Annotated in this window: 55 protein-coding genes, 1 riboswitch and 1 other annotated feature (2 of these 57 cut by a window edge); of the genes, 54 read left to right on the top strand and 1 reads right to left on the bottom strand. The window is 42.2% G+C overall.

All coding sequences use genetic code 11. The features are described 5' to 3' along the window. The 53 genes from MHH40_RS03170 to MHH40_RS02910 form a co-directional block, all read left to right on the top strand. On the top strand, positions 1 to 583 hold the end of the coding sequence (locus MHH40_RS03170) for a stage V sporulation protein D (protein WP_012009866.1). Its footprint begins 1,337 nt before the window's first position; the window shows 583 of its 1,920 coding nt (coding positions 1,338–1,920); its start codon lies off the left edge, out of view; the stop codon is at positions 581 to 583. 212 nt (positions 584 to 795) lie between these two features. Then, positions 796 to 2,271, top strand: a complete 1,476-nt coding sequence (locus tag MHH40_RS03165; protein WP_212045889.1) for a UDP-N-acetylmuramoyl-L-alanyl-D-glutamate--2,6-diaminopimelate ligase — start codon at positions 796 to 798, stop codon at positions 2,269 to 2,271. Positions 2,272 to 2,406: 135 nt separating this feature from the next. Further along, positions 2,407 to 3,381 (top strand): phospho-N-acetylmuramoyl-pentapeptide-transferase, encoded by a 975-nt coding sequence (gene mraY / locus MHH40_RS03160; protein ID WP_003211854.1) that lies wholly within the window; start codon positions 2,407 to 2,409, stop codon positions 3,379 to 3,381. A gap of 9 nt (positions 3,382 to 3,390) precedes the next feature. Further along, a complete protein-coding gene (gene murD, locus MHH40_RS03155) occupies positions 3,391 to 4,737 on the top strand; it encodes a UDP-N-acetylmuramoyl-L-alanine--D-glutamate ligase (protein WP_428839758.1) in 1,347 nt (448 codons plus the stop codon). A 59-nt stretch (positions 4,738 to 4,796) separates the two neighbouring features. After that, positions 4,797 to 5,897, top strand: coding sequence for a stage V sporulation protein E (spoVE, locus tag MHH40_RS03150; RefSeq protein ID WP_003212197.1), 1,101 nt, complete (start codon positions 4,797 to 4,799; stop codon positions 5,895 to 5,897). Between the two features lie 197 nt (positions 5,898 to 6,094). After that, positions 6,095 to 7,189, top strand: coding sequence for an undecaprenyldiphospho-muramoylpentapeptide beta-N-acetylglucosaminyltransferase (gene murG / locus MHH40_RS03145; protein ID WP_003212323.1), 1,095 nt, complete (start codon positions 6,095 to 6,097; stop codon positions 7,187 to 7,189). A gap of 31 nt (positions 7,190 to 7,220) precedes the next feature. Next, the gene (gene murB / locus MHH40_RS03140) at positions 7,221 to 8,132 is read left to right on the top strand and encodes a UDP-N-acetylmuramate dehydrogenase (RefSeq protein ID WP_003212095.1); all 912 of its coding nucleotides are present in this window, start codon (positions 7,221 to 7,223) and stop codon (positions 8,130 to 8,132) included. A 127-nt stretch (positions 8,133 to 8,259) separates the two neighbouring features. After that, complete coding sequence (locus MHH40_RS03135; RefSeq protein ID WP_050945098.1) at positions 8,260 to 9,039, top strand: cell division protein FtsQ/DivIB; 780 nt, start codon at positions 8,260 to 8,262, stop codon at positions 9,037 to 9,039. Further along, positions 9,036 to 9,725, top strand: a complete 690-nt coding sequence (locus tag MHH40_RS03130) for a DUF881 domain-containing protein (protein WP_003211621.1) — start codon at positions 9,036 to 9,038, stop codon at positions 9,723 to 9,725. Before MHH40_RS03135 ends, MHH40_RS03130 begins: the two co-directional genes overlap by 4 nt. A gap of 20 nt (positions 9,726 to 9,745) precedes the next feature. Further along, positions 9,746 to 10,471 (top strand): DUF881 domain-containing protein, encoded by a 726-nt coding sequence (locus MHH40_RS03125; RefSeq protein ID WP_106029729.1) that lies wholly within the window; start codon positions 9,746 to 9,748, stop codon positions 10,469 to 10,471. Continuing rightward, entirely contained in the window at positions 10,471 to 10,839 is a 369-nt protein-coding gene (locus MHH40_RS03120) for a small basic family protein (RefSeq protein WP_137054665.1), read from the top strand. Before MHH40_RS03125 ends, MHH40_RS03120 begins: the two co-directional genes overlap by 1 nt. A 159-nt stretch (positions 10,840 to 10,998) precedes the next feature. Then, a complete protein-coding gene (ftsA, locus tag MHH40_RS03115) occupies positions 10,999 to 12,321 on the top strand; it encodes a cell division protein FtsA (protein WP_050945096.1) in 1,323 nt (440 codons plus the stop codon). A 33-nt stretch (positions 12,322 to 12,354) separates the two neighbouring features. Continuing rightward, positions 12,355 to 13,500 (top strand): cell division protein FtsZ, encoded by a 1,146-nt coding sequence (gene ftsZ / locus MHH40_RS03110; RefSeq protein WP_003211613.1) that lies wholly within the window; start codon positions 12,355 to 12,357, stop codon positions 13,498 to 13,500. Positions 13,501 to 13,791: 291 nt separating this feature from the next. Then, a complete protein-coding gene (locus MHH40_RS03105; protein ID WP_340900631.1) occupies positions 13,792 to 17,295 on the top strand; it encodes a S8 family serine peptidase in 3,504 nt (1,167 codons plus the stop codon). Between the two features lie 237 nt (positions 17,296 to 17,532). Then, on the top strand, positions 17,533 to 18,462 hold the full coding sequence (gene spoIIGA, locus MHH40_RS03100) for a sigma-E processing peptidase SpoIIGA (RefSeq protein ID WP_050945094.1): 930 nt from the start codon (positions 17,533 to 17,535) through the stop codon (positions 18,460 to 18,462). Positions 18,463 to 18,520: 58 nt separating this feature from the next. Then, positions 18,521 to 19,240, top strand: coding sequence for an RNA polymerase sporulation sigma factor SigE (gene sigE / locus MHH40_RS03095; protein ID WP_003211142.1), 720 nt, complete (start codon positions 18,521 to 18,523; stop codon positions 19,238 to 19,240). Positions 19,241 to 19,383: 143 nt separating this feature from the next. Next, positions 19,384 to 20,163, top strand: coding sequence for an RNA polymerase sporulation sigma factor SigG (gene sigG / locus MHH40_RS03090; RefSeq protein WP_003211879.1), 780 nt, complete (start codon positions 19,384 to 19,386; stop codon positions 20,161 to 20,163). Positions 20,164 to 20,314: 151 nt separating this feature from the next. After that, positions 20,315 to 21,253: a sugar-binding transcriptional regulator gene (locus MHH40_RS03085; RefSeq protein ID WP_050945093.1), complete on the top strand. Its 939-nt coding sequence runs from the start codon at positions 20,315 to 20,317 to the stop codon at positions 21,251 to 21,253. 245 nt (positions 21,254 to 21,498) lie between these two features. Further along, positions 21,499 to 22,743, top strand: a complete 1,245-nt coding sequence (locus MHH40_RS03080; RefSeq protein ID WP_003212501.1) for an NAD(P)H-dependent oxidoreductase — start codon at positions 21,499 to 21,501, stop codon at positions 22,741 to 22,743. A 12-nt stretch (positions 22,744 to 22,755) separates the two neighbouring features. Then, entirely contained in the window at positions 22,756 to 23,187 is a 432-nt protein-coding gene (locus MHH40_RS03075; protein ID WP_003212289.1) for a transcriptional regulator GutM, read from the top strand. An 18-nt stretch (positions 23,188 to 23,205) separates the two neighbouring features. Continuing rightward, positions 23,206 to 23,736: a PTS glucitol/sorbitol transporter subunit IIC gene (srlA, locus tag MHH40_RS03070; protein WP_003210918.1), complete on the top strand. Its 531-nt coding sequence runs from the start codon at positions 23,206 to 23,208 to the stop codon at positions 23,734 to 23,736. A 13-nt stretch (positions 23,737 to 23,749) separates the two neighbouring features. Then, on the top strand, positions 23,750 to 24,760 hold the full coding sequence (gene srlE, locus MHH40_RS03065; RefSeq protein WP_340900630.1) for a PTS glucitol/sorbitol transporter subunit IIB: 1,011 nt from the start codon (positions 23,750 to 23,752) through the stop codon (positions 24,758 to 24,760). Positions 24,761 to 24,786: 26 nt separating this feature from the next. Continuing rightward, positions 24,787 to 25,143: a PTS glucitol/sorbitol transporter subunit IIA gene (locus MHH40_RS03060; RefSeq protein ID WP_007499733.1), complete on the top strand. Its 357-nt coding sequence runs from the start codon at positions 24,787 to 24,789 to the stop codon at positions 25,141 to 25,143. Between the two features lie 130 nt (positions 25,144 to 25,273). After that, positions 25,274 to 26,050, top strand: a complete 777-nt coding sequence (locus MHH40_RS03055) for an ABC transporter ATP-binding protein (RefSeq protein ID WP_050945464.1) — start codon at positions 25,274 to 25,276, stop codon at positions 26,048 to 26,050. Between the two features lie 79 nt (positions 26,051 to 26,129). After that, positions 26,130 to 26,366 carry a YlmC/YmxH family sporulation protein gene (locus MHH40_RS03050; protein WP_008344958.1) on the top strand — a complete coding sequence of 79 codons (237 nt, stop codon included), beginning with the start codon at positions 26,130 to 26,132 and terminating at the stop codon, positions 26,364 to 26,366. A gap of 212 nt (positions 26,367 to 26,578) precedes the next feature. Beyond that, positions 26,579 to 27,442, top strand: coding sequence for a peptidoglycan editing factor PgeF (gene pgeF / locus MHH40_RS03045; protein ID WP_050945091.1), 864 nt, complete (start codon positions 26,579 to 26,581; stop codon positions 27,440 to 27,442). 6 nt (positions 27,443 to 27,448) lie between these two features. Beyond that, a complete protein-coding gene (locus MHH40_RS03040) occupies positions 27,449 to 28,138 on the top strand; it encodes a YggS family pyridoxal phosphate-dependent enzyme (RefSeq protein ID WP_137054661.1) in 690 nt (229 codons plus the stop codon). Between the two features lies 1 nt (position 28,139). Next, positions 28,140 to 28,598 (top strand): cell division protein SepF, encoded by a 459-nt coding sequence (sepF, locus tag MHH40_RS03035; protein ID WP_003212271.1) that lies wholly within the window; start codon positions 28,140 to 28,142, stop codon positions 28,596 to 28,598. Between the two features lie 6 nt (positions 28,599 to 28,604). Then, entirely contained in the window at positions 28,605 to 28,886 is a 282-nt protein-coding gene (locus MHH40_RS03030) for a YggT family protein (RefSeq protein WP_050945089.1), read from the top strand. Positions 28,887 to 28,939: 53 nt separating this feature from the next. Further along, on the top strand, positions 28,940 to 29,716 hold the full coding sequence (locus MHH40_RS03025; RefSeq protein ID WP_050945088.1) for a YlmH family RNA-binding protein: 777 nt from the start codon (positions 28,940 to 28,942) through the stop codon (positions 29,714 to 29,716). Between the two features lie 26 nt (positions 29,717 to 29,742). Continuing rightward, positions 29,743 to 30,237, top strand: coding sequence for a DivIVA domain-containing protein (locus MHH40_RS03020; RefSeq protein ID WP_003211323.1), 495 nt, complete (start codon positions 29,743 to 29,745; stop codon positions 30,235 to 30,237). A 59-nt stretch (positions 30,238 to 30,296) separates the two neighbouring features. Beyond that, positions 30,297 to 30,534, top strand: a binding site (T-box leader). Between the two features lie 59 nt (positions 30,535 to 30,593). Next, a complete protein-coding gene (gene ileS, locus MHH40_RS03015; RefSeq protein WP_284906424.1) occupies positions 30,594 to 33,359 on the top strand; it encodes an isoleucine--tRNA ligase in 2,766 nt (921 codons plus the stop codon). 160 nt (positions 33,360 to 33,519) lie between these two features. After that, the gene (locus MHH40_RS03010; RefSeq protein ID WP_050945086.1) at positions 33,520 to 33,894 is read left to right on the top strand and encodes a TraR/DksA family transcriptional regulator; all 375 of its coding nucleotides are present in this window, start codon (positions 33,520 to 33,522) and stop codon (positions 33,892 to 33,894) included. A 94-nt stretch (positions 33,895 to 33,988) separates the two neighbouring features. After that, positions 33,989 to 34,456 carry a signal peptidase II gene (gene lspA, locus MHH40_RS03005; RefSeq protein WP_340900629.1) on the top strand — a complete coding sequence of 156 codons (468 nt, stop codon included), beginning with the start codon at positions 33,989 to 33,991 and terminating at the stop codon, positions 34,454 to 34,456. Then, the gene (locus tag MHH40_RS03000) at positions 34,453 to 35,367 is read left to right on the top strand and encodes an RluA family pseudouridine synthase (RefSeq protein WP_253622633.1); all 915 of its coding nucleotides are present in this window, start codon (positions 34,453 to 34,455) and stop codon (positions 35,365 to 35,367) included. The genes lspA and MHH40_RS03000 overlap by 4 nt, the downstream gene beginning before the upstream one ends. A gap of 170 nt (positions 35,368 to 35,537) precedes the next feature. After that, positions 35,538 to 36,080 carry a bifunctional pyr operon transcriptional regulator/uracil phosphoribosyltransferase PyrR gene (gene pyrR / locus MHH40_RS02995; RefSeq protein ID WP_003211705.1) on the top strand — a complete coding sequence of 181 codons (543 nt, stop codon included), beginning with the start codon at positions 35,538 to 35,540 and terminating at the stop codon, positions 36,078 to 36,080. Between the two features lie 153 nt (positions 36,081 to 36,233). Then, positions 36,234 to 37,562 carry a solute carrier family 23 protein gene (locus tag MHH40_RS02990; RefSeq protein WP_050945084.1) on the top strand — a complete coding sequence of 443 codons (1,329 nt, stop codon included), beginning with the start codon at positions 36,234 to 36,236 and terminating at the stop codon, positions 37,560 to 37,562. 130 nt (positions 37,563 to 37,692) lie between these two features. Continuing rightward, on the top strand, positions 37,693 to 38,616 hold the full coding sequence (locus MHH40_RS02985) for an aspartate carbamoyltransferase catalytic subunit (protein ID WP_340900628.1): 924 nt from the start codon (positions 37,693 to 37,695) through the stop codon (positions 38,614 to 38,616). Beyond that, on the top strand, positions 38,600 to 39,886 hold the full coding sequence (locus MHH40_RS02980; RefSeq protein WP_106033181.1) for a dihydroorotase: 1,287 nt from the start codon (positions 38,600 to 38,602) through the stop codon (positions 39,884 to 39,886). Before MHH40_RS02985 ends, MHH40_RS02980 begins: the two co-directional genes overlap by 17 nt. After that, complete coding sequence (locus MHH40_RS02975; RefSeq protein ID WP_340900627.1) at positions 39,883 to 40,977, top strand: carbamoyl phosphate synthase small subunit; 1,095 nt, start codon at positions 39,883 to 39,885, stop codon at positions 40,975 to 40,977. Before MHH40_RS02980 ends, MHH40_RS02975 begins: the two co-directional genes overlap by 4 nt. Continuing rightward, positions 40,962 to 44,177: a carbamoyl-phosphate synthase (glutamine-hydrolyzing) large subunit gene (gene carB / locus MHH40_RS02970; RefSeq protein WP_050945080.1), complete on the top strand. Its 3,216-nt coding sequence runs from the start codon at positions 40,962 to 40,964 to the stop codon at positions 44,175 to 44,177. Before MHH40_RS02975 ends, carB begins: the two co-directional genes overlap by 16 nt. Continuing rightward, positions 44,174 to 44,950: a dihydroorotate dehydrogenase electron transfer subunit gene (locus tag MHH40_RS02965; protein ID WP_003211895.1), complete on the top strand. Its 777-nt coding sequence runs from the start codon at positions 44,174 to 44,176 to the stop codon at positions 44,948 to 44,950. The genes carB and MHH40_RS02965 overlap by 4 nt, the downstream gene beginning before the upstream one ends. After that, positions 44,944 to 45,876 (top strand): dihydroorotate dehydrogenase, encoded by a 933-nt coding sequence (locus tag MHH40_RS02960; RefSeq protein ID WP_340900626.1) that lies wholly within the window; start codon positions 44,944 to 44,946, stop codon positions 45,874 to 45,876. Before MHH40_RS02965 ends, MHH40_RS02960 begins: the two co-directional genes overlap by 7 nt. Next, positions 45,848 to 46,552 (top strand): orotidine-5'-phosphate decarboxylase, encoded by a 705-nt coding sequence (pyrF, locus tag MHH40_RS02955; RefSeq protein ID WP_253622631.1) that lies wholly within the window; start codon positions 45,848 to 45,850, stop codon positions 46,550 to 46,552. Before MHH40_RS02960 ends, pyrF begins: the two co-directional genes overlap by 29 nt. A gap of 7 nt (positions 46,553 to 46,559) precedes the next feature. Beyond that, a complete protein-coding gene (pyrE, locus tag MHH40_RS02950; protein ID WP_044141967.1) occupies positions 46,560 to 47,198 on the top strand; it encodes an orotate phosphoribosyltransferase in 639 nt (212 codons plus the stop codon). 213 nt (positions 47,199 to 47,411) lie between these two features. Further along, positions 47,412 to 47,514: riboswitch (SAM riboswitch) on the top strand. 68 nt (positions 47,515 to 47,582) lie between these two features. After that, positions 47,583 to 47,774, top strand: coding sequence for a DUF2292 domain-containing protein (locus tag MHH40_RS02945; protein WP_003211143.1), 192 nt, complete (start codon positions 47,583 to 47,585; stop codon positions 47,772 to 47,774). Continuing rightward, positions 47,761 to 48,462, top strand: coding sequence for a phosphoadenylyl-sulfate reductase (locus MHH40_RS02940; RefSeq protein WP_003211029.1), 702 nt, complete (start codon positions 47,761 to 47,763; stop codon positions 48,460 to 48,462). The genes MHH40_RS02945 and MHH40_RS02940 overlap by 14 nt, the downstream gene beginning before the upstream one ends. A gap of 13 nt (positions 48,463 to 48,475) precedes the next feature. Continuing rightward, positions 48,476 to 49,540 carry an inorganic phosphate transporter gene (locus MHH40_RS02935; protein WP_253622630.1) on the top strand — a complete coding sequence of 355 codons (1,065 nt, stop codon included), beginning with the start codon at positions 48,476 to 48,478 and terminating at the stop codon, positions 49,538 to 49,540. A gap of 57 nt (positions 49,541 to 49,597) precedes the next feature. Next, the gene (sat, locus tag MHH40_RS02930; RefSeq protein WP_050945075.1) at positions 49,598 to 50,734 is read left to right on the top strand and encodes a sulfate adenylyltransferase; all 1,137 of its coding nucleotides are present in this window, start codon (positions 49,598 to 49,600) and stop codon (positions 50,732 to 50,734) included. Positions 50,735 to 50,748: 14 nt separating this feature from the next. Then, on the top strand, positions 50,749 to 51,342 hold the full coding sequence (cysC, locus tag MHH40_RS02925) for an adenylyl-sulfate kinase (protein ID WP_003212173.1): 594 nt from the start codon (positions 50,749 to 50,751) through the stop codon (positions 51,340 to 51,342). Positions 51,343 to 51,371: 29 nt separating this feature from the next. Continuing rightward, positions 51,372 to 52,127: a uroporphyrinogen-III C-methyltransferase gene (gene cobA / locus MHH40_RS02920; protein ID WP_340900625.1), complete on the top strand. Its 756-nt coding sequence runs from the start codon at positions 51,372 to 51,374 to the stop codon at positions 52,125 to 52,127. A gap of 74 nt (positions 52,128 to 52,201) precedes the next feature. Further along, entirely contained in the window at positions 52,202 to 52,987 is a 786-nt protein-coding gene (locus MHH40_RS02915; RefSeq protein ID WP_326849212.1) for a sirohydrochlorin chelatase, read from the top strand. Continuing rightward, positions 52,968 to 53,471: a precorrin-2 dehydrogenase/sirohydrochlorin ferrochelatase family protein gene (locus tag MHH40_RS02910; protein WP_268458681.1), complete on the top strand. Its 504-nt coding sequence runs from the start codon at positions 52,968 to 52,970 to the stop codon at positions 53,469 to 53,471. Before MHH40_RS02915 ends, MHH40_RS02910 begins: the two co-directional genes overlap by 20 nt. A gap of 30 nt (positions 53,472 to 53,501) precedes the next feature. Here MHH40_RS02910 and MHH40_RS02905 read toward each other — a convergent pair whose 3' ends face one another. Then, positions 53,502 to 55,211 (bottom strand): Rqc2 family fibronectin-binding protein, encoded by a 1,710-nt coding sequence (locus tag MHH40_RS02905; RefSeq protein ID WP_310023684.1) that lies wholly within the window; start codon positions 55,209 to 55,211, stop codon positions 53,502 to 53,504. A gap of 164 nt (positions 55,212 to 55,375) precedes the next feature. Here MHH40_RS02905 and MHH40_RS02900 point away from each other — a divergent pair, with 164 nt between their 5' ends. Next, positions 55,376 to 57,671: the 5' portion of a calcium-translocating P-type ATPase, SERCA-type gene (locus MHH40_RS02900; RefSeq protein WP_137054646.1), read on the top strand. It continues 380 nt past the right edge of the window; 2,296 of the gene's 2,676 nt are visible here — the first part of the coding sequence; its start codon is at positions 55,376 to 55,378; its stop codon lies beyond the right edge, outside the window.

The following is a 57,671-nucleotide window of genomic DNA, read 5'->3' as shown; positions in this document are numbered from 1 at the left end:
AAAAGAGGTTGTGAAAAAGCAATCACCGATTGCCAAAAAGAAAGTGATTTCAGCAGAGACATCTAAAGAAATCAGGTATGCACTTGAAAGTGTAGTCGCTCAAGGAACTGGCCGAAATGCATTTGTTGAAGGGTATCGGGTTGGCGGAAAAACAGGAACAGCACAGAAGGTAAAGGACGGAAAGTATATGGAGAATAACCATATTGTGTCGTTTATCGGATTTGCGCCTGCAGATGACCCAAGTATCGTAGTCTATGTAGCTGTGGATAATCCAAAAGGCACCATTCAATTTGGTGGTACCGTTGCCGCACCAATTGTTGGTCATATTATGCGGGATAGCCTGCCTGAGATGGGTGTGAAAAAAAGAAAAGGCCAAATTGAAAAGAAGTATCAGTGGCTGGACACAAAAACCATTGAAGTACCGAATCTTGTAGGAGGATCTGTTTCAGATCTTGAATCCCTCTTGATCAACCTAAAGATCGATGCCTCAGGAACTGGCAGTAAAGTAGTGAAGCAATCACCTGCTGCTGGGACAAAGGTCAAAGAAGGCTCCACGATCAGATTATACTTAAACGATGAATAATAAAGAATGAACAGAGGGTAGCCGCACTCATTTGGCTGCCTCTTTTTGTTGAAAGAGAAGGTCAGTTTGAAAAAAAGAGTCCAAAGTGTGTTTTTTCCAACAGAAACTTAAGGAATACGCTGGATGTATCCTTTTTTTTACGATAAAATATAGACTGTGTGTTTTTTTCACAAGACATGCACGTGAACGAATTTGAGAGGTTTGATATGAAAATGAAATTACAAGAACTGCTTACATACTTTAAAAGTGAAAACAACGAATTGATAAACGAAAATCCTGATATCACTTCCATTGAAATGGATTCAAGAGAGGTGAAAAAGGGAAGCCTTTTTGTCTGTATAAAAGGCTATACAGTAGATGGACACGATTATGCTGAAAAAGCGGTGAAAAGCGGGGCTGCTGCCATTGTAGCAGAACACCCTCTTAACATAACAGAGGTACCAGTCATTATTGTGAAACACTCTCAAAGAGCACTTGCAAGAATAGCTGATGCGTTTTATGAACAGCCCACTCATAAGCTGAATCTCATCGGGATCACAGGCACAAACGGAAAAACCTCAACAACACATATGATCGAACAAATGATGAGAAAAGCCGAGAAGAAAACAGGCTTAATCGGTACGATGTATATGAAGGTGAATGATGACATTCTCGACGTGAAAAACACCACACCTGAAAGTGTCACACTTCAAAAAACGTTTAAACAGATGCTTGATCAAGATGTAGACACAGCCATCATGGAAGTATCATCACATGCCCTCCATCTTGGCAGGGTGCATGGATGTGATTATGATATTGCTGTTTTCACAAATCTTACGCAGGACCATCTTGACTACCACAACACAATGGAAGAATATAAACATGCGAAAAGCTTGCTGTTTTCTCAGCTCGGAAGTGCCTTTCATCACAATAAACCGAAGCATGCGATTTTAAATGCAGATGATGAGGCTTCGAGTTATTTTGAAAAAGTCACAGCTGCTGAAGTCATGACGTATGCCCTAGAGCGAAAAGCAGATGTCATGGCAAAAAATATTCAAATCATGCCGAAGGGAACTCAATTTGATTTGGTCACTCCAATCGGCACCAAGAAAGTGACGGTTGCCCTCGTCGGAAAGTTCAATGTGTATAATATCCTCGCAGCTGTATCAGTTGGGATCGTATCTGGCTTAACATTTGAGACGATCGTGAGTGCGATTGAAGAGCTGGAAGGAGTCAAGGGCAGATTTGAACTTGTAAACTGCGATCAAGACTTCCCTGTCATCGTCGATTACGCACATACACCTGATAGTTTAGAAAATGTCCTCACAACATGTAAAGAATTAACAGAGGGCAAAATTTTCTGCGTGATTGGCTGCGGCGGCGACCGTGATAAAACAAAGCGTCCTCAAATGGCTCAAATCGCTGTGAAATATGCAGATGAACCTATATTTACATCAGACAACCCAAGAAGCGAAGATCCTTCAGCCATTTTAAAAGATATGGAAAACGGGGTACCAGACGCATATTATCATAGCTTTGTGAATCGGAAACAAGCGATCTTCTTTGCCATTGCCAATGCGAAAAAAGGCGATACAGTCTTAATAGCCGGTAAAGGCCATGAGACCTATCAAATTATTGACGATCAAGTCTATGACTTTGATGATGCAAAGGTTGCTATTGACGCTATTTTAGATCTAAACAAATCTTAAAATGATGAAAAGAGTGTAATGAAATGAAGCATTTTGTACAAAAACAACATACGAAGAACGCGAATGAATACCATAATAATGAATGCAATTTTCTGATGGAAAACGGCTTTGGAAATTCGGAAGGAGTAAAGAACGATGCTTGAACAGGTGATATTGTTTACAATCATAATGGGATTTTTAATCAGTGTTCTTTTATCCCCGATTTTTATACCGTTTTTAAGAAGACTAAAATTTGGTCAAAGTATTAGAGAAGAGGGCCCGCAGTCCCATCAAAAGAAATCTGGGACGCCGACAATGGGCGGCATCATGATTATCTTTTCTATCACTATTACAACAATTGTGATGATCAACAAATTTTCTGAGATTAGTCCAGAAATGTTTTTACTGTTATTTGTCACACTTGGTTACGGCCTATTAGGATTTTTAGATGATTATATTAAAGTAGCGATGAAACGAAATCTTGGATTAACATCGAAACAGAAATTAATCGGTCAAATTGTGATCGCTGTGATCTTTTATGCAGTTTTCCATTATTATCAGTTTGCAACGACGATTCGCATTCCAGGAACAGACGTCAGCTTTGATTTAGGATGGGCTTACTTTATCCTTGTTGTTTTCATGCTTGTCGGAGGTTCTAATGCCGTAAACTTAACAGATGGACTGGATGGCCTCTTATCTGGAACCGCTGCTATTGCTTTCGGAGCATTTGCTATACTGGCTTGGAATCAATCCCAGTATGATGTAGCGATCTTTTCAGTAGCTGTTGCAGGAGCCGTTCTTGGCTTCCTTGTGTTTAACGCACATCCTGCAAAAGTATTTATGGGTGATACAGGTTCTCTAGCATTAGGCGGAGCCATTGTAGCAATTGCGATTTTAACGAAGCTTGAAATTTTACTTGTCATTATTGGTGGAGTATTTGTTGTTGAGACGTTATCTGTTATTCTTCAAGTCATCTCCTTTAAAACAACCGGCAAAAGAATCTTTAAGATGAGTCCGCTTCACCACCACTATGAGTTAGTTGGTTGGTCAGAGTGGAGAGTAGTTGTCACCTTCTGGACAGCTGGTTTATTACTTGCTGTTTTAGGAATTTACATCGAGGTGTGGTTATAATTGAATAAGATGCAAATGTTAAAAAACGAACATGTACTAGTATTAGGTCTTGCTAAAAGCGGATATGCGGCAGCTTCAATTCTTCATGAACATGGAGTAAATGTGACGGTAAATGATCAAAAACCGTTTGAAGAAAATAAACCTGCTCAGCTACTTTCTGAAAAGGGGATTGATGTCGTTTGTGGCAGTCATCCTCTTCGTATATTCGAAGATAAAGACATTACAATTTTAATTAAAAATCCAGGAATTCCATATGAAAATGTGATGGTTCAAGAAGCACTTCGCCGCCAAATTCCAGTTTGGACGGAAATAGAATTAGCATATCATTTAACCCCATCTCCTTTTATTGGGATTACTGGATCGAATGGAAAAACCACTACCACGACATTGATTTATGAAATGCTGAAAAAAGACAGCCAAAAAACATTAGTGGCAGGTAATATTGGAACAGTTGCCAGTGAAGTCGCTGCAAATGCAGCTGGCGATGAGTGGATCGTAACGGAACTGTCTTCTTTTCAGTTAATGGGAACAGTTGAATTTAGACCTAAAATCAGCTTAATATTAAATATTTTTGATGCACATTTAGACTATCACCACACTCGTGAAGAATATGAAAAAGCAAAGCAGAAAGTATTCGCACATCAACAAGAAGATGACATCGCTGTAATTAACCTAGATGATCCTTCGGTTGTAAAACTGGCAGAAGGTTCAAAAGCAAAAAAAGTGTTTTTCTCAGTGAAAGAGCCAGTAGATCATGGTGCGTTTATTCAACATGGTGCAATTTACTACATGAATGAACATATCATTGATGTAAAGGATGTTGTTCTTCCTGGTGAGCATAATCAAGAAAACATTCTGGCAGCTATTTGTGTTGTGAAAAATGCAGGTTGCTCAAATGAAGCGATCACACGCGTACTCACAACATTTGGTGGAGTGAAGCATCGTCTGCAATTTGTAGATACAATTCAGAGTCGGAAATTTTATAACGATAGCAAGGCGACCAATATACTGGCAACAACTAAAGCATTGTCAGCCTTCGAACAACCGACTATTTTATTAGCAGGTGGACTTGATCGAGGCAATGAATTTGATGAGTTGATACCTTTTATGAAACATGTCAAAGGAATTATCACATTTGGTGAGACTGCACCTAAGTTTGTGAAGCTTGGTGAAGAGCTTGGAATACATCACGTAAAACATGTCGATAATGTTGAACAAGCAGTACCTGCGGCGTTTAACATATCTGAAGAAGAAGACGTGATTTTATTATCTCCGGCTTGTGCAAGCTGGGATCAACATAAAACATTTGAAGAACGTGGAGACATGTTTGTAAACGCCGTGCATATGCTTAAATAAGGGCTTGTCTCTCATATGACTGACAGCCCAAATGAAATTATGCTTGGGGTGTCGGTCTCTTGACGAATAAGAAAACTTCTCCGGATTTTTTGCTTGTTGTCATTACGTTACTTTTATTGACGATTGGTTTAATTATGGTGTACAGCGCTAGTGCTGTGTGGGCATCGTATAAATTTGATGATTCGTTTTATTTTGCAAAAAGACAGCTGTTGTTTGCCGGAATCGGAGTTATCGCAATGTTTTTCATTATGCGAGTCGATTATTGGACGTGGCGGACTTGGTCAAAGATATTGATTGCTGTTTGTTTTCTCCTTTTGCTACTTGTACTTATTCCTGGTATCGGTATGGAGAGAAATGGATCAAGAAGCTGGATCGGTGTCGGAGCGTTTAGTATTCAGCCCTCTGAATTCATGAAGCTTGCGATGATTGCGTTTCTTGCAAAATTCTTATCTGAAAAGCAAAAAAATATCACATCCTTTCGAAAAGGTTTTGCCCCAGCTTTAGGCATTGTATTTTCTGCATTTGCCATCATCATGCTTCAACCGGATCTGGGAACAGGAACGGTGATGGTTGGAACCTGTATTATTATGATATTTGTTTCAGGTGCGAGAATTGCTCACTTTATATTTCTCGGTCTTATAGGGCTCAGCGGATTTGCTGCACTTGTCTTATCAGCACCCTACCGAATAAAACGAATTACATCTTATTTAAATCCTTGGGAAGATCCACTAGGCAGTGGGTTTCAAATTATTCAGTCCTTATACGCTGTTGGTCCAGGTGGTCTGTTCGGAATGGGACTTGGTCAAAGTAGACAAAAATTCTTCTATTTACCTGAGCCCCAAACGGACTTCATCTTTGCGATATTGTCTGAAGAGCTTGGCTTTATAGGGGGATCACTCATTTTACTCCTCTTTAGTGTTCTATTATGGAGAGGCATACGAATAGCACTTGGAGCCCCGGACTTATATGGGAGTTTCCTAGCAGTTGGTATTATTTCAATGGTTGCCATTCAAGTAATGATTAACATCGCAGTTGTCACTGGACTTATTCCTGTGACAGGTATCACGCTCCCATTCCTTAGTTATGGCGGCTCATCATTGACATTAATGCTGATGGCGATTGGTGTACTTCTTAATGTCAGCAGGTACGCAAGATATTAGCGTGCTGAAGCTAATGAAACCATGTTGACGTTTATTTTGCAAAAGTATAAAAAAATGATTTGAAGAGTGAAAATGACAGTTTTTGTTTCGAAAACGTTTATTTTGACTCTTCTTTACAGGTTTTAATGGAGCCCTGTTGTTTAAAACAGGGTTTATACTTTGTTCAGAGCAGAAAAAAATTGAGGGGAAATGGTATAATGCGTATAGTAATCAGTGGAGGCGGAACAGGCGGACATATTTATCCGGCCTTAGCCTTTATTAAAGAAGTGAAAAGACTGCATCCTGATGTGGAATTTTTATATATCGGTACTGAAAATGGACTTGAAAAGAAAATTGTAGAAAGAGAAAATATCCCTTTCAAGGCAATAGAAATTTCAGGTTTTAAACGAAAGCTTTCCTTTGATAACGTCAAAACGGTGATGAGATTTTTAAAAGGCGTTCAAAAAAGCAAATCTTACTTAAAAGAATTCAAGCCTGATGCGGTTATTGGAACAGGCGGTTATGTGTGTGGGCCTGTTGTTTATGCGGCTTCTAAGCTGAAGATCCCGACCATTATACACGAACAAAACAGCCTGCCTGGTATTACAAATAAGTTCCTAGCGAGATATGTTAATAGGGTAGCCATATGCTTTGATGAGGCAAAGGCACATTTTCCTTCTGAAAAGGTTGTATTTACGGGAAACCCTAGAGCCTCTGAAGTCGTCTCTATAAAAGAGGGGAAATCTCTTAAAGAATTCGGGCTCGATGAAAAGAAAAAAACGGTTCTTATTTTCGGCGGGAGTCGAGGTGCTGCTCCTATCAATAGAGCAGTGATCGAAATGCAAGATGATTTAAAGGCTAAAAACTACCAGCTTTTATATATCACAGGTGAGGTTCATTATGAAAAAGTGTTGAATGAACTAAAGGAAAAAGGTGCAGCACCTAATATGATCACCAAACCTTTCTTGCATCAAATGCCAGAGTACCTGAAATCGATCGATGTGATTGTTGCAAGAGCAGGAGCTACAACAATTGCTGAAGTAACGGCTCTTGGAATCCCAACCATTTTTATTCCGAGCCCATACGTGACGGCAAATCATCAGGAAATCAATGCAAGATCACTTGAAAAACATGATGCTGCGATTGTTTTAAGAGAATCAGAGCTTTCAGGGGATCGTTTGCTGCATGCCATTGATGAAATTGCTGGTAATGAAGAAAAACTCAACCAAATGAGCCGTTTAACGAAAGAACTCGGAGTACCAGATGCGGCTACACGTTTATATAATGTGTTAAAAGAAATTACGACTACATGATGGAATGATATTAGGTAAGGCGGAGGGTAATATGGAGAACTTGAAGAATGAATTATTAGAAGCGCAAGTTGGTAAAGTACTTGAAAATGAGCCGCTTGCAAATCATACAACAATGAAAATAGGCGGACCAGCAGATCTTTTGATCATCCCAAAAGATATCGATGCAGTGAAAACGATCATGGATCATGTGAAAAAACACCATACGAATTGGACGGTCATTGGAAGAGGATCTAATTTACTTGTCCTTGATAAGGGAATTCGAGGAGTTGTCCTAAAGCTAGGTGCTGGACTGGATCACCTAACTGTAAATGATGAAGAAATTACAGTAGGCGGCGGCTACTCTGTCGTAAGGCTCGCGACATCACTTAGTAAACAGGGTCTTTCAGGACTGGAATTCGCAGCTGGTATTCCGGGATCTATTGGAGGCGCTGTTTATATGAACGCAGGTGCACATGGATCTGATATCAGTAAGATTCTTGTGAAAGCCAGAATCTTATTTGAAGATGGAAGCATCGAGTGGCTCACAAATGAACAAATGAATTTTAGCTATCGAACGTCAGTCCTACAAAAGGAACGACCTGGCATTGTTCTAGAAGCTGTGTTTAAGCTCAAGCAGGATGACCGCGAAAAAATCACAAAGAAGATGCAGCAAAATAAAGATTATCGTAAAGAAACTCAGCCTTATAACCGGCCATGTGCTGGCAGTATTTTTCGAAATCCGCTGCCTGAATATGCAGGACAGCTTGTAGAAAAAGCGAATTTAAAAGGATACCAAATCGGCGGAGCTAGAATTTCTGATATGCACGGCAACTTTATTGTCAACGCTGGTGGAGCAACTGCTCAAGACGTGCTGGACTTAATTCAGTTCATCCAAAAGAAAATTAAAGAAGACTACAACGTAGAGATGCATACAGAAGTAGAAATTATCGGTGAAGAAAATTAACAGCTAGTTTTTATGAATGATGGCATCTGAGGAAAACAAACGGCATGAAAGAATGCCGTTTGTTTTCTCATCAAAATGATGACCCAAAGGTGTGGACAAGCAGCTTTGAATGAGGTGAAGAGTATATATGCGGCCTGATCATGAAAATGAAAAGATCGTCAATATAGAAGAGCGAATTCCTAAAATTAAAGAACAAAGGAAGCAAAAAGCGAATCGGAGACTGATCTCTTTTATACTACTGTTTTTTATCATGGTTTTAATTATTATTTATTTGCAGACACCTATCAGCAAAATTTCTTCTTTAACCATCACAGGTAACGAGCATGTCTCAACAAAACAGCTTGTTAAACTTTCACAAATTAAAGAAGGCGAAACAGAGTTTTGGAATTTAAATAAAGATTTAACAGCAGATCATTTGAAACAAAATAAATTGATTAAAAGTGTCAGTATCAAAAAGCATTTCCCAAATAAAGTGAGTATTGCTGTCAAAGAATATGCAAATATTGCGTATCTTCAAAAGGGAAATCTATATTATGAGCTTCTTGAAAATGGGACCGCTTTACCAGAAGAAGTGACACCGAGTCATGCAGGACCTATTTTTGTCGATTGGGACAATAAGGAGAAGCTGAAGCAAACTGTTAAATCTTTAAATCAACTGCCAGCCTCTATTCAGGAACTCATCTCAGAAATATATTATGTGCCGACCAATTCAAACAAGTGGCTAGTTAAATTTTATATGAATGACGGAAACACTGTGATTGCATCAATTAAAACATTCGGTGATAAAATGAAAACCTATCCAGCCATTGTAAAAGAACTTTCATCATCTGAAAAAGGCACAATCCATATGGAAGTCGCTACGTATTTCGAAGCGTTTAAATCTAAGAAAAAGGAAGATGAGCGTTGAGAGGCAAAACAGTTATATTCTCGATTGTCATGCTTGTTCTTGGTTTTCTGATTTCTTTTTCATACCAATATACAAAGCAGCATCAGGCAGATGTCATTCGAACAGAGCAATGGAAAAAAGAATACTCTCTGAAAAGTCAGCTCACAACGCAAGAAAAGGCGAATCAGAAACTCGAAAAAGAATTATATAGTCTTCAATCAAAGGTACAAGCAACGGAGTCCAATTTGAAAAATGAAAAAGAGCAATATTTTAATGTGCTGGAAGATGTTGAGAAATATAGAATGTTTACAGGAGAGATCGGTGTAAAAGGAAAAGGGGTAAAAGTGTCTCTTGAAGATGCATCTTATATCCCGAGTGGACAAAATGTTAATAATTACATTGTGCATGAGAGCCACATTTTTCATGTGATAAACGAACTATTTATATCAGGGGCTTCTGCTGTATCTATTAATGGGCAAAGAATCACACACCAATCATACATACATTGTAACGGTCCAGTTGTCACAGTAGATGGTGTTCAGCATCCAGCACCATTTGTCATATCTGCTATTGGTGATCCAGCTGTGTTAATACCTGCTTTAAATATTGCAGGGGGAGTGGTCGATCAGCTGACAAGTGATCACATTTCAATGACGATCGAGAAAACGGATATTCGTATGAACCCTCTTTTAAGAAACAAAGATTAAAAGTGAAAAGGTGAGTGGTGTTGAGGAAAAAGAAGCCTTTACTTAGTTTAACAGCTTTAATGATCATATTTGGCATCATGGTCTCCATCCAATTTAATTCCTTACAAAAGCCCAAAGTTCGTGATACTCGTGATGTGTGGGAACTGAGAGAGGATTTATCTGCATCTAAAAGTAAGGAATTGGATTTGCTCAAAGAAATTGATAAATACGACGAGATGCTAAAAAAATATGGTCTTCAAGGAGACCGATCAAAAGAAGCACAATTAACAAAAACATTAAAGGATTTAAAAGAAAAGGCTGGTTTTACAGAAGTGGAAGGGGAGGGGATTGAAATTGAAATATCTCAGCTTTTTTCCAAGGACCTTACCGGAGAAGAAGTGAAAAATATCCCACCTGATCTTCTGAAAAAGTTAATGAATGAAGCCAATATGTTTGGGGCAAAACATATTTCCATCAATGATCGCCGTGTCATTAATACAAGTGTGATTCGAGATATTAATGGCACGACAAAAATGGATGGCTACAGCTTAGATAGTGATGAAGTCACCATTAAAATGATTAGTGAGCAGGCCGACAAATTATACAGCCGTTTAAATGTATCAGATATTGGTGATTTGTTTGCTCAGGAAAACTTCAGCTTGAGTATGAGCCAGCCGAAGAAAAAAATCCACTTAAAAGCATATGACGGTGCAATTCAAGTAAACGAATTGAAGCCTCTTGACGATGTAAAGGAGGGAAAATCTTAATGTGGCTTCCTGTACTTGGCTTAATCATAGGAGTTGCGATCGGTTTCTTAACTAATTTTACGATACCGAATGAGTATTCTAATTATCTTTCCCTCGCTGTACTTGCTGCGCTTGATACATTGATTGGTGGAATCCGGGCACATCTGCAAGGGGCATACGATGAACTAGTGTTTGTATCAGGCTTCTTCTTTAATATTATACTGGCAATAAGTTTAGCTTTTCTGGGCGTCCATCTTGGTGTAGACTTATACTTAGTCGGAATGTTTGCATTCGGCGTTAGATTGTTTCAAAATATAGCAGTTATTAGAAGAATTCTCCTAACAAAATGGACAATTTCTAGAGAAAAAAAGAAAAAAAGTCAGTCATAAAAAAGGATATACATATGATGTAACGAATATTTTCAGTAATCCTAATAAAAAATGTTGATTTTTTAAGTTTTGTTACACACTTGTAAAAACACATTCATTGTATTGTTGTTCAGCAAATAATAGAATAGAAAGTATTGATATGTGAGGAGGTGCCATAGAATGAACAACAATGAAATTTACGTCAGCCTTGACATCGGTACATCCAATATAAAAGTCATCGTCGGAGAAATGGCGGATGATTCGCTTAACATTATAGGTGTTGGAAATGTCCCTTCAGAGGGGTTAAAAAAAGGATCGATTGTTGATATAGATGAGACAGTTCATTCTATTAGACAAGCATTTGAACAGGCTGAGAGAATGGTAGGTTTTCCTTTACAAAAGGCGATTGTCGGAATTAACGGAAACCACATTCATATTCAGAATACGAGCGGCGTAGTCGCAGTATCTAGTGAAAACAAAGAAATACATGCTGAAGATGTGAGACGTGTCTTAGATGCTGCACAAGTAGTATCTATTCCTCAAGAACATCTCGTCGTAGACGTGATTCCGAGACAATTTATCGTCGACGGAAGAGATGAGATCACAGATCCGAAAAAAATGCTTGGTGTTCGGCTAGAGGTGGAAGGATCGTTAATTACAGGTTCTAAAACGATTCTACATAACTGGCTCCGATGTGTAGAAAGAGCTGGAATTGAAATACTGGATATATGCTTGCAGCCACTCGCATCGGGCTCGGCAGCATTATCGAAAGATGAAAAAAATCTTGGGGTAGCTCTTGTCGATATTGGCGGCGGATCTACAACGATTTCCGTATTTGAAAACGGGCATCTCTATTCTACTCACAGTATCCCTTTGGGCGGAGAGAACATAACAAAAGATTTGTCTATAGGACTTAGAACTTCCACTGAAGAAGCTGAACGAATCAAAAAACAATTTGGGCATGCGTTTTATGATGAGGCATCGACTGAGGAGACATTTGAAGTTTCTGTGATCGGTACTGATCAAAAACAAACGTATACACAAATTGATGCGGCTAACATTATTGAAGCGCGGCTGGAAGAAATCCTGCTCTTTGTGGCAGAGGAATTAAGAAATATGGGTGTCCATGATTTGCCTGGTGGATTCGTTCTAACAGGTGGACAGGCAGCCATTCCAGGTATCCTTTCTCTTGCACAAACAGTCTTGCAAAACAATGTCAGGATTGCAAGTCCGAATTATATCGGGGTGAGAGAGCCTCAATATATGACAGGAGTGGGTCTGATCCACTTTGCTTATCGCAATGCAAAGATTCAGGGCAGACAAGTTGGATTCCAAATGCCAGATGAGGCGTTTCATGAAGTAGGCGCATCCATGGAGCCGGTTTCTTCTGCACCACAAGTGAAAGAAGCGCAGCCAAGACCGAAAGTAAAACAACAAGCACAACAAGAGACAAATAAAAAACCGGGCAAAATGAAAAAACTATTTAATATGTTCTGGGAATAGAATTAGATTTTCGACGGATTAGGAGGATTCAGCATGTTGGAGTTTGAAACAAATATAGACGGCCTAGCATCAATTAAAGTAATCGGAGTAGGTGGCGGCGGGAATAACGCTGTTAACCGAATGATTGAAAATGACGTACAAGGTGTCGATTTTATTGCAGTCAATACTGATGCACAGGCGTTAAATCTATCAAAAGCAGAAACTAAAATGCAAATCGGTGCTAAGCTGACAAGAGGGCTTGGAGCAGGTGCGAATCCTGAAGTCGGTAAAAAAGCTGCTGAGGAAAGCAAAGAGCAGATTGAAGAAGTATTAAAAGGCGCAGACATGGTCTTCGTTACAGCTGGTATGGGCGGTGGAACTGGTACGGGTGCTGCACCTGTCATTGCAAAAATCGCAAAAGATTCTGGTGCATTGACAGTTGGAGTTGTGACTCGTCCTTTCACATTTGAAGGAAGAAAGCGTCAGCTTCAAGCAGTTGAAGGAATTGCTTCTATGAAAGAAGCCGTTGACACATTAATCGTGATTCCAAACGATCGCTTGCTTGAAATTGTTGATAAAAACACGCCAATGCTGGAAGCATTCCGCGCGGCAGATAACGTGCTTAGACAAGGTGTTCAAGGGATTTCAGATTTAATTGCAACACCAGGTCTGATTAACCTTGACTTTGCTGACGTGAAAACCATCATGTCCAATAAAGGTTCAGCTCTTATGGGTATTGGTGTCGCAACAGGTGAAAACCGTGCTGCGGAAGCCGCGAAGAAAGCCATTTCCTCACCACTTCTAGAAACAGCAATCGATGGTGCTCAAGGTGTCATCATGAACATTACGGGTGGAACGAACCTAAGTCTTTATGAAGTGCAAGAAGCGGCGGATATTGTGGCTTCTGCATCTGACGAAGATGTAAACATGATTTTCGGGTCTGTCATCAATGATAACTTGAAGGATGAAATTGTGGTTACTGTGATCGCTACTGGATTTATTGAGCAAGAACCAGAAGTGACAAAATCACAAAGAAACCCATTAGGACAAGGATTAAAGCAAAATCAATCCATTCCTCAAAAACGTGAAGTAAAACGTGAAGAACATCAACAGCCATCATCTCAGCCAAGACAAAATACACAATCAAGTGATGATACGCTAGACATTCCAACGTTCTTACGCAACCGCAATAAACGCTAATCGAGTATAGCTTAACCCCTTCCATTGGAAGGGGTTTTTTTATGTCTCAACTTATAAGGGTTTCTAATCAAAAAGTCATAAATACGTGAAAGCTACTTCAATTTCCATATGTAATTTGACTTATGGTGTTTAAGAAAAAAGAATCATTTTTACTCCCTCTTACAAAAAACGACAAAATGATGAACTTTATTTGACTACATTAAATAGAACACCATGAATCTTGTCATGAACAACAGAAGGAAAGGAGTGGGACCTATACTCTGTTTGGACATTTGAGGAGGAGGGATTTGATTGAAATTGAAGTTTCGCAAGACCGCCGGCTATCGTTTGATGAGTCTTTTGGTGATTGGTACTTTAACGATGACAAGCTTTGGGACGGTTCAAGCAACATCGACTTCTACCTCATATCAGGAGGAAGCTGTCTCCTCTAAGACTACAAAAGCAAAGATCTCATCTAGATTAATGAAGCAGTTTCAGCAGGATGATCAGGTGACTTTTTTAATCAAAATGAAAGAGCAAACAAATACGCAAAATGTGGCGAAGGAAGCGGTGATCAAAGCCAAAAAACAGAAATTAACAGCGGCTAAAACGCAATACACAAAAAGATCAGCTGTCGTATCCGAATTAAGAGCAACGTCTGAAAAGACGCAGGAAGCGCTCGTTACGTATTTACAAAAGGAACAAAAGAAAAAGCAAGTGAAGGAGATTCATTCGTACTATATTGTGAATGGTTTAGCGGTGACGGGAACGAAAGAAGTCATGGAAAAGGTGGCTGCCTTCCCAGAAGTAGATCAAGTGTTGCCAAATGAAACCCGTCAAATTCACCGGCCGGTTGATTTGAAGACGAAGCAGAAAAAACAAATGAAAGCAGTAGGTGGAGTCGAGTGGAACATTTCTCAAGTTCATGCTCCAGAAGCGTGGGCTTTAGGTTATGACGGTACTGGTACAGTTGTGGCAAGTATTGATACAGGAGTGGAATGGGATCATCCTGCTTTAAAGGAAAAATACCGCGGATTTGATCCAGCAAATCCGAATGAACCAAATCATGAATTCAATTGGTACGATGCTACGACAGGATCTGAAGCGCCATATGATGATTTAGAGCATGGTACACATGTAACGGGAACGATGGTTGGCTCTGAGCCAGATGGAAAGAATCAGATCGGAGGCGCACCGGGCGCAAAATGGATTGCGGTGAAAGCTTTCTCAGAAGATGGTGGGACAGATGCTGATCTGCTTGATGCAGGTGAGTGGATTTTAGCACCAAAAGATGAGGCCGGCAACCCGCATCCAGAAAAGGCACCAGATGTTGTCAATAATTCTTGGGGAGGTGGACCTGGCCTAGATGATTGGTATAAAGATGTCGTCAATGCTTGGAGAGCGGCGGACATCTTCCCAGAGTTTTCAGCTGGCAATACCGATTTATTCAACCCTGGTGGTGAAGGATCCATTGCGAATCCTGCGAACTATCAAGAGGTCTTTGCAACGGGTGCTACGGATCAAGATAACAAATTGGGGTCTTTCTCGCTGCAAGGTCCGTCTCCATATGGTGTCATGAAACCAGACATTGCCGCCCCAGGGGTAAACATTCGTTCATCCATTCCTGGGAAAGGGTATGAGGATGGCTGGAATGGGACGTCGATGGCTGGTCCGCATGTTTCAGCTGTTGTGGCTCTTCTTCGCCAAGCACAGTCAGATCTTTCTGTTGAAGAGATTGAACAAATTCTGATTGATACAGCGAAGCCATTAACTGATCAGCAATTCACGGAATCCCCAAACAATGGCTATGGGGCAGGTTTAGTTGATGCAAGAGAGGCGATTACGGCATTAACAGATGGAATTGGCATGATCGAAGGACAGGTGACAAACGAAGATGTTCATTTAGATGATATGAAAATAACAGATCAAGCCTTGACTCAAAAAGATAAGGCGGTACACCCACATAAGAAGCCTGCGAACATAAAAGAATTGAAAAAGGAAAAAAATCTAGCTGGTCCGTCCATCAAAGCTCTTCCAATGAAAGCGGAAATTAGTGTTCTTGAAAGCGGCAAGTCAACGTACACAGATGAAGCGACAGGGAGATATCAGCTTTCTCACAGTGCAGGAAAATTCACAGTGAAAGCGGAAGCTTACGGATTTGAATCACGCACACAAACCGTCCATATTTCTTCAAATAAAACGGCAGAGGCGAATTTCGCCTTACAGCCACTAAAGAAACGAACGATATCTGGCACAATTGCCAACGAAACAACGGGTGAAAAGATAAAGGATGCCACGGTTTATCTTGTAGAGGATGCGAAAATTAAGCCGGTGAAAACAAATGAATCTGGCGAATTTTCTCTAGAGGCATTGAGCGGTGTCTATACCGTCAAAGTATTTGCCAAAGGATTTAAAGGATATTCTTTTACAGCAGATGTGACAGAAAAGCCAGTTGGAAAAAACATTCAGCTAGAGCCATTCATCGGCTTTGCTGGGGAAATTGGCTACGATGATGGAACAGCTGAAAATGCGAGAGCCTTCTATGATCCTGGCAATGGCTGGGCTGTGAAGTTTTCATTAGAAAAGGGGAAGAAACAAGCGCAACTCACAGGAGGGCTTTTCCGTTTCTGGTCATCAGAGTGGCCAGCTCCTGGAGGGAATGAATTTGCAGTTGAAGTGTATGACGCTTCTGGGAAGAACGGAGCTCCAGGGGAAAAAATGGCAGGACCTCTAAAAGCAAAAGCGCTGCGTAATGGGGAATGGACAAAAGTAGATTTAGAAGATCAAGCCATTACGGTGGATGGAGATTTCTATCTTGTCTATATTCAAACGAAAAAGAATACGGAATCTCCAGGGCTTGCAACTGATGAAGATGGACCAAATGCTGAAAGAAGCTGGCAGCTGACAAGCGGTGCATTTTCTCCTTCTCCAAAAGAAGAGGGAAATTATATGATTCGTGCGCTTGTTGACTATGAAGCAGATGTGCCAGAGATTACATCTCCAAAGGCAGGCGTCATTACGAACAAAGATGAACTGGAGATTGAAGGCAAAGCCTCTCCTGGGCTTGATGTAGCGATCTATCAAAACGACGAAGAGATTGCCAAAGTGAAAGCAGATCAGTCAGGCGCCTTCAAAGAAAAGGTCACAGTTTCAAGTGGAGAGCATGTATTCACGGCTGCAACTGTTACGGATAAAGGTGCAACAAAACGATCTACACCAGTAAAGGTAATCATTGATCAAACAGCGCCAGCGCTCACTATCGATACACCGAAAAAAGGGGAAAAGACGAATAAAGAATCGCTCACTGTAGAAGGAAAGGTGACAGATGATCATCTTGATCAAGTCACCGTAAATGGAAAAAAGGCAACCATAAAAGAAGGGAAGTATTCCGTAAGAATACTGCTTGAGAACGGGAAAAATATGATCAAAGTCACAGCGAAAGATGCAGCAGGAAACAAAACAACTAAAAAAATCAAGATCGATGTCCAATACGAGGCACCTGAGATTTCTAAGCTGACTCCAGCAGAGAATGTCCATCTGGCATCAGGGGAGTCTGTTAAAATTTCATTTCACAGCAGAGAAAAGCTAGACGCAACGTTTGTCATTCACATGCCGCTGACAAACGCGAGATCAAAGCTTCAAAATACCACAGAGCTGCCGCTTCGCGAAGTATCGAGCGGAACGTATGAAGGCTACTGGACTGCTACTTCTACCGCCAAAGCAAAAGGTGCGGTCATTGAAGTAATTGTGCGAGATGATTATGGAAATGTCACAAGACAAAAAGCTTCAGGTACATTAAACATCAATGAAAAGTAACTTAAACAAAAGACACGACTTCTTGGAGCGTGTCTTTTTTCTTTCAACAATTGTTTGAAGGCTTGTCCAGAAGAATACTCTCTCTCATTCCTCGACAAAAACAATAACAATCCACCAAAAGTTCTCTATCATCCCCAACAAGAATTGACAGACTTCCATCTCATGACTGTTTTATACTGGTACAAACAAGTGCAAGTACTGCTTTTGATTCTTTGTTTCAGATGAAAGGAGCAGAAGGTGGTCATTTATTTAGATGTGATTTGGCTGTTAAACTTTTGTTTTGATCTATTGCTTCTCTTACTCACTGCATTTATTCTCAAACGACAAGTAAAAAAAAGGCGATATATGTTAGGAGCTCTCATTGGATCGAGCATTGTTCTCTTGCTCTTTACACCATTTGCAATGGTTGTGTCACACCCTTTAGGCAAACTACTTTTTTCTGTCTTCATTGTTCTTGCAACCTTTGGTTTTCAAAGATTTCGTTCCTTTTTTCAAAATCTGTTTGCTTTTTACTTTGTAACATTTTTGATGGGAGGAGGCATGATCGGGGTTCATTCATTTTTGCAAACCAATACAGTGATTCAAGATGGCCTGCTGATTTCTCAAAATGATGGCTTTGGTGATCCGATTAGCTGGCTTTTTGTTTTAACTGGGTTTCCTGCGATTTGGCTGTTTTCAAAGAAAAGATTAGGCGAGGTGGGTACGAAAAAAAGACAGGTTGATGAACAAGTGCTTGTGGAAATACACATTCATGGAGAGACCATCCGTTTAAAGGGACTCGTCGATTCTGGCAACCAGCTGTATGATCCTATGACAAAAACACCTGTCATGATCGTCCAGGCCGACCAGCTAACGGCCATTTGCGGAGAGTCATTTATAGAGCTCATGAAACAGTCTCATCCTGTTGAAGTCATGCAAAAGATCGATGATCAATTTCCTCTTCTTGATCGATTAAGACTTGTTCCATATCGAGCGGTCGGTCATGATCACGGCTTTCTACTATGCCTAAAACCAGATACAGTCTTCATTTATTCAAAGACGCATATGATTCAGCCTGCTAAGTGTTTTGTTGGGTTGAGTCTCAGCGGTTTATCGGCAGATCAGGAATTTCAATCCATCATTCATCCAGATATGTTAGACGGGAAAATCATCCAGGGGGTGTCGTAGTTTTTGGTGATGTCTTTTATCTTACGAGGTCAACTTGACATTTAGAAGGGAGAAGAAGATGAAAAAATTAAAATTTAAACTCACTTACTACTGGTATAAACTCCTCATGAAGCTAGGTCTAAAGAGTGATGAAATTTATTATATTGGTGGAAGTGAAGCGCTCCCGCCTCCATTATCAAAGGATGAAGAGCAGGAGCTGCTTGTCAAATTACCAAAGGGAGATCAAACCGCAAGAGCGATTCTGATTGAAAGAAATTTGCGTTTAGTCGTTTACATCGCAAGAAAATTTGAAAACACAGGTATTAATATTGAGGATTTAATCAGTATCGGAACCATTGGTCTGATCAAAGCAGTCAATACATTTAACCCAGAAAAAAAGATCAAGCTTGCAACATATGCTTCGAGATGTATTGAAAATGAGATTTTGATGTACTTACGTCGAAATAATAAAATCCGGTCAGAAGTTTCGTTTGATGAGCCGCTCAACATTGATTGGGACGGAAATGAACTGCTTTTATCAGACGTACTTGGAACAGATGATGATATTATCACACGCGATATTGAAGCAAATGTAGATAAAAAATTGCTGAAAAAAGCGCTCGAACAATTAAATGACCGCGAAAAGCAGATCATGGAACTAAGATTTGGCTTAATTGGTGGTGAGGAAAAAACCCAAAAAGATGTCGCTGACATGCTTGGGATTTCACAGTCTTATATTTCGAGGCTTGAAAAAAGAATTATTAAACGATTACAAAAAGAATTTAATAAAATGGTCTAAAAATTTTTTTAAAAAAGCTCTGTCCCTGCACTGTCAAAGGAAACAACCTTTTTTTTCATGATTCTCGTCATCGCTCGTGCATATTTTTCCATCCCAAGGAGATACTGAACTTTGTACAACAGCTCCTGTAGGGAGGGAAAAAAGTGTCCAGAAATAAAGTGGAAATCTGCGGAGTCGACACCTCCAAGTTGCCTGTTCTGAAAAACGACGAGATGAGAAAATTGTTCAGACAGCTGCAAGATGAGGGTGACGATACAGCAAGAGAAAAGCTAGTCAATGGCAATTTACGGTTGGTTTTAAGTGTGATTCAGCGTTTTAACAACAGAGGCGAATATGTCGACGATCTCTTCCAAGTAGGCTGTATCGGATTAATGAAATCAATTGATAATTTTGATTTAAGCCACAATGTCAGATTTTCAACTTATGCGGTTCCTATGATCATAGGAGAAATCCGTCGATACTTGCGTGATAACAACCCGATTCGGGTGTCTCGCTCGCTAAGAGATATTGCCTATAAGGCACTTCAGGTCCGTGAGAGGCTGATTAGTGAGACAAGCAAGGAGCCAACAGCAGAAGACATTGCCAAAGTGCTGGAAGTGCCTCATGAGGAAATTGTCTTTGCCCTAGATGCAATTCAAGATCCTGTATCTTTGTTTGAACCGATCTATAATGACGGAGGAGATCCGATTTATGTGATGGATCAAATTAGTGATGAACGGAACAAAGACACACAATGGGTGGAAGAATTGGCCTTAAAAGAGGGCATGCGTAGGTTGAACGACAGGGAAAAAATGATTCTTCGCAAACGCTTCTTCCAGGGAAAAACGCAAATGGAAGTTGCCGAAGAGATCGGGATTTCTCAAGCACAAGTCTCTAGGCTTGAAAAAGCAGCCATCAAACAAATGAATAAAAACATCTTTTAAAGCCGCCGCTTCATGGGCGGCTTTTTTCATTCTTATGAGAGAACACTCCTCTAGTATTGACTCTGTTATTTTTTTCATTTAATCTGTTTTTAACAAATGTTATTTTAGATAGCATTTGTTAGGGAACACTTAAGCGGAAAGAAGGGTTATTATGACATTCCATGATGAAAGAAGGCTGCTCATTAAGGTTGCGCATATGTATTATGAAGAAGGCGCCACTCAATCTAACATTGCAGAAGCGGTTGGGGTTAGCCGTTCGCTCATATCGAAATATTTGGCAAAAGCACGTGAAGCAGGAATCGTGGAAATCATTATTCATGATGAAGTCAACCAACAGTATGGATCGTTAGAAAGAAAAATAGAACGTAAATATGGGCTCCGAGAAGTCGTCTGTGTGGAAACACTCAGCAAAGACACAACCAAAAGCCGAATCGGTGCCGCGGCGGCAAGCTTTTTATTAAAAGTGATGAAGGATGGACAAGTTATTGGGTTTTCCTCTGGGACAACGCTGCATGAGATGGCGAAAGCGGTTACGTCTGTTCAGCACTATCCATCCGTGACATTTGTTCCGCTTGTCGGAGGTGTGGGAAATGAAGATGTCGATATCCACGCCAACTATATTATTGCGAGATGCACAGAGGCGCTCAAATCTAAATGTGAGTTTTTACATGTACCTGTCATGCTTGATACGAAAGAAGCGAAAGATGTACTGATCCGACAGCCGTCAATCAAAAAAGTGATTGAACTAGGAGAATCATCAAATATCGCGGTTGTCGGAATTGGTGGTGTTCCGCAGCATTCAACGATGGTGAAATCTTATATGACAAGCGGTGAAGAGGACATCCTTCAAGCAAAGGATGTAGCAGGTGACATTTGCTATAACTTTATTGATCATCAAGGGGAAGTATATCCCCACCCATGGAACGACCGGGTGATGGGCATAAGCCCCCAAAAGCTAAAAGAAATTCCACTTGTCATAGGTGTCGCTGGTGGCGAAGAGAAAATTGAAGCAATTCGGGCGGCATTAGCAGGTGGATTAATTCATGTATTAATTACCGATGAACGAACTGGAGATGCCTTATTAAAGTAACTACCTAATATCATTAGGTAGTTTTTTTTTGAGTCTTTAGACTCAAAAAGATTGAAAATTTTATCGATTTTATCTTGACACAAAGTTGACACATCATATAAACTAAGTTCATAACAAATGATAAACAAAATAACAAATGTTACAAGAAACAGATTTTTGTTAATTTTTATAACATTTGTTAAAAGTTTCAGATTATATTTCTAGCAATCTATTGAGAAGCAAGAAAACCTGAAAGGATGATTTAGATGTCAATCTATCAACAATTGTTAGCTCGAGAACGCAGTGGAGATCCAATCAAAGTAGGGATTATTGGAGCAGGCCAAATGGGCTTTGGACTCATTTCACAAATTTCTAAAATTCCAGGCATGATTGTTGCTGGTGTTTGTGATATTCACCTTAGTGCAGCAGAGAAGGCAGCGAATTTTTACAAGCAGCATGCAAAGCCGCATCAAATGGTTGTCACAAATGATTACAGAGAAGTGATTCAATCAGATTCCGTAGAAGTTGTCGTAGATGCAACAGGTGTCCCAGAGGTCGGAGCAAACATTTCTTTGGAAGCGCTTAATTCAAAAAAACATCTCGTTCTTTTAAATGTAGAAGTTGATATTACCATCGGGTTGGTCATGCATAAGTTATTCACAAATGCAGGACTTGTTTACTCAGGATCAGCTGGAGACGAACCAGCAGCAACACTAGAATTATATGAATTTGCGAAAACAATGGGTCTTGAGGTACTCGTTGCTGGGAAAGGAAAGAACAACCCATTCTTCCCAGAAGCAAATCCAGATACGTGTCAAGCAGAAGCAGATAGTAAACATATGAGTTCACATATGCTGGCTGCATTCCAGGACGGAACAAAAACAATGGCGGAAATGAACTTATTAAGTAACGCGACAGGGCTTCTGCCAGATAAAGTCGGTATGCACGGAGTCGAAGCGAATTTAGAAAATGTAGCAGATAAATTGAATCAAAAACAGCAAGGCGGCGTGCTTGATAACTTCGGAGTCGTTGAATATGTAAATGGACTTGCACCAGGTGTATTTGTCATCGTGAAGAGTGACCTTGAGCCTGTAGATGAAGAGCTGCGCTACTTAAAAGTTGGAAAAGGCCCACACTACACACTTTACCGTCCTTTCCACTTAGCGAGTCTTGAAACACCTGTTACCATCGCAAAAGCGGTCTTACAGCATGATTCATCCATTCACCCAATTGGTGTACCAGTATCAGAAACAGTCGCTGTGGCAAAAAGAGATATTAAAGCTGGAGAATCACTTGACGGGATTGGCGGATACTCTGTAAGAGGGGTTCTTGAAACACATCAAGACATGAAAACGAACGGCCACATTCCAATTGGTTTAATTAGCGGAAAAGTCGTAGCGAAAAAAGACATCAAATTAGGACAATTCCTGACTCATGATGATGTAGAGCTTGATTCAAACACAACGGTCTGGAAGCTGCGATCATTACAAGATCATTTATTTCAATCATAAGGACGTGAAGCTGTGGAAAAATTAGCGATCGTACTTTGTATCATTCTCATTGTGCAGTACGGGTTATCTTTTATTCAAATCAAGTACTACCGCAAGAGCATGGATTCACTTATTGATGATTACAGAGGGAAGCAGGGCTATCACTTATTTTCAGGAATGGAGCGGCGCAAAGTTGGCCCTGGAGCCATTGCGCTCATCATTGTAGATGAATCGTATATCATTCAAAAATGCCATGTGCTTGGCGGTGTGTCGATCTTATCTAAGTTTAAAGAAGTCCCTTCATATGAAGGAAAGCATGTAGGGGCTGTGTTAGACGAGCACCATATGATGAAGCAGACGTTGAAAAAACGCAAAAAGGGGCCAGCTGTCATGCACGCACTTTCCATGGCGGCTGAACAGGCACTTGTCTCGATTTCGAAAAAAAATATAACAAATGTGAACTAAAGAAAGGGGAGATGAAACATGGAATGGATTCAATGGTTTGGAGAGCACTTTATCGGAATGTTTGAAGCCGGCGGAAAGCAATTCATGGGTCTTGTTACAGGTATCGTTCCAACGCTTGTTGTGTTACTTACTTTCACTTATGCTGTCATGAAGTTTATTGGAGAAGAGCGAGTGAATAGAGCGATTCAGTTTGCTGCGAAATATACCATTTTGCGCTACACGTTAATGCCGATCTTATCCGTTCTTATTTTGACAAACCCGATGGCTTATACGTTTGGCCGCTTCTTACCCGAAAAACAAAAACCAGCATTCTATGATTCAGCTGTTTCATTTGTTCATCCGGTGACATCACTGTTTCCGTATGCCAACGCAGGAGAACTGTTTGTCTACTTAGGGATTGCGAACGGTATTAAAGAAGCAGGATACTCAATGTCAGAGCTTGCTGTACGGTACTTCTTAGTCGGGATCGTCGTCATTTTACTTCGCGGTATTATTACTGAATGGATTACAAAGTACTTAGCAGGAAAAATGAAAGCGAATTCACAATAGGGGAGGGTTAGACATGACAAACCACAAAGTATTTGTTGCAAAAGGTGCTGGCGGATGGGGAGAAGGCTTGGAGCTTGAACCAACCGGTAAAAAAAGAAAGGTTGTTTCCATTACAGGGGGAGGCATTCACCCAGTTGCACGTAAAATTGCAGAAATGACAGGGACAGAAGCATGTGACGGCTTTAAAAACTCGATACCAGAAGATGAAATGATGTGTGTTGTCATTGACTGCGGAGGAACCGCACGAATCGGACTTTATCCAATGAAGCGCATTCCAACTGTAGACGTTTTGGCATCCTCTCCTTCTGGACCGCTTGCAAAACATATTACAGAGGATATCTTCGTATCAGGCGTCACAGAAAAAGATATTTCCTTTGCGGATACATCAAGTGGTGAGGAAAAAGTAGAAGGTCAGGAAAACAGTGAGCCGATTGACAAGGAGAATTTCAAAGAAACCTATTCAAAACTGAAAGAGGAAAATCTCGAGCGTCAGGAAAAAGGTAATTTCCTGATGAGGTTCTCAAGAGGAATTGGGAAAGTTACCGGTACGTTCTACCAGGCTGGCCGTGATTCCGTTGATATGCTTTTGAAAAACATTATTCCATTCATGGCATTTGTCAGTATGTTAATTGGAATTATCAATTATACAAAAATTGGTGACTTGATTGCCCATTTTCTATCACCATTGGCAGGATCTATATGGGGACTCTTACTGCTCGTTGTGGTCTGTACATTGCCATTCCTATCACCTGTCTTAGGACCTGGTGCAGTCATTGCACAAGTAATCGGTGTTCTCATTGGTAGTCAAATTGCACTAGGAAATATCCCGCCTCAATTTGCACTTCCTGCACTATTTGCCATCAACGGTCAAGTAGGGTGTGATTTCATTCCAGTGGGTCTGTCACTTGGTGAAGCGAAGCCGGAAACGGTACAATATGGAGTACCAGCTGTTTTGTATAGCCGTCTCATTACAGGGGTTCTATCTGTTGTGATCGCATACGCTGCCAGCTTCGGTATGTATTAAACGTATTAAAGGAGGAATCGATATACATGGTCACACAATCTGTCGTAAAAGAAATCGGGATCTTAGTCCCGCAATTTAAAGAAGATAAGCTGATTGTTTTATTTGGACCCGCAGCGCCGCAGGAATTAAGAGATATGTCCGTCATTCATGAGTTCGAACATTTAGAAGAAGAGCCGTTGAAACTGGGCGGTACCATTCAAGTGGGCGATCAAACGTACACGATCACAGCCCTCGGCAATAAAGCAAATGACAACTTTAAAGAACTCGGCCATATTTCGATCTACTTCCAAGAGCCGTTTGATGATGTATTACCGGGAGCTGTCTTTGCATCCCCGCACACGTTTCCTGATATAAAAGAAGGCGTACGAATTGAAATTTCGTAGCTATGAAGAAAAGCTGTTCCGTAAAAGGAGCAGCTTTTTTTATGTGAGGTTTACCAGAAAGAGCAATTGCGATATGCTGTAAACATTCATTATTTGTTTATTCAGAATTTTTACTCAGGGGGAAATGATGGTGTCAATTGAATTGAAGAATGTTTCATTAAAACGAAATGGAAAATGGCTGCTTCAGTCTGTTGACTGGCATGTGAACAAAGAGGAGCACTGGGTGCTTTACGGTTTAAATGGTGCGGGGAAAACCGCTTTATTAAATATGCTCTGCTCATATTATTTCCCTACATCAGGTGAGATGACCGTGCTGGGACATATCTTTGGCAAGGAGGCTCTTGGCGAAAAGCTCAGGAAGAAAATTGGCCTCATTTCTGCGGGACTTGAAAAGAAACTGCACAGAGACGACAATGCATTTGAAATTGTTCTCAGCGGGGCATTTGCCTCTATCGGGCTTTATGAAACCCCGACAGATGAGATAAGGGAGAAAGCCATTGATCTATTAAAAGCATTTGGTTCGTTCAAATATGCAAACCGGACATATGAAACACTCTCGCAAGGAGAAAAGCAGAAAGTCCTGATTGCGAGGGCTTTAATGAATGATCCCAAGCTCCTGATTTTAGATGAGCCTGTGACAGGTCTTGATTTTTTAGCAAGAGAACAGGTGCTGGAGACCATCTCATTCATTGCTTCAAAGCCTGATGCGCCTACTTTGCTTTACACGACCCATCATGCAGAAGAGATTTTGCCTGTTTTTCAGCACACCTTATTATTAAAAGATGGGACTGTTTTTGATCAAGGGAAAACAAAAGAGATGATGACAAGCGACTTGCTTTCTTCCTTCTTTGAATGTCCGGTAGATGTGATGTGGAGAAATGGCCGTCCTCATTTAAGTAAATTGTAGATAAAAGAAACTATTGGTCTGCGTCCCTGCTTTTCCATCATACATATTATAGTAGAAAACGAAAGGCGGGGAAGGACAGATGATCAGTATTTCTGAATTCCAAATCAAGGATGTTGTCGATGTGTCCAGCGGAAAAAAACTAGGCACCATTGGGGACATTGATATCAATGTTACGAGTGGTAAAATACAAGCAATCATTATCGGCGGTACAGGTAAAATGATGGGATTTTTCGGAAAAGAAGAGGAAATGATTGTCCCGTGGCGAAATATAGTAAAAATTGGCGAAGATGTGATACTTGTCCGATTGTCTTCTTAAAATTCGTATAACTCCTCAATGAATCATTTAATGATCCTTAACATAAGCTCTCCATTCTCAGCAAACAATGTCTTTTTCGGGTAAAAAGATTACGTTTTCATATCAATTTGCAAAAAAACCTGTAGAAAGGGCACATTTGAGTGTAATATTTAATGAATCCCACTAACTGTCTACGCATGTCTTGTGGTAAAATAGGAGCGATATAAAGAGAGATGAATGAAAGGTGGGAGGCAGCTTTGACACACAATTATGACCCCTTTCAGCAGAAATCACCTTATGCAATGATGATTCATGATTGGACGAACATGACATGTTCTGGTAAAGAGGTATTAGCCGGATTTACGACAAAAAATGGCGGCTTCAGCCTTTCTCCATATCAATCATTGAACACTGGACTCCATGTAGGAGATGATGCTTCTAGTGTCCAAATGAATCGTCAAGTCATAGCAGATGCTACTGCTGTGCCGCTCTCTGATTGGGTGTTTGCAGACCAAACACACGAGGACCGCATCAAGAAAGTCACCAAGGAGCAAAGAGGAAGAGGAAGTCTTCATTATCATGAGGCACTGCCTGGAACAGACGGCTTATATACGTCTGAACCGAACATCATGCTCGCTCTTTGTTTCGCCGATTGTGTTCCGCTTTATTTTCTAGCTCCGCAACATGGCCTCATCGGAACAGCCCATGCCGGATGGAAAGGAACCGTCAAACAAATTGGTGCAAAAATGGTAGATCTATGGGTCAACCAAGAAGGTGCTAAGACCGATCAAATACAAGTCGTCATTGGACCATCCATTGGCAGCTGTTGCTACATAGTTGATGATGTGGTCTTGAATCAAGTGAAACAGCTTCCCTTTTCTACAGAGGATGTGTATTCCGAGATATCACAAGGACAATATAAATTAGACTTAAAAACATTAAACAAAAACGTATTGCTACATGCAGGGATGAAAGAAGAAAACATACATGTCAGTTCGATGTGCACAAGCTGCAATGATCAGCTATTCTTCTCACACCGGCGTGATCAAGGAAAAACAGGACGTATGATGTCTTTTGTCGGGTTTAAGGAGGCATAAGAGCAATTGAATGTACGAGAGAATCTCAGACAAATAAATGAACAAATAAACGAAGCATGTAAAAGAGCCGGCCGGAACCCAGACGATATATCAGTCGTCGCTGTCACAAAATATGTCTCAATTGAACGAGCACAAGAAGCCAAGGAAGCAGGAATTTTGCATTTTGGTGAAAATCGTGACCAAGGGTTACTTGAAAAACAAGCGGCTATAACCGATGAAAGCATTAGCTGGCACTTCATCGGCAGTTTACAAACACGAAAAGTAAAATCTGTCATTCAGAGCATTGACTACTTACATTCGCTCGACAGGATCTCTCTTGCGAATGAAATTGAAAAAAGAGCGGATCACACGGTTCGCTGTTTTGTACAGGTGAACACATCGCTGGAGGAGTCAAAACATGGCTTACAAAGTGAAGACGTGATCCCATTTGTCAAGCAGCTCGCTGATTTCAAACACATTGAAATTGCTGGACTGATGACGATGGCTCCATTTACAGATGATCGCACTGTGATACGAAACTGCTTTAAAACATTAAAAAACCTTCAAGAAGAAGTAAAACATCTTAACCAAGTAAATGCACCTTGTCAGCATTTATCAATGGGCATGTCAAATGATTTTGAAATCGCAATTGAAGAAGGTGCGACATTCGTTCGGATTGGCTCTTCACTTGTTGGAAATGAAACAGGAGGTGCGTGACATGAGCATAAAAAATAAGTTTAAAAGCTTTTTCACTCTCGACGATGAAGAGTATGAGTACGAATATATTGATGAAGAAAGAGAACCAGTCCAAGAAGAAAAAGGAACAAAGGACAAAGCGGCATTTCAAGAGCGTCCGCAGACAGGAAAACAAAATGTCGTCAGCTTGCAAAGCGTGCAGAAATCCTCTAAAGTGGTGTTAAGTGAGCCGCGTGTTTATGCAGAAGCGCAGGAGATTGCAGACCATATTAAAAACAGACGTGCAGTCGTCGTCAATTTGCAGCGCATTCAGCACGATCAAGCAAAGCGAATCATCGACTTCTTAAGCGGCACTGTATATGCAATCGGTGGAGATATCCAGCGTATTGGCTCGAATATATTCCTCTGTACACCTGATAATGTAGATGTATCTGGCACAATATCAGAACTTTTGACAGAGGAAGAACCTCAGAGGTGGTAAATCATAGTGATTCTAAATTTGATTTTTAATTTTTTAGGAACGGTATTAACGATTTACTCATTCGCGATTATTATTTACATCTTTATGTCATGGGTGCCATCAGCAAGAGAAACATCAATTGGGCGTTTTCTGACAAATATTTGCGAACCATATTTAGAACCATTTCGTAAAATTATTCCGCCAATTGGCATGATTGACATCTCGCCAATTGTGGCATTGCTTGTGATTCGTTTTGCATCAACATATGGACTAACTGGTCTTTACAATATGATTGCACGCTTCATGTAGACAGGCTGCCGGGCTTGGCGCTGCCAGGCTCTTTTACATAAGAGGGGAACAAAATGAGCGATATTTATCAACATTTTAGAAAAGACGAACAGCCATTTGTCGACCAAGTGTTAGGCTGGAAAAAAATCGCACTCGACCAGTATCGAATGAAATTAACAGACTTTCTTGATCCGCGTGAGCAGCTTATTACCGAGTCCGTCATCCAGCATGCTGATGAGCTTGGGATCATGTTTTTTGGCGGGTATGAAGGAGCGGAGCGCAAAAGAGCGCTCATTTATCCTGAATATCTAGAACCGGCTACTCAGGATGCTGAGCTCTCTTATTTTCAGGTGAACTATGCGAAAAAGTTTATTTCGTTAGAACACCCGAAGCTCCTTGGTTCACTGATTGGGACAGGCTTGAAGCGTCAAAAATTTGGAGATCTGTTATTTTCTGAGGAAGATGTGCAGTTTATTTGTACGAGTGATGTCGCTGATTTTGTTCAGGCGCAGCTGACGCATGTCGGCAGAGCCTCCGTTTCATTAGAGGAAATCACGCAGGCAGATTTAAAGCCGGTTAAGAGCAAGACTGACATCAAAGAAGATACGATTTCTTCACTGCGGCTTGATGCGGTATGTGCTGCAATCAGCCGTCAGTCTCGGCAAAAAGCACAGCTTTTGGTCAAAAATGGGCTTGTCAAAGTTAACTGGAAAGTCACTGAGGACCCTTCCTTTACAATCGGCGAAGGCGATCAGCTCTCTGTTAGGGGATTTGGCCGCTTTAGCCTCAAAACGATTGATGGGAAGACCAAAAAAGATAAATTTAAAGTAACATTTGAGCTTCTGACATAACGAACTTGAATCTGGAGGTGGCGAGGTTGCCATTAACACCTAATGATATTCATAATAAAACGTTCACAAAAAGCTTTCGCGGCTATGACGAAGATGAAGTAAACGAGTTTTTAAGCCAAGTACGTAAAGATTACGAAATCGTGCTTCGCAAAAAGAACGAACTCGAAGAAAAAGTAAACGAGCTTGACGAAAGATTAGGTCATTTTGCAACAATTGAAGAGACATTAAACAAATCAATTCTTGTGGCGCAGGAAGCAGCAGAAGACGTCAAACGTCATTCTGATAAAGAAGCGAAATTGATTATTCGTGAAGCGGAGAAAAATGCCGATCGTATTATTAACGAAGCGCTATCTAAATCAAGAAAGATTGCGATGGAAATCGAAGAGCTGAAGAAGCAGTCGAAGGTCTTTAGAACTCGCTTCCAAATGCTCATCGAAGCTCAGCTTGATCTTCTAAAAAATGACGATTGGGATCATTTACTGGAATATGAAGTTGACGCTGTCTTTGACGAAAAAGAATAAGCGCATCATCTTGACATGACGTGTACAAGTTGCATATAATACCATCATAAATTAACAAGAGATAAACGTTTGAAAGGGACACTCGCAGTTGTCATATGCGTAATAAAGCGAATCAGGGATGGTGGAAGCCTGACATTACGAGACGCTGCAATGAGATCACCCCTTTAGTTCCTTTTCTGAAATGACCAGTAAGAAAAGGCGTCTGATCACGTTACGATTTTAGAGTGGATAAGCGGCTGTTTAAATAGCGCTTGTCTAAAAGGGTGGTACCGCGAGACAAGCCTTCTCGTCCCTTATGGGATGAGAGGGCTTTTTTTATTGTTTTTTAATCAGAATTTGCATATGGAGGAATGGGTATGAACTACAAAGACACCTTATTAATGCCGAAAACAGAATTCCCAATGAGAGGGAACTTGCCGAACAAAGAGCCTGAAATCCAAGAGGAGTGGGCAGAAAAAGACATCTATCAAATGGTTTTAGAGCGGACAAAAGGACGCCCGACCTTTATTTTGCATGATGGACCTCCATATGCGAATGGTGACATTCATATGGGGCACGCACTCAATAAAATCCTAAAAGATTTTATTGTCCGTTTTAAATCAATGAATGGGTTCCACGCACCGTACGTACCGGGCTGGGATACACACGGTTTACCAATTGAAACAGCACTCACTAAAAATAAAAAAGTCAAACGTAAAGAAATGTCGACAGCTGAATTCCGCAAACTATGCGAGGAGTATGCATGGAAGCAAATCGAGGGTCAGCGCAATCAATTTAAGCGATTAGGCGTCAGAGCAGACTGGGACAATCCATATGTCACGTTAAAGCCTGAGTACGAAGCGCAGCAAATTCTTGTCTTCGGAGAAATGGCGAAGAGAGGCTATATTTACAAAGGACTAAAGCCTGTTAACTGGTCTCCTTCAAGTGAGTCAGCTCTTGCTGAAGCGGAAATTGAATATAAAGACAAACGTTCACCATCCATTTACGTTTCATTTAAAGTGAAAGATGGAAAAGGCGTACTTGAAAACGGCGAACAATTCATCATCTGGACAACAACACCTTGGACACTTCCTGCAAACCTTGGGATTTGTGTTCATCCAAACCTAGAGTACAGTGTTCTTCAAGTAGGTGCTGAGCGATATGTTGTCGCATCTGAGCTTGTTGAACAAGTGGCAAAAACGCTTGGCTTTGAAGAGTATGAAGTCGTGAAAACATTAAAAGGAAAAGAATTAGATAACGTCGTTGCAGAGCATCCGATCTATGGTAGAGATTCCCTTGTGATGCTAGGTGACCACGTGACAACGGATGCAGGTACAGGCTGTGTTCACACAGCACCAGGTCACGGGGAAGATGACTTTAATGTGAGTATGAAATACGGTCTTGATGTGCTATGTCCAGTAGATGAAAAAGGTGTCATGACAGACGAAGCACCTGGTTTTGAAGGACTATTCTACGAGGATGCCAATAAAGCCATCACAGAACAGCTTGAAGCAAAAGGCGCCCTGAAAAAGCTCGACTTTATCACGCACTCCTACCCGCATGACTGGAGAACGAAAAAACCAACGATTTATCGTGCAACCGCTCAGTGGTTTGCTTCGATTAAAGACTTCAGAGAAGCACTATTAGACAATATTAAAGAAACGAAATGGGTTCCAGCATGGGGCGAAACGCGCCTATTCAATATGGTGCGTGACAGAGGCGACTGGTGCATTTCAAGACAGCGTGTATGGGGCGTCCCAATTCCGGTCTTTTATGCAGAAAATGGTGAGCCGATCATCACAGATGAAACCATTCAGCACGTCTCTCAATTATTTAGAGAACATGGCTCGAATATTTGGTTTGAAAAAGAAGCGAAAGAACTATTGCCAGAAGGCTTTACACATCCAGGCAGTCCAAACGGTGAATTCACAAAAGAGCAGGACATCATGGATGTATGGTTTGATTCTGGTTCTTCTCACCAAGCTGTTTTAGAAGAAAGAGATGATCTTGTTCGTCCGGCAGACCTTTACCTTGAAGGCTCTGACCAATATCGCGGCTGGTTTAACTCTTCCTTATCAACAGCAGTTGCGGTCACTGGAAAAGCACCGTATAAAGGTGTTCTCAGCCACGGCTTTACGCTTGATAAAGAAGGACGCAAGATGAGTAAATCATTAGGCAATACAATTGACCCAACAAAGGTAGCGAAGCAGCTTGGGGCGGAGATTCTAAGACTTTGGGTATCTTCTGTCAACTATCAAGCCGATCACCCGGTGTCTGATGATATCTTAAAACAAGTAGCAGAGGTCTACCGTAAAATTCGTAACACGTTCCGCTTCCTGCATGGTAACCTATTTGACTTTGATCCAGCAGTCCATGCAGTACCTGTAGAAGAGCTTCGCGAAGTGGATCAATATATCTTGATCAAATTAAACAAATTGATTGATAAAGTGAAAAAGGCTTATGATGATTACGAATTTGCGGTCGTGTATCATGCGATTCACAATTTCTGTACAATTGAGCTAAGCTCTTTCTATCTCGACTTTGCAAAGGATGTCGTGTACATTGAGCATGCGGATCATCCAGACCGCCGTAGCATGCAGACGGTCTTCTACGAAACATTAATGGCATTAGTGAAGCTGACTGCACCAATTCTTCCGCATACAGCAGATGAATTATGGAGCCACTTAAGCTTTGTTGAAGAGCCAAGTGTTCAGTTAACAGATATGCCAGAAGGTGTGGCTGTTTCTCAAGCGGAAGCGACAGAAGCGAAGTTTGACCGCTTTATGGAAGTGCGTGACGATGTGCTAAAAGCGCTCGAAATTGCGCGTAATGAGAAAGTCATCGGACGTTCTCTTGAAGCAAGTGTGACCCTTTATGCGACAGAAGAAGTGAAAAACCTTCTTGCATCCATTAAAGAAGATGTGAAGCAGCTCTTTATCATCTCTGAATTAACGGTAGAAGATGAGCAAAATGCTGACACATCAGCACCTGAATACACTTCAGGAAGAATTTTGGTTCAAAAAGCAGAAGGAGAACTATGCGAACGTTCTCGTATTATTTCAAAAGATGTTGGTGCAAATCCGAAATATCCAACATTGTCACTGAAAAATGCTGAAATCGTGGAAAAATATTACCAGAATTAACAGTGTGATATGACCAACTAGCGCCCCGCCATATGCGGGGTGTTTTCTTTTTTGCGGAAATGACAGCGTTTAGAACGAAAGGAAAAATCTTATGGCTTTAAAGTGGACAGCCGGGGCAACAATATGATTATCACGACAGGGCAGGAGTTGAAATAGCGACATGAATGGCGATCTAGAGACGATTTACACGGAACTCCTTCAAATGAAAGAAGAGCTGCAAGCTAAACTGTTTGAATACGCATCATTTCGTTCACCCGCTGAGCATGTCTCAATGAACGAGGTCCAAACGGCCACGCTTCTTTATCACATCAAAGAAGAACTTCAAGATGTGTCTCTCGCTATTGCAAAAATTGAGCAAGGAACCTTTGGTATATGTGAGGCGACAGGTGATGTCATTCCGCTTGAACAAATGAGTATTCTTCCTACCGCCCGCACGGCTGACGACTTTTTATATCATAAGCAATACGAGAAAAAAGCATTCACTCCTTATCCTCATGAATCAGATGATTCTCATTTTGAAGCCTTCCATATGTAGGGAGGTTTTTGTCTGTCAACTAAAGTTTCTTTACTCCTTCCTGTTTTCTTGATAAAATGCATAAAGATCAAAGTATGAAGATGGAGGAACGTGTGTGTTCTATTACATAATCGCATTCGTGATGATTTGTTTAGATCAATTAACAAAATGGCTCATTGTCAAAAATATGGTGCCCGGAGATTCTTATCCAGTGATTGATGGTTTCTTTTATATCACGTCTCACCGAAATTCAGGCGCCGCATGGGGAATTCTCCAAGGACAAATGTGGTTTTTCTATGTGATCACACTCGTTGTTATTGCGGGAATTGTTTATTATTTGCAAAAGCATGGGCAAAAGGACAAGCTGCTTGGAGTTGCACTGGCCTTAATGCTTGGCGGAGCGATTGGGAATTTTATCGACCGCGTTTTCCGTCAGGAAGTGGTAGATTTTGCTCATTTCGTCTTTGGGAATTATCACTACCCAATCTTTAATATTGCAGATTCTTCTCTATGTGTAGGAGTTATTCTGCTCTTCATTCAAATGCTGTTAGATGGAAAGAAAACGAAGGAGTCAACTACATGAATCAAGTAAATATTGCCGTTTCAGAAGAACAAACGAGTGAACGGCTTGATAAATTTCTAAGCACGACAGAACCAGAATGGTCAAGAACCCAGGTCCAGCAGTGGGTAAAGGATGGGCTGATCGAAGTAAACGGGAAACAAGTGAAAGCCAATTACAAAGTACAAGCTGGAGATCAGATTAAAGTCGAGATTCCAGAACCAGAAGTACTAGATGTAGAAGCAGAACCAATGAATCTTGATATTTATTATGAGGATGCAGATGTGCTAGTGGTGAATAAACCACGAGGAATGGTCGTTCATCCAGCACCAGGTCACGTGTCAGGAACGCTTGTAAATGGCCTGATGGCACATTGCACGGACTTATCAGGGATTAATGGTGTGATGCGTCCTGGAATTGTCCATCGTATTGATAAAGACACATCTGGGCTGTTAATGGTCGCAAAAAACGATATGGCGCATGAATCACTAGTCAATCAGCTTGTGGCTAAAACTGTCACAAGAAAATATACGGCCGTTGTCCATGGCATCATTCAGCATGATACAGGCACAATTGATGCCCCAATTGGCAGAGACAAAAAAGACCGCCAAAGCATGACGGTCACAAAAGAAAGTGCAAAACAAGCAGTCACTCACTTTGATGTGATTGAACGCTTTCAGGATTTCACGGTGGTGGAGTGCCGACTTGAAACAGGAAGAACACACCAAATTCGTGTTCATATGAAATATATCGGCTATCCGCTTGCAGGAGATCCGAAATATGGACCGAGAAAGACAGTCGATTTCAATGGTCAGCTGCTTCATGCAGGTGTTTTAGGATTTGATCATCCAAGAACAGGCGAATATATCGAGTTCACAGCACCAGTTCCTGCTGATATGCAAGCTTTTATCGATTCATTAAGAAATAACGATTGACAGGCCGTTCTTTTTTTGAAATAATGAACGAAGAAATGAAGATTCTTTAAAACAGTCCAGAGAGGCTGAGAAGGATAACGGATCAATTTGTGCACGTGTATGCACAAATGAACGCCCCTCTCTGCCCTTTGCAGAAGGGGCTTTTTATTTGTCAAAAAGAGGTGTAAAAGATGGAACAAAAAGCAGTCATTCTTGATGAACAAGCGATCAGACGAGCGCTTACCCGAATTGCACATGAAATGATTGAGCGCAACAAAGGGATGAAAGATGTCATCCTTGCGGGGATCAAGACTAGAGGTATTCATCTTGCAAAGCGCCTTGCAGAGCGCATCGAGCAAATTGAAGGAAATCCAGTCATAGTGGGTGAACTTGATATTACGCTATACCGTGATGACCTGACAAAAAAGACAGAGAACCAAGACCCGCTTGTGAAGGGTGCAGACATTCCAGCTGACATTAATGACAAAACACTGATTGTCGTTGACGATGTCCTGTTTACAGGCAGAACCGTCAGAGCAGCCATGGATGCCCTTGTGGATGTAGGAAGACCATCTTCCATTCAGCTTGCTGTTCTCGTCGACCGGGGACACCGGGAGCTACCGATTCGAGCGGATTATATCGGGAAGAACATTCCGACATCAAAAGCAGAGACAGTTATGGTTCAACTGAATGAAGTAGATCAAAACGACCTTGTCGCTATATATGAAAAATAACCTTTTTAAATGCATTCCAGAGAGTTTGCAAAGAGGGCAATAACAGAGATACCGAGCACCGCAAACATGACGTGTACGGTTTTTCTAGGCCTCTTTGCGCATACTCGCAAAGAGGCTTTTTTAATGAAAAAGGACACATCTAGGAGGAAAATCATGAGTCAGCAAAAAGCCAATTTAGGCATTCGAGATATCCCAAAACCGTTCACATGGCTGTCACTTAGCCTTCAGCATTTGTTTGCCATGTTTGGTGCAACCATTCTAGTACCAAAAATCATCGATATGAGTCCAGCGGTCGCGCTCATCTCAAGTGGTGTTGGAACCATAGTTTACTTAATTATCACAAGAGGCCAAATTCCAGCGTATCTTGGATCGTCCTTTGCCTTTATCGCCCCCATACTGAATGTGAAAGCCACAGGCGGCCCTGGAGCCGCCATGGTGGGTGCCTTCATGGCGGGTGTCGCTTATGCACTCATTGCACTATTTATTAAATGGCTCGGCACAGGCTGGCTGATGAAACTTCTACCGCCGGTCGTCGTAGGGCCGGTCATTATGGTCATCGGACTCGGACTCGCTGGAACAGCTGTCAACATGGCGATGTATGCTGATCCGAATGCAACCGAGCTTGTTTACAGCCTGAAGCACCTAATGGTCGCCGGCTTCACACTGGCTGTCACGATTATCAGCATGATTTTCCTAAGAGGATTCCTTAGCTTGATCCCAGTATTAATCGGCATTATCAGCGGCTATCTCTTTGCCTTATCACAAGGCATTGTGAACTTCCAGCCGGTCATTGATGCAAAATGGTTTGCTGTACCAGACTTCGTTGTACCATTTGTTGACTACACACCAGCTGTGACTTTAAGCATTCTCACCGTAATGGTGCCGGTTGCCTTTGTGACAATGTCTGAGCACATCGGCCACCAAGTGGTGTTAAGTAAAGTTGTAGGGCAAGATTTCATTAAAAAACCTGGTCTTCACCGCTCCATTTTAGGAGACAGTGCGGCGACAATCTTCGCTTCACTCATTGGCGGACCGCCGACAACAACGTATGGAGAGAACATCGGCGTCCTTGCCATCACAAGAGTGTTCAGTATCTTCGTCATCGGCGGAGCAGCAGTATTTGCAATCTGCTTCGGCTTTGTCGGAAAAATCTCAGCATTAATCAGTACAGTGCCGTCCGCGGTCATGGGAGGCGTTTCATTCCTGCTCTTTGGAATCATTGCCTCAAGCGGTCTGAGAATCCTGATTGATCATAAAGTGAATTTTGAAGAAAAGCGTAATCTCATTATCGCATCAGTCATCTTAGTCATCGGAATTGGAGGGGCATTCATTGAGGTGAAACAAATCAACCTCACACTATCTGGAATGGCACTTGCTGCCATCACGGGTGTCCTGTTGAACCTGATCCTGCCGCAGCAAAAAGCGGAGGATGACGAGTCAAATGAATCGAATACAGAAAACCTTTTAAAAGAAGTCCAGTGAGGCTGACAAGGGTTCTAAAATGAGCAGAATGCACGAACGTGCCGCTGCTTCTTTTGGAGAACCCTAAGCTGCCGAGGCTTAGGGTTTTTTTGAACCTGAAAGTGATGAAAAACTAGAGGGGGAAGAAAAAATGAATGATCTATCGACAATGAGCAGCTTATCTAAAGAAGAGATTTTACAGCTGATTGAAGAAGCAACGGCTCTCAAAAAGGGGAAGCAAGAGCTTGGTTTAGCGGGAGAATTTGTAGCAAATCTCTTTTTTGAACCAAGCACAAGAACACGATTTAGCTTCGAAGTCGCCGAAAAGAAGCTGGGGATGAATGTACTAAGCTTAGATGCGGCAAGCACCTCTGTTCAAAAAGGCGAAACTCTTTACGATACGGTAAAAACGCTCGAATCCATCGGCGTGAAAGCTTGTGTGATCAGAGACAGCACCGATGAATATTACAACGAACTGATCGGGAAGGTTGGGATTCCCATCATCAATGCTGGAGATGGCTGCGGGCAGCACCCGACCCAATCACTGCTTGACCTAATGACCATCTATGAAGAGTTTGGCGGCTTTGAGGGCTTAACGATTTCGATTCATGGAGACATCAAGCACAGCAGGGTGGCAAGGTCGAATGCGGAAGTACTCTCAAGGCTCGGAGCGACAGTCCTTTTCTCAGGACCTGCTTCCTTCCAAGATGAGCAAAATCCTCACGGAACGTATGTCCAAGTAGACGAAGCCACTAGACAATCTGATGTGGTGATGCTGCTTAGAATCCAGCATGAACGGCACGCTAAAAAAATGGGTAATGAAGATTACTTATCGACTTATGGATTAACAGTAAACAGGGCAAACAACATGAAAGAACGAGCCATTATCATGCATCCAGCGCCAGTAAACAGAGGTGTGGAGATAGATGATTCTTTAGTGGAATCAAAGCAGTCACGAATTTTCAAGCAAATGGAAAATGGCGTTTATGTCCGAATGGCGGTATTAAAAAGAGCTTTTCAAAATAGCAGACTACATCAAAAAGGGAGAGATTCTGTCTATGTCGTATCTCATTAAAAACGGTTTTATCTTAACAAGCACAGGTGAAAAAGTGCAGCAGGATATTAGGGTAGAAGGAAAAGTGATTCAAGCGATTGGTCACTTAGAAAGAGAAGACGGAGAAGAGGTCATTGATGCTAAAGGGCTATTTGTTTCACCAGGCTTAATTGATCTGCATGTACATTTAAGAGAGCCAGGCGGAGAGAAAAAGGAAACGATTGAAACAGGCTCTAAAGCAGCAGCAAGAGGCGGTTATACGACGATTGCAGCGATGCCGAATACACGCCCAGTTCCAGATACAAAAGAGCAAATGGAATGGCTCATGAATCGAATCGAAGAGACCTCTTCTGTCAGAGTACTGCCATACGCCTCCATCACAACTAGACAAATTGGGGAAGAGATGACAGACTTTGCAGCACTAAAAGAAGCAGGCGCCTTCGCTTTCACAGATGACGGAGTCGGCATCCAAACAGCAGGCATGATGTACGAAGCGATGAAAAAGGCAGCAAGTCTTGATCAAGCCATTGTCGCGCACTGTGAGGATAACTCGCTCATTTACGGCGGATGCGTTCATGAAGGAGAATTTTCAAAAGCAAATGAATTAAACGGTATACCGTCCATTTGTGAATCGGTGCATATTGCAAGAGATGTTCTTTTAGCAGAAGCAGCGAACTGTCATTATCATGTATGTCATATCAGTACGAAAGAATCTGTGCGAGTCGTTCGCGATGCAAAAAAAGCAGGCATCCGTGTGACGGCTGAGGTGTCACCACATCACCTGCTCCTATGTGATGCAGACATCCCAGGGCTTGATACGAACTATAAAATGAACCCGCCTCTTAGAGGAAAAGAGGATCGCGAGGCACTAATCGAGGGACTGTTAGATGGAACGATTGATTTCATCGCAACAGACCATGCACCGCATACAGAAGAAGAAAAGAACGAAACGATGCAACGCGCACCTTTTGGAATAGTTGGGCTTGAAACAGCGTTCCCGCTTCTTTACACGCGATTTGTCAAAACAGGCGAATGGACATTAAAAAAACTCGTTGATTATATGACGATCAAGCCAGCAGAAGCCTTCTCCCTTCCTTATGGAAAGCTGGAAGAAGGACAAACAGCTGATATTACACTCATTGATCTAAACAAAGAAATGGCAATCGATAAAAAGAGCTTCTTATCAAAAGGACAAAATACACCGTTTGACAAATTGACTGTATCAGGATGGCCGGTCATGACACTTGCATCTGGGAAAGTCGTGTATGAAGAGGGGAGACTAGTAAAATGAAGAGACGCTTAGTGCTAGAAAACGGAACAGTATTCGAAGGAACAGGCTTTGGCAACTTAGAATCATCAGTCGGAGAAGTCGTCTTTAATACAGGGATGACAGGCTATCAAGAAATTTTGTCTGATCCATCATACTGCGGACAAATTGTCACACTCACTTACCCGCTTATCGGCAACTACGGCATTAATCGTGATGATTTTGAATCGATCACACCGTTTGTCAAAGGGCTGATTGTGAAGGAACTTTGTGAAAAGCCCTCAAACTGGCGCTCTGCATACTCGCTCGATGAGTATTTAAAAATGAAAAACATTCCAGGGCTTAGCGGAATCGATACACGAAAGCTGACGAGAATGATTCGAAGTGCAGGGACTTTAAGAGGGGCATTTGCAGGACCGGATGAACAAGTGGAAGACGTGGTGCGCCGCCTACAAACAATGCAGCTGCCGACTGATCAAGTGAGTCAAGTATCTGTGAAAAATGCGTATCCAAGCCCGGGAAGAGGAAAAAGAATTGTCCTTGTCGATTTCGGCATGAAGCACGGCATTTTGCGCGAGCTCAATAAACGGGACTGTGATGTCATTGTGGTGCCGTACAATATCACGGCAGATGAAGTACTGCAGTTGAAGCCTGATGGAATCATGCTTTCAAACGGCCCTGGGGATCCTGTGGATGTACCAGAAGCAGTCGAGATGATTCAGCAATTGATTGGAAAAGTTCCACTCTTTGGCATTTGCCTTGGACATCAATTATTCGCGCTTGCATGCGGCGCAAGTACTGAAAAAATGAAATTCGGTCACAGAGGATCGAATCACCCAGTGAAAGAACTAGCAACCGGCAAGGTCACCCTGACAGCTCAAAACCACGGCTACACAGTTAGTGCCATTAACGAGGACGTGCTCGAAGTCACACACATCGCACTAAACGACAATACAATTGAAGGCTTAAAACATAAAGAAGCACCAGCATTCACTGTCCAGTACCACCCAGAAGCATCACCAGGTCCAGAAGATGCGAACTACTTATTCGACCAGTTCATGGACATGATTCATACAACTGAGAAAGAAGGGGAAGAAGTATGCCAAAACGCGTAGACATCAAAAAGATTTTAGTTATCGGTTCAGGTCCAATCATCATTGGTCAGGCAGCGGAGTTTGACTATGCAGGCACACAGGCTTGCTTAGCACTGAAAGAAGAAGGCTATGAAGTCGTTCTTGTGAATTCCAATCCAGCGACCATCATGACAGATACAGAAATGGCCGATAAGGTATACATCGAACCACTGACACCAGAATTCTTAACACGAATCATTCGAAAAGAACGTCCTGATGCGATCTTGCCAACACTTGGCGGACAAACTGGACTTAACCTTGCTGTTGAATTATCAGACCTTGGCGTATTAGCTGAATGTGGTGTTGAAGTATTAGGAACAAAACTTTCAGCTATTCAAAAAGCAGAGGACAGAGATCTATTCCGTAATTTGATGAATGAACTAAATGAGCCTGTACCAGAAAGTGAAATCATCCATAACCTAGAAGAAGCGATGGCGTTTACGAATCAAATTGGTTTCCCTGTCATTGTGAGACCAGCTTATACATTAGGCGGAACAGGCGGCGGAATTTGTACAAACGAGCAAGAGCTGAAGGAAATCGTCGAAAACGGTTTGAAGCTAAGCCCAGTCACACAATGCTTACTTGAAAAAAGTATTGCAGGCTTTAAAGAAATTGAATATGAAGTCATGCGTGATAGCGGTGATCATGCGATCGTTGTTTGTAACATGGAAAACTTTGATCCAGTCGGTATCCACACAGGAGACAGTATCGTTGTGGCGCCAAGCCAAACGTTAAGTGACCGTGAATATCAGCTGCTTCGCAATGTGTCGCTCAAGCTGATCCGGGCACTTGGGATTGAAGGCGGATGTAACGTACAGCTGGCAATTGATCCAGACAGCTTTCAATACTATATCATCGAAGTAAATCCGCGCGTGAGTCGCTCTTCTGCACTTGCGTCGAAAGCAACTGGTTATCCAATTGCCAAACTTGCAGCGAAAATTGCTGTCGGCTTAACGCTTGATGAAATGATGAACCCAGTCACAGGTAAAACCTATGCCGCCTTCGAACCGGCACTCGACTATATTGTGTCTAAAATTCCGCGCTGGCCGTTTGATAAATTCGAATCGGCCAACAGACGTCTTGGTACGCAAATGAAAGCAACGGGTGAAGTGATGGCGATCGGTCGTACATTAGAAGAGTCTCTTCTAAAGGCTGTTCGTTCACTTGAAGCGGATGTGCACCACATTGAATTAAAAGATGAAGCAGATATCACAAACGAAGTGCTTGAAAAGCGGATTATCAAGGCGGGAGACGAACGATTATTCTATATCGCCGAGGCACTTAGAAGAGGCTATACGGTTGAACAAATACATGAGTTCTCAAAAATTGATTACTTCTTCCTTCATAAACTGGAAGGCATCATCGCTTTTGAAAAGACATTAAAAGAAAACAAAGGCAATACAGACGTATTAAAAGAAGCGAAAGAAAAAGGCTTCTCAGACATCTATATTAGCCGCGAGTGGAATATGAATGAAGCGGATGTCTATACGCTAAGACAAGAAGCAAGCATCGTACCTGTTTACAAAATGGTAGATACTTGTGCGGCTGAATTTGAATCCGAGACGCCATATTTCTACAGCACATATGAAGATGAAAATGAATCAGAACGTACAGACAAGAAAAGCGTCATCGTATTAGGCTCAGGTCCTATCAGAATCGGTCAAGGAGTAGAATTTGATTATGCGACCGTTCATTCTGTGTGGGCAATTAAACAAGCAGGGTATGAAGCAATCATTATTAACAACAACCCTGAAACGGTCTCAACAGACTTTAGTATTTCGGACAAGCTCTACTTTGAACCACTCACTGTAGAAGATGTGATGCACATCATCGATCTAGAGCAACCTGAAGGAGTCGTTGTCCAGTTCGGCGGTCAAACAGCAATCAACCTAGCAGATGAATTATCAAATAGAGGGGTGAAGATTCTCGGCACTTCTCTTGAAGACCTAGACCGAGCTGAAAACAGGGACAAGTTTGAACAAACATTAGAAGCACTCGGCGTGCCGCAGCCTAAAGGAAAAACAGCTACTTCTGTGCCTCAAGCTGTAGCGATTGCCAATCAGATCGGCTACCCAGTCCTTGTCCGTCCTTCCTATGTATTAGGCGGTCGTGCGATGGAAATTGTTTATCAAGAAGCCGAGCTTCTTCACTACATGGAGAATGCAGTGAAAGTCAATCCGCAGCACCCAGTCTTAATTGACAAATATTTAACAGGAAAAGAAATCGAAGTAGATGCCGTGTCTGATGGCGAAACTGTCGTGATCCCTGGCATTATGGAACACATTGAAAGAGCCGGGGTTCACTCTGGTGACTCGATTGCGGTTTACCCGCCGCAAACATTGTCTGAAGAGATCAAAGCGAAGATCGCAGAATACACGATCAAGCTTGCAAAAGGACTCAACATTATTGGGCTGCTAAACATTCAATTTGTTCTCTCAAAAGGTGAAGTGTTCGTACTTGAAGTGAACCCGCGTTCAAGCCGGACAGTTCCTTTCTTAAGTAAAATCACGGGCATCCCGATGGCAAACCTAGCGACAAAAGTCATTTTAGGAGAAAAACTCAAAAACTATGGCTACGAAGAAGGACTTCACACAGAGCAAGAAGGGGTGTACGTCAAAGTTCCAGTCTTCTCTTTTGCAAAACTAAGAAGAGTCGATATTACACTCGGACCTGAAATGAAATCGACAGGTGAAGTCATGGGGAAAGATGTCACAATCGAAAAAGCTCTTTACAAAGGATTAATTGCATCAGGCATTCAAATTCCTAAAGATGGGACAGTTCTTCTGACAGTTGCTGACAAGGATAAAGAAGAAGGACTGGAGATTGCGAGAAGATTCCATTCAATCGGCTACCATATTTTAGCGACAGAAGGAACAGCGAATTACTTAAAACAAGCCTCCATCCCATCAAGTGTTGTCGGCAAAATAGGAGAAGAAGGCAAAAACCTTCTCGATGTCATACGAAACGGGGAAGCCCAATTTGTCATCAACACTCTGACAAAAGGAAAACAGCCGGCAAGAGACGGCTTTAGAATCAGACGTGAAGCTGTTGAAAATGGCGTAGCTTGCTTAACGTCACTAGATACAGCAGAAGCGATTTTAAGAGTACTAGAAAGCATGACATTTAGAGCGGACGAAATGCCAGAAGTGAAAACGAATGCTGAGGTGACAGTAACGATATGAAAAAAGCATACTTGACGGTCGTCTCAAATCGAGAGATCGCTGATCATATTTACGAAATGACATTAAAAGGTGACCTTGTGGACTCCTTTCAAACGGCTGGACAATTTCTTCATATCAAGGTCAGCGAGTCCATGACACCGCTGCTGAGAAGACCGATCAGTATTGCCAATATTCATGCCGAGAAGCAAGAAGCAACCATCATCTATCGCGCAGAGGGAGAGGGCACAAAGCTTCTTTCCCAAAGGCGGGATGGGGAATCCATCGATGTCTTAGGGCCGCTTGGCAACGGGTACGATCCTTCAGTTGTTCAGCCAGGTCAGACAGCGTTACTAGTCGGTGGTGGAATTGGAGTACCGCCTTTATATGAGCTGTCCAAACGTTTAACGAAAAAAGGCGTCATCGTCAAGCATGTCCTTGGCTTTCAATCGAAAAAGGATGTATTTTACGAGGAGAAATTCCAAGCACTCGGAGATACATTTATCGCAACAGTTGATGGGACATATGGCGCAAAGGGCTTCGTGACAAGTGTCATTGAAGAGAATGATTTGAGCTTTGATGTCATGCTTTCCTGCGGGCCGACCCCTATGTTAAAAGCACTAAAAGACTCTTACCCCGATAAGCCTGTCTACATTTCAATGGAAGAACGAATGGGCTGCGGAATTGGTGCTTGCTTTGCATGTGTCTGTCATACCGATCAGCACGAAAAAGCTTACGTCAAAGTCTGTCTGGACGGACCTGTATTTAAAGCAGAGGAGGTGGCGTTGTCATGCTAAACGTTGAGTTACCCGGCTTATCTTTAAAGAATCCGATTATCCCTGCATCAGGCTGCTTTGGATTCGGGAGAGAATTTGCTTCATTATACGACTTATCCGTGCTTGGCGGTATCATGATTAAAGCCACAACCTTAGAGCCGAGATTTGGCAACCCGACACCAAGGGTAGCGGAGACAGGTGCCGGGATGCTCAATGCCATCGGTCTTCAAAATCCTGGCCTAAAAGGCGTGCTGGAAAATGAATTGCCTTGGCTTGAGCAGTTTGATACGCCTATTATTGCAAACGTCGCTGGCTCACAGGTCGATGATTATGTTGAAGTAGCGAAGCAGATCAGCCAAGCAAAAAATGTCCATGCCCTTGAACTGAATATCTCGTGTCCAAATGTCAAAACAGGCGGAATTGCCTTTGGTACAGATCCTCAAATGGCAGCAGCATTGACAAAAGCGGTGAAGGACGTGTCCTCCGTTCCTGTCTATGTCAAACTGTCTCCTAACGTAGCTAATATTGTGGAGATTGCTCAAGCGATTGAATGTGCTGGAGCGGATGGACTCACGATGATTAACACGTTAATCGGTATGCGTTTAGATTTAAAAACAGGGAAACCGATTCTTGCCAATAAAACAGGCGGATTATCAGGCCCTGCGGTCAAACCTGTCGCTGTGCGCATGGTACATGAGGTCAGTCAAGCGGTTTCTATCCCGATTATCGGAATGGGCGGAGTGCAAAACGCTGAAGATGTACTTGAATTTTTACTAGCAGGTGCGAGTGCAGTAGCTGTTGGCACAGCCAATTTTGTAAACCCATTTATTTGCCCAGAAATCATAGAAGACCTGCCAAATGTATTAGCAGCCTATGGGTATTCATCTGTAGAGGAATGTATCGGAAGGAGCTGGAAATATGAAGCACTTGCCCATCATCGCGCTTGATTTTCCATCAGGGCAGGAGGCGCTTGCCTTTTTAGAACCCTTTGAAGGGACACCATTATTTGTGAAGGTCGGCATGGAGCTGTTTTACCAAGAAGGACCTGCCATCCTTGACGCACTTAAAGAAAAAAATTGCCACATTTTCCTCGACCTCAAATTACATGACATTCCAACAACGGTGCAAAAAGCAATGAACCGGCTTGCCGCACTTGGCGTTGATCTAGTCAATGTACATGCTGCTGGCGGGAAACAGATGATGCAAGCTGCGTTAGAAGGGCTTGAAAACGGAACGCCTGCTGGGCAAAAACGTCCGGGCATTATTGCAGTGACTCAGCTGACGAGTACATCTGAAGACATGATGAGAAGCGAATTACTCATAGACCGTCCGCTGCAAGAGACTGTCATCCGGTACGGTCAATTGGCACATGAAAGTGGACTAGACGGTGTTGTTTGCTCTGTTCATGAATCCAAAGCTCTTCATGAGCACATCTCACCTGACTTCCTCACTGTTACGCCAGGGATTCGTTTACTAAATGATCAAACCGATGATCAAAAGCGTGTGGCAACCCCTGCTTATGCAAAAGAGCAAGGTGTTTCACAAATTGTTGTCGGAAGGTCAATCACAAAAGCTGAAAAACCATTGGAAGCCTATCATCAAATTTTGAAAGAGTGGGAGTGACTGCAAGATGAAAACAAAAATCGCTAAACACCTATTACAAATCAAAGCGGTCTCATTGAAGCCAGACGAACCGTTTACATGGGCAAGCGGTATCAAATCACCGATCTATTGTGACAACCGTCTCACCTTGTCCTATCCAGAAGTTAGACACGACATTGCTGAAGGTCTTAAAGAGTTGATTCTCACTCATTTTGAGGGAGCGGAGGTGATTGCTGGTACTGCAACAGCAGGCATCCCGCATGCGGCATTAGCAGCAGATCGTCTAAACGTCCCGATGTGTTATGTCAGAAGTAAGCCAAAAGCACATGGAAAAGGAAATCAAATTGAAGGTGCCGTATCAAAAGGCCAAAAGGTGGTCGTCGTAGAAGATCTGATTTCAACAGGAGGCAGTGTGCTTGAAGTGGTCGCTGCTCTTCAAGAAGCGGGCTGTGACGTACTAGGCGTTGCCGCGATCTTCACATACGGTCTGCCAAAAGCTGCGGCAGCATTCCAAGAGAAAAACATTCCATATGTCACCCTAACAGACTATGACACCCTGACAGACGTGGCACTTGAGCTGAAAGCGATTGAGCCTTCTGCTATGAATAAATTGAAACGCTGGAGACAAGATCCTTCCTCTGAATCTTGGATGGAAGAAACCGTCTAAATAGCTTCGTGTAGACAAACCCTCGCATTCTTTGTCAGGACTGCAAAGGTTTTCTATCACGCTGAATACAATATGAAGCTGCGCATACCCGCACAGCTTTTTTATTTGGTTAAAAATAGTAAAATAGACTCAAATTTAAATAAAAACTAATCCTATCAATAAAGTCGGGTTGACTTTTGTTTGAATTGTGTTAATATTTAAGACAAATTAAAACACTTATCCAGAGAGGTGGAGGGACTGGCCCGATGAAGCCCGGCAACCTGCAATTTGCAAGGTGCTACTTCCTGCAAAATGATTCTATTTTGAAAGATAAGGAAATCGTGAGCTTCCTCATCTTTCTTTCGGAATGAAAGGAAGTTTTTTTATTTTAACGGTGAGGGGGAAGTGAAGCAAAAGCAGGATGAAGACTTAATTGAAGCCTATGCAGAAACTGATTGGGGATATGAATTCAGTTTAGTTACACTGATTGTTCAGGACGGTCAAGTGATCCAAGTGGAAGAAGACAGAAAAAATTCAGTTGACGTAGTGCGGAGAGTAGTGATACTCCGGAAGGGGAGAAACAATGTTAACTTATGAAAATTGGCAAGAGCCGTCCATTACATTTCAAGAAGATGATTTGTATAAAGGGGCCTTATCTGTGCTGAAATGGGCATACGGTCATTATGGTGATCAGCTCGTTTATGCATGCAGTTTTGGTATTGAAGGCATCGTCCTCATTGATTTGATTGCGAAAGTAAAAAAGGATGCAAGAATTGTCTTTTTAGATACAGGTCTGCATTTTAAGGAAACGTACGACACAATTGATGCGGTAAAGGAAAGATACCCGGGTTTAGATATTGTGCTGAAAACCCCTGAGCTGACGGTTGAGGAGCAAAACGAGCAGCATGGTGATCAACTATGGAAAACAGATCCTCAAAGCTGCTGTCATATGCGTAAGGTCATTCCTTTGCAAGAAGCGCTATCTGGCTATCCGGCATGGCTTTCTGGCTTAAGGAGAGAGCAGTCTCCTAAGCGAGCAGGGACGAACTTTTTAAATAAGGATGAAAAATTCAAATCAGTGAAAGTATGTCCGCTTATCCACTGGACGTGGAAGGACATATGGAGATATGCATCTAGAGAGGAACTTACTTATAATCCGCTACATGATCAGGGATATCCAAGTATCGGGTGTGCCCCGTGTACACAGCCAGCATTTACTGCCGAGGATCTGCGGTCTGGCAGATGGTCAGGCACAGCTAAGACTGAGTGCGGATTACATGAGTAAGGGAGCATAGTGTATGGAAATTGCCGCAATTTTATTTAGTTTATTTTTCGCTCTAAACATTGGCGCGAGTGGTGCAGCAGCTTCGATGGGTATCGCGTACGGATCAGGTGCGATTCGAAAGCCGATCTATGCACTCAGTGTATGTGCAGTTGGGATTTTAGCAGGTTCAGTTATTGGCGGTGGTGAGGTTGTCAAAACGATTAGCTCTGGAATTATGCCTGAATCCGTCATTACACTTGAAATTGTTTGTATTATTATTGGTTCTGCTGCATTATCACTCTTTATAGCGAATCTGATGGCCATCCCTTTATCAACGAGTGAGGTGACAGTAGGAGCTGTAGTTGGTGTCGCGGTCGCATATAAAGTATTGTATGTGAAATCCATTTTAGTCATTGTGGCATTTTGGGTCATCATTCCGCTTGTCGCCTTTCTTTTTACCTTTGTTGTAGTCAAAATCATCAGAATGTTCCCTAAACGTAAGCTGTCTAAAAAAGGAACATTTATTTTATCCATTGTTTTAATCCTTAGTGGATTTTTAGAAGCATTTTCAGCAGGTATGAACAATGTGGCAAATGCAGTCGGTCCACTTGTTGCCGCGGGCGTTTTGTCAGTTGGGCAAGGAACACTTTACGGCGGAATCTTCGTCGCCATTGGAGCCCTCTTGCTTGGTAGAAGAGTACTAGAAACAAATGGAAAGAAGATTACCCGCTATCAAACGGGCGAAGGGATATTGCTTTCCGGTACCGGTGCTGGACTTGTCATCGTCAGCTCTATTTTTGGGCTGCCAGTTCCACTTACCCAAATCACCTCCTCGTCTATCATTGGACTTGGCATGGCAAAAGGCGGACCTAATATTTTTCATAAACATGTGGTGAAAAAAATGCTGAAAGTGTGGGTAGTATCACCCTTTTTATCACTTAGTCTATCGTATTTGCTGGTGAGTCTTTTCTTAAAAGGGGACTATTACTCTATCTTTATCATGATGAGTGTACTGCTTGCCTCACTTGGTGCGCTAAGTCTGATGAAGGCAGTCAAAAATGAAAGCAGCTCGATTCATGAACAGGGCGGCGGGATTTAACGACAAATCCGACTATTTACATCTAATAAATATGAACATTGAGAGGAAGATGAACAAATGAGTTTAACACCACATGGTGGCGTATTAATTAATCGAGTAAATGAAGAGTATGACCTTAGCACGGCTGCAAAGGAAATTGAACTAGATGCTATCTCTTTTGCAGACCTTGAACTCATAGCAATTGGCGGGTATAGTCCAATTGAAGGGTTTTTAACAAAAGCTGATTATGAAGCGGTTGTGAGCAGTATGCGGCTAGCAAGTGGTGTCGTTTGGTCTCTTCCTATTACACTGCCAGTGACAAAGGAAAAGGCAGCGGAAATCCATCGAGGCGAGATTGTGCGTCTATCGTATAATGGAACTGTATATGGCGTGATTGAAGTAGAGGATCAATACACACCAGATAAGGAAAAAGAAGCGGTGAATGTGTATAAAACTGATGACCGCAATCATCCAGGCGTGAAAAAATTATTTGAACGCGGTGATACGTACATTGGTGGTAAAATTACACTGACGAAACGAAGCGAAAAACCATTCCCTCAATTTACGTATGAGCCGGAAGAAACAAGACGTCATTTTAAAGAGAACGGCTGGAAAACGATTGTTGGTTTCCAAACAAGAAACCCTGTTCACCGTGCCCATGAATATATTCAAAAGACAGCACTTGAAACCGTCGATGGTTTGTTTTTAAATCCACTTGTCGGTGAAACAAAATCAGACGATATTCCGGCAGACGTGAGAATGAAAAGCTATCAAGTGTTATTGAACGGTTATTACCCAAAGGATCGCGTCTTTTTAGGTGTTTTTCCTGCGGCAATGCGTTATGCTGGACCAAAGGAAGCAATCTTTCACGCGCTTGTTCGTAAAAATTACGGTTGTACTCACTTTATTGTGGGAAGAGATCATGCAGGTGTTGGTGATTATTACGGCACATACGAGGCGCAGGAGTTATTTGAACAATTTACAAGCGAAGAAATTGGCATTACCCCGTTAAAATTTGAACATAGCTTCTACTGTAATACATGTGAAGCAATGGCAACACCAAAAACATGTCCTCACGATAAAAGCGAGCATGTCATTCTTTCAGGTACAAAGGTTCGAACGATGCTGAGAAACGGAGAATTACCGCCAAGCACGTTCAGCCGAAAAGAAGTCATTGAAACATTAATCGAAGGATTAAAAACGACGGTATCTTAATGGGAGGGTATGACATGAGCAACGAACATATCGTGTGGCATGATTCATCTATTACAAAAAAAGAATATCAACAAAAAAACAATCATAAAAGCGGCATTATTTGGCTCACAGGTCTAAGTGGATCAGGTAAATCTACAATTGCAAATGCAGCGGCTAGAGAGCTGTTTGAACAAGGTTATCAAGTCACTGTTCTTGATGGCGATAATGTGCGGCATGGATTGAATAAAGATTTAGGGTTTTCAGATGATGACAGAAAAGAGAACATCCGACGTATCGGAGAAGTGGCGAAATTATTTGTTGAGCAAGGAACAATTGTCATCACGGCTTTTATTTCACCATTTCAAGAAGACCGCCGCATTGTCAGACAGTTAGTTGAAGCGGGAGAATTTCACGAAGTGTTTGTGAAATGTGATCTGAACGTATGCGAAGAGCGTGACCCAAAGGGGTTATATAAAAAAGCTAGAAATGGCGAAATTCCATTTTTTACCGGGATTGATTCACCTTATGAAGAGCCAGCTGCACCTGAGCTTGTTCTAGATACAGGTGAATTATCGCGTGAAGAGTCCAAACAGCGTCTTGTTGATTATGTAAAGGGAAAAGCGAAATAATCGCCTGATGGCAGGGGGAGAAAAGCACGATGGGGAAAGTATACATTGTGGGGGCTGGACCTGGGGATCCAGACTTAATTACATTAAAAGCCCTTAAGGCAATACAGCAGGCAGATGTCATTTTATATGATCGTCTTGTCAATCAAGAAATACTCGCCCACGCCAAACCCGATGCGGAATTAATCTATTGCGGCAAGCTCCCGAATCATCATACGATGAGACAGGAAGCCATCAATGAAGCCCTTGTGACCCATGCAAAGGAAGGGAATGTTGTCGTCCGTCTGAAAGGCGGCGACCCCTTTGTATTTGGCCGCGGCGGTGAAGAAATCGAATGCTTAGCTGAGCACGGAATTCCATATGAAGTTGTCCCGGGGATTACCTCTGGTATTGCAGCAGCTGCTTATGCAGGCATTCCCGTGACGCACCGTGAATTCAGCTCAAATGTTGCGTTTGTCACGGGTCACTATCAAAAGGATGAGCATTTTGAAGAAAAGTGGGAGGCACTGGCTACAGGGATTGATACCCTTGTGATTTACATGGGCGTCAAAAACGTAGAAAGAGTGCAGCAGCTTCTTATAAAAAATGGACGTGATCCTGAAACGCCAGCAGCGTTTATACACTGGGGAACCACGACGAGGCAAAAGACGACTTGCTGCACTGTTAAGACACTGTCTGAAACCGTTGAAAAAGAAGGCATCGAGCATCCAAGCTTAATAGTTGTTGGAGATGTCGTTCATTTTCACCAAAAGCTGAACTGGTTTGAACCGGCCCTCATTGAGAATTGAGAATGTTAGAGAAAAGACACGTGCATTGATCGTGTCTTTTCGTCTGAACAAAACAAGTAAGAAGGAGGAGTCACATGAAACAAGCTGTACTTTATGTTGGGCATGGAAGCAGGGTAAAAGAAGCACAAGATAAAGCCATTTCTTTTATGAAAAGCTGTATGCCATTAGTAGAAGCCGATATACAAGAAATTTGTTTTTTAGAACTAACAGCCCCTTCTATAGAGGAAGGCTTTGAAGCCTGTGTGAACAAAGGAGCTACACACATTGCGATCGTCCCGCTCCTCCTTTTAACTGCTATGCATGCTAAATCGGATATTCCAGTTGAGATTGAGAAAGTTCAAAAACGATACCCGCAAGTGAAGGTCACATACGGGAAACCAATTGGGGTCAATCAAGAAGTGACAAAAGCAGTTGCTGCAAGAATTGAAGAAGCAGGATATCAAGGCGGGAAAGCACGGATTCTTTTAATTGGCCGCGGAAGCTCTGATCCAGATGTGAAGCGAGATGTGTTTGGCATTGCGGACGATGTCCGGCGCCTGCTTCCTCTTGCTGAGGTCTTGCCATGTTTTATTACGGCATGTGAGCCAAATTACCGAGATGTTCTTGCGCAATTAACAGCAGATGATGATGCGCCTGTTTATCTCGTTCCTTACTTGTTGTTTACGGGTATTTTAATGAAAGAGATTGAAAATGAAGCGGCTCAGGCGAGAGAGAGGCTGAAAGGCGTCCGGGTATGCCGGTATATTGGCTTTCATCCGCATGTAAAAGCAGCTTATATTGAACGCGTGCAAGAAACCATTTTAAACAAAGACGATGTGTTTCATTTCCAAGGAGAAAGCCATGCTTCCAGTCCATCTTGATTTAACCAATCAACAAGTGCTCATCGCCGGCGGTGGAAAAATAGCCGCAAGAAGAGCAGAGGCGCTATGTATAGAGCCTTGCCATATTACCATCGTGAGTCCTGATATTTCTAAAGAGATGGCACGTCTCATTGATACATACAACCTGAATTGGAAAGAAAAGAAAGTGGAAGCTCAAGATGTAGAGGATGCATTTTTCATTGTCGCTGCTACAAATGATCCGGCGGTAAATGAATGGATTGCACAAACAGCACGGCCTCACCAGCTTGTGAATTGTGTGAGCCAATCAGAGCTTGGCAATGTAATCGTGCCAAAGGTGGTCAAAGCAGGGAAAGTGACGATTTCAGTCTCTACAAGCGGTGCAAGCCCAGCCCGGACAAAACAGCTGGCTGCGGAAATTGAGACATTGCTTGAACAAGAGGATGTAGATGCACTTGATGCTCTCTATATCGAAAGAAAAAAACAACAAAGAAAAAGCCGATAAAATCTCTTGAAAGGATTTTATCGGCTTTTATTATTTTCGCAGCTTAAGAACCACATCTTCGTCAGGCGTGACAAATAATGTTTGCTGTTGATCATACGTCACAAATCCGGGCTTGGCTCCATTTGGTTTTTTCACATGCCGGATTTTCGTGTAATCGACAGGAACGGAGCTCGACTCCTTTGCCTTCGAGAAGTAGGCAGCGATTTGAGCCGCTTCAAGCAGCGTCTGTTCGTCAGGCGTTTGATGACGGATGACGACATGTGATCCAGGAATATCTTTCGTGTGCAGCCAAATATCGTCACGGGCAGCCGCCTTTGTGGTTAAATACTCGTTTTGTTTGTTGTTTTTTCCGACTAATATCGGAATCCCTTGAGACGATTCATACGTTTCAAGCTGAATGGCCGCCGTTTTTTTCTTTTTGGCGTTGCGCTTTTGTTTGGCGCGTAAATATTTCCCTTCAACAAGCTCTTCTCTCATTTCCTCTAAATCCTTCGGTGAGGCAGAGGACAGCTGCTGAATCAACTCATCAAAATAAGCAATCTCTTTATGTGTCCGCTCAATTTGCTCATTGACCGCTTCTACTGCATTTTTTGCCTTTTGATATTTTGTGAAATATGCTTGCGCATTTTCAGAAGGGGTTTTGTTTGTTTTGAGCGGTATTGTGATCTCTCCGCCATCTTCATCGTAATAATTGATGACAGTCGCTTCTTTATCCCCTTTTTTGATGGCATATAAATTGGCTGTTAGCAATTCGCCATAGAGCTGGTATTTATGGGCATTTTGAGATTCTTCAAGGGTTCTGTTCAGTTTTTTGAGCTTGTTTTCATTTTTCTTTTTTTCATTTATGACAAACCGTTCAAGGTCAGACGCTTGTTGTTTCACTCTGTCTCTCTCAGCTTTGCCGAAATAAAAGCGGTCAAGCAGCTGGCTGAGAGAGTCGAATGTCTTCATTTCGCCTTGGACATGCTGCAGTTCTAATAAATAGAAATACTCCTTCCCATCTTTTCTTGTCAGCTGCGGGGTAAAGGAATGCATGCGAATCAGCTGGAACATGTCGACTAGTGTATTTGGAATTGTTTCCTGATTGGCAAGACCGGCCCTGTGAACAGCTTCCTTTGCAAACAGCGGAGAAACCCCAGAGAATGTATCGACAATTTGCTTTGTGATCATTCCTTCTTGAAAGCGTAAATGCTTTAAAATATCGTCCTTCGTTACTGCAAACGGATTTAATTTTTGCTGCGCAGGCGGCAGAAGGTATTCGTGCCCAGGAAGCACTGTTCGATAGCTGTTTACAGATGGAGAAAGATGCTTCAAGCCATCGATGATCTGCTGCGTATCATCTTCGACAAGAATCAAATTACTATGCCTTCCCATGATTTCAATGTAGAGCTTTCGCGTCTGTTCGTCGCCAATTTCATTGCGGCTTCGTACATGAAGTACGATCACACGGTCAAATCCAATTTGTTCGAAACGCTCAATGAATCCGCCCTCAAGATGCTTTCTAAGGAGCATACAAAACATTGGAGGTTCGCTTGGATTGTCATATTGCTGCTCTGTGAGCTGCACTCTAGCGTAGCTCGGATGAGCGGATAAAAGGAGCTTATGATTCTTTCCGTTTGCCCGGATATGAAAAATCAGCTCGTGCTTATATGGCTGATGAATTTTTGAAATTCTTCCACCAGTTAATGTCTCTTGCAATTCATTTGTCATACCATATGTAAAAATGCCGTCAAATGACATGTTGGATACACCCTCTTCTTTCACACAAATCTACTGAAAGAACCTTCCATTTCTCGTTCTTTAGGCAGTCTTATTATTATAGCATGATTTAGGACGAGTCTGAATAAACTGGCTTATAGAACACTGCATATGAGAGAGAACAAAAGAGGAGTGGACGAGGTCAAATGAATTGGCATGAACTGAACCAAACCGATTTATTAAAAACAATGAATACATCGATAGGTGACGGACTGTCAGAAAAAGATGTACAAAAACGGCTTGAAAAACACGGGCCAAATGAATTGCAAGAAGGGAAAAAGGCGTCAGCTCTGATCATTTTTTTAGCGCAATTTAAAGACTTTATGGTGTTAATCTTGCTTGCAGCAACGATCATTTCTGCTTTTCTAGGCGAATACATTGATGCAGTAGCCATTGTAGCGATTGTTCTGATTAATGGAGTGCTCGGCTTTTATCAAGAACGCCGGGCGGAAAAATCCCTTCAAGCACTAAAGGAATTATCAACCCCGCATGTGTATGCAAGGAGAAATCATGAATGGATCAAGATCCCGTCTAAACATCTCGTGCCAGGGGATATTGTGAAATTTTCAAGCGGAGACCGGATTGGGGCAGATATTAGATTACTAGAAACAAAGAGTCTGGAAATCGAGGAGTCTGCTCTCACTGGCGAATCCATCCCAGCAGTTAAACACGCAAGTCCGCTTTCTAGCAATCATGTCTCGCTTGGAGATTTGACGAACATGGCCTTTATGGGGACGCTTGTCACTAGAGGAAGCGGCGTGGGCGTTGTCATTGGTACAGGAATGAATACAGCGATGGGGCAAATTGCCGGCATGCTGGATGCTGCAGGGAATATGGAAACACCACTGCAAAGACGTCTCGAACAGCTGGGGAAAATCCTCATTGTGGCTGCTTTATTTTTAACGGTGCTCGTTGTGGTTCTTGGCGTTGTGCAAGGACATGATTTGTATCATATGTTCCTGGCGGGAGTATCACTTGCGGTTGCTGCCATTCCCGAAGGCCTGCCGGCAATTGTCACCGTCGCACTTTCCTTAGGAGTGCAGCGGATGATCAAACAAAAATCGATTGTCAGAAAGCTCCCGGCGGTGGAGACTCTTGGCTGCGCGTCGATCATTTGCTCAGATAAAACAGGAACCATGACGCAAAATAAAATGACTGTGACCCATGTATGGGCAGAGGGCAAAACGTGGAATATTTCTGGTACGGGCTATGAGCCATCTGGTGATTTCACCTTGAACGGAGAACTTGTCCATGTAGATAAACATCCAAGTCTGCAAAAGGTGTTATTATATGGGGCGCTTTGTAATACATCGACCATCGTTGAAAAAGATGGCGAAATGAGGCTTGATGGTGATCCGACAGAGGGGGCACTTCTCACCGCAGCACGTAAAGCGGGTTTTACAGAGCAATTCATCGAAGCAGGATTTCACGTGGTAGAAGAGTTTCCTTTTGATTCAGAAAGAAAGATGATGTCAGTCGTCGTCGAAACGAATCAAAAAGAGCGGTACGTCATTGCAAAAGGTGCGCCGGATGTCCTGATGAACCGTTCAAGCCATATCATGCATGGCGGACGCACAGCTTCATTTTCAGCCACTCACAGGCAAGAAACAGAGGCTGCGATTCAAGGTTTAGCAAGACAAGCGCTGAGAACGATTGCCATTGCGTATAAAAAAGTTGGTCTGACCGAAACAATCACCACTGTCCAGCAGGCTGAAACTGATTTAACATTTATCGGACTAGAGGGCATGATCGACCCGCCTCGTCCTGAAGTGAGACGAGCGATTAAAGAGTGCAGGGATGCGGGCATAAAAACAGTCATGATTACAGGGGATCACGTGGAAACAGCCAAAGCGATCGCAAAAGACTTGAGCCTTTTACCAAAGCAAGGAAAGGTGCTCGACGGAAAAGCGCTGGATCAGCTGAGTGACAAAGAGCTTGAGCAAACGGCTGAAAATGTATACGTCTTTGCACGGGTATCACCGGAGCATAAGCTGAGAATTGTGAAAGCCTATCAAAAAAATGGACATATTGTAGCGATGACAGGTGACGGGGTCAATGATGCGCCTGCAATTAAGCAAGCAGATATCGGTATATCCATGGGCATCACTGGAACAGACGTAGCCAAGGAAGCGTCCTCTCTTATTTTACTTGATGACAACTTTGCGACCATTAAATCGGCCATTAAAGAAGGCCGAAATATTTATGAAAACATTCGTAAGTTTGTTCGCTATTTGCTCGCATCAAATGTGGGAGAAATTTTGGTTATGCTGTTTGCGATGCTTCTAGCGCTTCCGCTTCCTCTCGTTCCTATTCAAATTTTATGGGTCAACCTCGTCACAGATGGTCTCCCGGCGATGGCGCTTGGTATGGATAAGCCAGAAGGCGATGTCATGAAAAGGAAGCCGAGGAATATGAAAGAGGGGATTTTTGCTAGAGGGCTCG

It is taken from the genome of Bacillus sp. FSL K6-2431 (assembly GCF_038005165.1).
GTDB classification, from domain to species: Bacteria; Bacillota; Bacilli; order Bacillales; family Bacillaceae; genus Bacillus; species Bacillus pumilus.
Note: the sequence above shows the minus strand (reverse complement) of the source record. Positions and strands in the feature narration are given on the sequence as shown.

Bases quoted from the DNA above. Each gene is read 5' to 3' on its own strand.
- MHH40_RS02985 (WP_340900628.1), top strand. From the start codon at position 37,693: ATGAATGATCTATCGACAATGAGCAGCTTATCTAAAGAAGAGATTTTA.
- murB (WP_003212095.1), top strand. From the start codon at position 7,221: ATGGAGAACTTGAAGAATGAATTATTAGAAGCGCAAGTTGGTAAAGTA.
- MHH40_RS03000 (WP_253622633.1), top strand. From the start codon at position 34,453: ATGAATCAAGTAAATATTGCCGTTTCAGAAGAACAAACGAGTGAACGG.
- MHH40_RS03025 (WP_050945088.1), top strand. From the start codon at position 28,940: ATGAGCGATATTTATCAACATTTTAGAAAAGACGAACAGCCATTTGTC.
- srlA (WP_003210918.1), top strand. From the start codon at position 23,206: ATGGAATGGATTCAATGGTTTGGAGAGCACTTTATCGGAATGTTTGAA.
- carB (WP_050945080.1), top strand. From the start codon at position 40,962: ATGCCAAAACGCGTAGACATCAAAAAGATTTTAGTTATCGGTTCAGGT.
- MHH40_RS02975 (WP_340900627.1), top strand. From the start codon at position 39,883: ATGAAGAGACGCTTAGTGCTAGAAAACGGAACAGTATTCGAAGGAACA.
- pyrR (WP_003211705.1), top strand. From the start codon at position 35,538: ATGGAACAAAAAGCAGTCATTCTTGATGAACAAGCGATCAGACGAGCG.
- ftsA (WP_050945096.1), top strand. From the start codon at position 10,999: ATGAACAACAATGAAATTTACGTCAGCCTTGACATCGGTACATCCAAT.
- MHH40_RS03135 (WP_050945098.1), top strand. From the start codon at position 8,260: ATGCGGCCTGATCATGAAAATGAAAAGATCGTCAATATAGAAGAGCGA.
- MHH40_RS03060 (WP_007499733.1), top strand. From the start codon at position 24,787: ATGGTCACACAATCTGTCGTAAAAGAAATCGGGATCTTAGTCCCGCAA.
- MHH40_RS03085 (WP_050945093.1), top strand. From the start codon at position 20,315: ATGACATTCCATGATGAAAGAAGGCTGCTCATTAAGGTTGCGCATATG.
- MHH40_RS02940 (WP_003211029.1), top strand. From the start codon at position 47,761: ATGTTAACTTATGAAAATTGGCAAGAGCCGTCCATTACATTTCAAGAA.
- MHH40_RS03010 (WP_050945086.1), top strand. From the start codon at position 33,520: ATGAATGGCGATCTAGAGACGATTTACACGGAACTCCTTCAAATGAAA.
- sat (WP_050945075.1), top strand. From the start codon at position 49,598: ATGAGTTTAACACCACATGGTGGCGTATTAATTAATCGAGTAAATGAA.
- MHH40_RS02960 (WP_340900626.1), top strand. From the start codon at position 44,944: ATGCTAAACGTTGAGTTACCCGGCTTATCTTTAAAGAATCCGATTATC.
- MHH40_RS03165 (WP_212045889.1), top strand. From the start codon at position 796: ATGAAATTACAAGAACTGCTTACATACTTTAAAAGTGAAAACAACGAA.
- sigE (WP_003211142.1), top strand. From the start codon at position 18,521: ATGAAAAAATTAAAATTTAAACTCACTTACTACTGGTATAAACTCCTC.
- cysC (WP_003212173.1), top strand. From the start codon at position 50,749: ATGAGCAACGAACATATCGTGTGGCATGATTCATCTATTACAAAAAAA.
- murD (WP_428839758.1), top strand. From the start codon at position 3,391: ATGCAAATGTTAAAAAACGAACATGTACTAGTATTAGGTCTTGCTAAA.
- MHH40_RS02915 (WP_326849212.1), top strand. From the start codon at position 52,202: ATGAAACAAGCTGTACTTTATGTTGGGCATGGAAGCAGGGTAAAAGAA.
- mraY (WP_003211854.1), top strand. From the start codon at position 2,407: ATGCTTGAACAGGTGATATTGTTTACAATCATAATGGGATTTTTAATC.
- MHH40_RS02905 (WP_310023684.1), bottom strand. From the start codon at position 55,211: ATGTCATTTGACGGCATTTTTACATATGGTATGACAAATGAATTGCAA.
- MHH40_RS02980 (WP_106033181.1), top strand. From the start codon at position 38,600: ATGTCGTATCTCATTAAAAACGGTTTTATCTTAACAAGCACAGGTGAA.
- cobA (WP_340900625.1), top strand. From the start codon at position 51,372: ATGGGGAAAGTATACATTGTGGGGGCTGGACCTGGGGATCCAGACTTA.
- sepF (WP_003212271.1), top strand. From the start codon at position 28,140: ATGAGCATAAAAAATAAGTTTAAAAGCTTTTTCACTCTCGACGATGAA.
- murG (WP_003212323.1), top strand. From the start codon at position 6,095: ATGCGTATAGTAATCAGTGGAGGCGGAACAGGCGGACATATTTATCCG.
- srlE (WP_340900630.1), top strand. From the start codon at position 23,750: ATGACAAACCACAAAGTATTTGTTGCAAAAGGTGCTGGCGGATGGGGA.
- MHH40_RS03080 (WP_003212501.1), top strand. From the start codon at position 21,499: ATGTCAATCTATCAACAATTGTTAGCTCGAGAACGCAGTGGAGATCCA.
- MHH40_RS02965 (WP_003211895.1), top strand. From the start codon at position 44,174: ATGAAAAAAGCATACTTGACGGTCGTCTCAAATCGAGAGATCGCTGAT.
- MHH40_RS02910 (WP_268458681.1), top strand. From the start codon at position 52,968: ATGCTTCCAGTCCATCTTGATTTAACCAATCAACAAGTGCTCATCGCC.
- MHH40_RS02990 (WP_050945084.1), top strand. From the start codon at position 36,234: ATGAGTCAGCAAAAAGCCAATTTAGGCATTCGAGATATCCCAAAACCG.
- pyrE (WP_044141967.1), top strand. From the start codon at position 46,560: ATGAAAACAAAAATCGCTAAACACCTATTACAAATCAAAGCGGTCTCA.
- ftsZ (WP_003211613.1), top strand. From the start codon at position 12,355: ATGTTGGAGTTTGAAACAAATATAGACGGCCTAGCATCAATTAAAGTA.
- pyrF (WP_253622631.1), top strand. From the start codon at position 45,848: ATGAAGCACTTGCCCATCATCGCGCTTGATTTTCCATCAGGGCAGGAG.
- ileS (WP_284906424.1), top strand. From the start codon at position 30,594: ATGAACTACAAAGACACCTTATTAATGCCGAAAACAGAATTCCCAATG.
- pgeF (WP_050945091.1), top strand. From the start codon at position 26,579: ATGAATGAAAGGTGGGAGGCAGCTTTGACACACAATTATGACCCCTTT.
- MHH40_RS03050 (WP_008344958.1), top strand. From the start codon at position 26,130: ATGATCAGTATTTCTGAATTCCAAATCAAGGATGTTGTCGATGTGTCC.
- MHH40_RS03120 (WP_137054665.1), top strand. From the start codon at position 10,471: ATGTGGCTTCCTGTACTTGGCTTAATCATAGGAGTTGCGATCGGTTTC.
- MHH40_RS02935 (WP_253622630.1), top strand. From the start codon at position 48,476: ATGGAAATTGCCGCAATTTTATTTAGTTTATTTTTCGCTCTAAACATT.